61 protein-coding genes (2 of these 61 only partly in view) are annotated in these 55364 nt (G+C 54.3%); 35 read left to right on the top strand and 26 right to left on the bottom strand.

What is annotated here, in order from left to right; genetic code table 11:
* Positions 1–406 carry the 3' portion of a PA2169 family four-helix-bundle protein gene (locus LG203_RS04000; RefSeq protein WP_230344592.1) on the top strand. It extends 50 nt beyond the left edge of the window, so the window shows 406 of its 456 coding nt (coding positions 51–456); the start codon falls outside the window, past its left edge; its stop codon occupies positions 404–406.
* Between the two features lie 97 nt (positions 407–503).
* Here LG203_RS04000 and queF read toward each other — a convergent pair whose 3' ends face one another.
* Entirely contained in the window at positions 504–923 is a 420-nt protein-coding gene (gene queF / locus LG203_RS03995) for a preQ(1) synthase (protein ID WP_230344591.1), read from the bottom strand.
* A 115-nt stretch (positions 924–1038) separates the two neighbouring features.
* Between queF and smc the strand changes: the two genes are divergently transcribed.
* The 18 genes from smc (at position 1039) to LG203_RS03905 (ending at position 22469) form a co-directional block, all read left to right on the top strand.
* Positions 1039–4554, top strand: coding sequence for a chromosome segregation protein SMC (gene smc / locus LG203_RS03990; protein WP_230344590.1), 3516 nt, complete (start codon positions 1039–1041; stop codon positions 4552–4554).
* 52 nt (positions 4555–4606) lie between these two features.
* The gene (locus LG203_RS03985) at positions 4607–5998 is read left to right on the top strand and encodes a cell division protein ZipA C-terminal FtsZ-binding domain-containing protein (protein WP_230344589.1); all 1392 of its coding nucleotides are present in this window, start codon (positions 4607–4609) and stop codon (positions 5996–5998) included.
* Between the two features lie 24 nt (positions 5999–6022).
* Positions 6023–8122: an NAD-dependent DNA ligase LigA gene (gene ligA / locus LG203_RS03980; protein ID WP_230344588.1), complete on the top strand. Its 2100-nt coding sequence runs from the start codon at positions 6023–6025 to the stop codon at positions 8120–8122.
* On the top strand, positions 8112–8936 hold the full coding sequence (gene cysQ, locus LG203_RS03975) for a 3'(2'),5'-bisphosphate nucleotidase CysQ (protein ID WP_230344587.1): 825 nt from the start codon (positions 8112–8114) through the stop codon (positions 8934–8936). The genes ligA and cysQ overlap by 11 nt, the downstream gene beginning before the upstream one ends.
* A 2-nt stretch (positions 8937–8938) precedes the next feature.
* Positions 8939–9856 (top strand): tetratricopeptide repeat protein, encoded by a 918-nt coding sequence (locus tag LG203_RS03970; RefSeq protein ID WP_230344586.1) that lies wholly within the window; start codon positions 8939–8941, stop codon positions 9854–9856.
* A gap of 131 nt (positions 9857–9987) precedes the next feature.
* Positions 9988–10959, top strand: a complete 972-nt coding sequence (msrP, locus tag LG203_RS03965; protein WP_407665364.1) for a protein-methionine-sulfoxide reductase catalytic subunit MsrP — start codon at positions 9988–9990, stop codon at positions 10957–10959.
* Between the two features lie 2 nt (positions 10960–10961).
* A complete protein-coding gene (locus tag LG203_RS03960) occupies positions 10962–11573 on the top strand; it encodes a protein-methionine-sulfoxide reductase heme-binding subunit MsrQ (protein WP_230344584.1) in 612 nt (203 codons plus the stop codon).
* A gap of 59 nt (positions 11574–11632) precedes the next feature.
* On the top strand, positions 11633–12136 hold the full coding sequence (locus LG203_RS03955) for an HvfX family Cu-binding RiPP maturation protein (protein ID WP_230344583.1): 504 nt from the start codon (positions 11633–11635) through the stop codon (positions 12134–12136).
* Positions 12137–12353: 217 nt separating this feature from the next.
* A complete protein-coding gene (locus tag LG203_RS03950) occupies positions 12354–13031 on the top strand; it encodes a mechanosensitive ion channel family protein (RefSeq protein WP_230344582.1) in 678 nt (225 codons plus the stop codon).
* Positions 13032–13135: 104 nt separating this feature from the next.
* A complete protein-coding gene (locus LG203_RS03945; protein ID WP_230344581.1) occupies positions 13136–13468 on the top strand; it encodes a YnfA family protein in 333 nt (110 codons plus the stop codon).
* Positions 13469–13518: 50 nt separating this feature from the next.
* Positions 13519–14136 carry a cation transporter gene (locus LG203_RS03940; protein WP_230344580.1) on the top strand — a complete coding sequence of 206 codons (618 nt, stop codon included), beginning with the start codon at positions 13519–13521 and terminating at the stop codon, positions 14134–14136.
* Between the two features lie 128 nt (positions 14137–14264).
* Complete coding sequence (locus tag LG203_RS03935; RefSeq protein ID WP_230344579.1) at positions 14265–14555, top strand: hypothetical protein; 291 nt, start codon at positions 14265–14267, stop codon at positions 14553–14555.
* Positions 14556–14567: 12 nt separating this feature from the next.
* Positions 14568–16766: a VTT domain-containing protein gene (locus LG203_RS03930; RefSeq protein ID WP_230344578.1), complete on the top strand. Its 2199-nt coding sequence runs from the start codon at positions 14568–14570 to the stop codon at positions 16764–16766.
* Between the two features lie 73 nt (positions 16767–16839).
* The gene (locus tag LG203_RS03925) at positions 16840–17550 is read left to right on the top strand and encodes an endonuclease/exonuclease/phosphatase family protein (protein WP_230344577.1); all 711 of its coding nucleotides are present in this window, start codon (positions 16840–16842) and stop codon (positions 17548–17550) included.
* 259 nt (positions 17551–17809) lie between these two features.
* The gene (locus LG203_RS03920; protein WP_230344576.1) at positions 17810–18340 is read left to right on the top strand and encodes a DUF4142 domain-containing protein; all 531 of its coding nucleotides are present in this window, start codon (positions 17810–17812) and stop codon (positions 18338–18340) included.
* Positions 18341–18547: 207 nt separating this feature from the next.
* On the top strand, positions 18548–19711 hold the full coding sequence (locus LG203_RS03915) for a zinc-dependent alcohol dehydrogenase (protein WP_230344575.1): 1164 nt from the start codon (positions 18548–18550) through the stop codon (positions 19709–19711).
* A 567-nt stretch (positions 19712–20278) separates the two neighbouring features.
* The gene (locus LG203_RS03910) at positions 20279–21163 is read left to right on the top strand and encodes a dihydrodipicolinate synthase family protein (RefSeq protein ID WP_230344574.1); all 885 of its coding nucleotides are present in this window, start codon (positions 20279–20281) and stop codon (positions 21161–21163) included.
* Positions 21164–21644: 481 nt separating this feature from the next.
* The gene (locus tag LG203_RS03905; protein ID WP_230344573.1) at positions 21645–22469 is read left to right on the top strand and encodes a hypothetical protein; all 825 of its coding nucleotides are present in this window, start codon (positions 21645–21647) and stop codon (positions 22467–22469) included.
* A 5-nt stretch (positions 22470–22474) separates the two neighbouring features.
* On the opposite strand, the gene LG203_RS03900 is transcribed toward LG203_RS03905, so the two are convergent.
* The gene (locus LG203_RS03900; protein WP_230344572.1) at positions 22475–22894 is read right to left on the bottom strand and encodes a hypothetical protein; all 420 of its coding nucleotides are present in this window, start codon (positions 22892–22894) and stop codon (positions 22475–22477) included.
* The gene (locus LG203_RS03895; protein ID WP_230344571.1) at positions 22891–23214 is read right to left on the bottom strand and encodes a hypothetical protein; all 324 of its coding nucleotides are present in this window, start codon (positions 23212–23214) and stop codon (positions 22891–22893) included. The genes LG203_RS03900 and LG203_RS03895 overlap by 4 nt, the downstream gene beginning before the upstream one ends.
* A 159-nt stretch (positions 23215–23373) precedes the next feature.
* On the opposite strand from LG203_RS03895, the gene LG203_RS03890 reads away from it, so the two are divergent.
* The 9 genes from LG203_RS03890 to LG203_RS03850 all read left to right on the top strand — a co-directional run bounded on the left by LG203_RS03890 (position 23374) and on the right by LG203_RS03850 (position 29273).
* A complete protein-coding gene (locus LG203_RS03890) occupies positions 23374–23655 on the top strand; it encodes a hypothetical protein (protein ID WP_159355646.1) in 282 nt (93 codons plus the stop codon).
* 74 nt (positions 23656–23729) lie between these two features.
* On the top strand, positions 23730–24599 hold the full coding sequence (locus LG203_RS03885) for a rolling circle replication-associated protein (protein WP_230344570.1): 870 nt from the start codon (positions 23730–23732) through the stop codon (positions 24597–24599).
* A 1-nt stretch (position 24600) separates the two neighbouring features.
* Positions 24601–24942, top strand: coding sequence for a hypothetical protein (locus tag LG203_RS03880; RefSeq protein ID WP_230344569.1), 342 nt, complete (start codon positions 24601–24603; stop codon positions 24940–24942).
* Positions 24926–25126 carry a major capsid protein gene (locus tag LG203_RS03875; protein WP_230344568.1) on the top strand — a complete coding sequence of 67 codons (201 nt, stop codon included), beginning with the start codon at positions 24926–24928 and terminating at the stop codon, positions 25124–25126. The genes LG203_RS03880 and LG203_RS03875 overlap by 17 nt, the downstream gene beginning before the upstream one ends.
* Before the next feature lie 113 nt (positions 25127–25239).
* Positions 25240–26556, top strand: a complete 1317-nt coding sequence (locus LG203_RS03870; protein ID WP_230344567.1) for a virulence factor TspB C-terminal domain-related protein — start codon at positions 25240–25242, stop codon at positions 26554–26556.
* Positions 26556–26855 carry a DUF2523 domain-containing protein gene (locus tag LG203_RS03865; RefSeq protein ID WP_230344566.1) on the top strand — a complete coding sequence of 100 codons (300 nt, stop codon included), beginning with the start codon at positions 26556–26558 and terminating at the stop codon, positions 26853–26855. Before LG203_RS03870 ends, LG203_RS03865 begins: the two co-directional genes overlap by 1 nt.
* Positions 26852–28024: a zonular occludens toxin domain-containing protein gene (locus LG203_RS03860; protein WP_230344565.1), complete on the top strand. Its 1173-nt coding sequence runs from the start codon at positions 26852–26854 to the stop codon at positions 28022–28024. Before LG203_RS03865 ends, LG203_RS03860 begins: the two co-directional genes overlap by 4 nt.
* 196 nt (positions 28025–28220) lie before the next feature.
* Positions 28221–28502, top strand: coding sequence for a hypothetical protein (locus LG203_RS03855; RefSeq protein WP_230344564.1), 282 nt, complete (start codon positions 28221–28223; stop codon positions 28500–28502).
* 21 nt (positions 28503–28523) lie between these two features.
* Positions 28524–29273: a hypothetical protein gene (locus tag LG203_RS03850; protein ID WP_230344563.1), complete on the top strand. Its 750-nt coding sequence runs from the start codon at positions 28524–28526 to the stop codon at positions 29271–29273.
* A gap of 173 nt (positions 29274–29446) precedes the next feature.
* On the opposite strand, the gene LG203_RS03845 is transcribed toward LG203_RS03850, so the two are convergent.
* From LG203_RS03845 to LG203_RS03835, 3 genes are all read right to left on the bottom strand, one after another.
* Entirely contained in the window at positions 29447–30280 is an 834-nt protein-coding gene (locus LG203_RS03845) for an oxidoreductase (RefSeq protein ID WP_230344562.1), read from the bottom strand.
* A 98-nt stretch (positions 30281–30378) separates the two neighbouring features.
* Positions 30379–30963, bottom strand: coding sequence for a TetR/AcrR family transcriptional regulator (locus LG203_RS03840; protein ID WP_230344561.1), 585 nt, complete (start codon positions 30961–30963; stop codon positions 30379–30381).
* Between the two features lie 229 nt (positions 30964–31192).
* A complete protein-coding gene (locus tag LG203_RS03835) occupies positions 31193–31615 on the bottom strand; it encodes a hypothetical protein (RefSeq protein WP_230344560.1) in 423 nt (140 codons plus the stop codon).
* Positions 31616–31704: 89 nt separating this feature from the next.
* Here LG203_RS03835 and LG203_RS03830 point away from each other — a divergent pair, with 89 nt between their 5' ends.
* A complete protein-coding gene (locus LG203_RS03830) occupies positions 31705–32184 on the top strand; it encodes a DUF4142 domain-containing protein (protein WP_230344559.1) in 480 nt (159 codons plus the stop codon).
* Positions 32185–32294: 110 nt separating this feature from the next.
* On the opposite strand, the gene LG203_RS03825 is transcribed toward LG203_RS03830, so the two are convergent.
* The 8 genes from LG203_RS03825 to LG203_RS03790 form a co-directional block, all read right to left on the bottom strand.
* Complete coding sequence (locus LG203_RS03825) at positions 32295–33200, bottom strand: SDR family oxidoreductase (RefSeq protein ID WP_230344558.1); 906 nt, start codon at positions 33198–33200, stop codon at positions 32295–32297.
* A gap of 118 nt (positions 33201–33318) precedes the next feature.
* Positions 33319–33963, bottom strand: coding sequence for a response regulator (locus LG203_RS03820; protein ID WP_230344557.1), 645 nt, complete (start codon positions 33961–33963; stop codon positions 33319–33321).
* 282 nt (positions 33964–34245) lie between these two features.
* Positions 34246–34482, bottom strand: coding sequence for a KGG domain-containing protein (locus tag LG203_RS03815; RefSeq protein ID WP_230344556.1), 237 nt, complete (start codon positions 34480–34482; stop codon positions 34246–34248).
* A 156-nt stretch (positions 34483–34638) separates the two neighbouring features.
* The gene (locus LG203_RS03810; protein ID WP_230344555.1) at positions 34639–35301 is read right to left on the bottom strand and encodes a DUF1345 domain-containing protein; all 663 of its coding nucleotides are present in this window, start codon (positions 35299–35301) and stop codon (positions 34639–34641) included.
* Positions 35302–35448: 147 nt separating this feature from the next.
* Positions 35449–36054, bottom strand: coding sequence for a YceI family protein (locus LG203_RS03805; protein WP_230344554.1), 606 nt, complete (start codon positions 36052–36054; stop codon positions 35449–35451).
* Positions 36055–36113: 59 nt separating this feature from the next.
* Positions 36114–37061, bottom strand: coding sequence for a succinylglutamate desuccinylase/aspartoacylase family protein (locus LG203_RS03800; RefSeq protein ID WP_230344553.1), 948 nt, complete (start codon positions 37059–37061; stop codon positions 36114–36116).
* Between the two features lie 18 nt (positions 37062–37079).
* Positions 37080–39284, bottom strand: coding sequence for a heavy metal translocating P-type ATPase (locus LG203_RS03795; protein ID WP_230344552.1), 2205 nt, complete (start codon positions 39282–39284; stop codon positions 37080–37082).
* 261 nt (positions 39285–39545) lie between these two features.
* A complete protein-coding gene (locus tag LG203_RS03790; RefSeq protein ID WP_013442210.1) occupies positions 39546–39749 on the bottom strand; it encodes a cold-shock protein in 204 nt (67 codons plus the stop codon).
* A gap of 287 nt (positions 39750–40036) precedes the next feature.
* Here LG203_RS03790 and LG203_RS03785 point away from each other — a divergent pair, with 287 nt between their 5' ends.
* Positions 40037–40231 (top strand): CsbD family protein, encoded by a 195-nt coding sequence (locus tag LG203_RS03785; RefSeq protein ID WP_230344551.1) that lies wholly within the window; start codon positions 40037–40039, stop codon positions 40229–40231.
* A gap of 33 nt (positions 40232–40264) precedes the next feature.
* Positions 40265–40813, top strand: a complete 549-nt coding sequence (locus tag LG203_RS03780; protein WP_230344550.1) for a hypothetical protein — start codon at positions 40265–40267, stop codon at positions 40811–40813.
* A 204-nt stretch (positions 40814–41017) separates the two neighbouring features.
* On the opposite strand, the gene LG203_RS03775 is transcribed toward LG203_RS03780, so the two are convergent.
* Complete coding sequence (locus LG203_RS03775) at positions 41018–42064, bottom strand: helix-turn-helix transcriptional regulator (RefSeq protein ID WP_230344549.1); 1047 nt, start codon at positions 42062–42064, stop codon at positions 41018–41020.
* A 216-nt stretch (positions 42065–42280) separates the two neighbouring features.
* Between LG203_RS03775 and LG203_RS03770 the strand changes: the two genes are divergently transcribed.
* Together LG203_RS03770 and LG203_RS03765 are read left to right on the top strand one after the other, a co-directional pair.
* Positions 42281–42508, top strand: a complete 228-nt coding sequence (locus LG203_RS03770) for a hypothetical protein (RefSeq protein ID WP_230344548.1) — start codon at positions 42281–42283, stop codon at positions 42506–42508.
* Positions 42505–43989, top strand: coding sequence for a sodium:solute symporter family protein (locus LG203_RS03765; protein WP_328486449.1), 1485 nt, complete (start codon positions 42505–42507; stop codon positions 43987–43989). Before LG203_RS03770 ends, LG203_RS03765 begins: the two co-directional genes overlap by 4 nt.
* Positions 43990–44012: 23 nt before the next feature.
* Here LG203_RS03765 and LG203_RS03760 read toward each other — a convergent pair whose 3' ends face one another.
* A complete protein-coding gene (locus LG203_RS03760; RefSeq protein ID WP_230344547.1) occupies positions 44013–44651 on the bottom strand; it encodes a LuxR C-terminal-related transcriptional regulator in 639 nt (212 codons plus the stop codon).
* Positions 44652–44795: 144 nt separating this feature from the next.
* A complete protein-coding gene (locus tag LG203_RS03755; RefSeq protein WP_230344546.1) occupies positions 44796–45539 on the bottom strand; it encodes a ferredoxin--NADP reductase in 744 nt (247 codons plus the stop codon).
* A gap of 148 nt (positions 45540–45687) precedes the next feature.
* On the opposite strand from LG203_RS03755, the gene LG203_RS03750 reads away from it, so the two are divergent.
* Complete coding sequence (locus LG203_RS03750) at positions 45688–46110, top strand: hypothetical protein (protein ID WP_230344545.1); 423 nt, start codon at positions 45688–45690, stop codon at positions 46108–46110.
* A gap of 51 nt (positions 46111–46161) precedes the next feature.
* Here the strand turns inward: LG203_RS03750 and LG203_RS03745 are convergent, their stop codons facing one another.
* The 7 genes from LG203_RS03745 to LG203_RS03715 all read right to left on the bottom strand — a co-directional run bounded on the left by LG203_RS03745 (position 46162) and on the right by LG203_RS03715 (position 53368).
* Positions 46162–46299, bottom strand: a complete 138-nt coding sequence (locus LG203_RS03745) for a DUF2474 domain-containing protein (RefSeq protein ID WP_230344544.1) — start codon at positions 46297–46299, stop codon at positions 46162–46164.
* Entirely contained in the window at positions 46300–47304 is a 1005-nt protein-coding gene (gene cydB / locus LG203_RS03740) for a cytochrome d ubiquinol oxidase subunit II (RefSeq protein ID WP_230344543.1), read from the bottom strand.
* 2 nt (positions 47305–47306) lie between these two features.
* On the bottom strand, positions 47307–48725 hold the full coding sequence (locus tag LG203_RS03735; protein WP_268867329.1) for a cytochrome ubiquinol oxidase subunit I: 1419 nt from the start codon (positions 48723–48725) through the stop codon (positions 47307–47309).
* A gap of 293 nt (positions 48726–49018) precedes the next feature.
* Positions 49019–51214: a xanthine dehydrogenase family protein molybdopterin-binding subunit gene (locus tag LG203_RS03730; RefSeq protein WP_230344542.1), complete on the bottom strand. Its 2196-nt coding sequence runs from the start codon at positions 51212–51214 to the stop codon at positions 49019–49021.
* A 1-nt stretch (position 51215) separates the two neighbouring features.
* Positions 51216–51686, bottom strand: a complete 471-nt coding sequence (locus LG203_RS03725) for a (2Fe-2S)-binding protein (RefSeq protein WP_159355621.1) — start codon at positions 51684–51686, stop codon at positions 51216–51218.
* A 22-nt stretch (positions 51687–51708) separates the two neighbouring features.
* Positions 51709–52371 carry a nucleotidyltransferase family protein gene (locus LG203_RS03720; protein WP_230344541.1) on the bottom strand — a complete coding sequence of 221 codons (663 nt, stop codon included), beginning with the start codon at positions 52369–52371 and terminating at the stop codon, positions 51709–51711.
* Positions 52372–52378: 7 nt separating this feature from the next.
* Entirely contained in the window at positions 52379–53368 is a 990-nt protein-coding gene (locus LG203_RS03715) for an XdhC family protein (protein WP_230344540.1), read from the bottom strand.
* A 164-nt stretch (positions 53369–53532) separates the two neighbouring features.
* Between LG203_RS03715 and LG203_RS03710 the strand changes: the two genes are divergently transcribed.
* Positions 53533–54450, top strand: a complete 918-nt coding sequence (locus LG203_RS03710) for a LysR family transcriptional regulator (RefSeq protein ID WP_230344539.1) — start codon at positions 53533–53535, stop codon at positions 54448–54450.
* 60 nt (positions 54451–54510) lie between these two features.
* On the opposite strand, the gene LG203_RS03705 is transcribed toward LG203_RS03710, so the two are convergent.
* Both LG203_RS03705 and LG203_RS03700 read right to left on the bottom strand, forming a co-directional pair.
* Positions 54511–54924, bottom strand: coding sequence for a hypothetical protein (locus LG203_RS03705; RefSeq protein WP_230344538.1), 414 nt, complete (start codon positions 54922–54924; stop codon positions 54511–54513).
* An 80-nt stretch (positions 54925–55004) separates the two neighbouring features.
* A protein-coding gene (locus tag LG203_RS03700; protein WP_230344537.1) for an MBL fold metallo-hydrolase crosses the window boundary here: on the bottom strand, positions 55005–55364 show its 3' end. The gene runs 405 nt beyond the window's last position; 360 of the gene's 765 nt are visible here — the last part of the coding sequence; the start codon falls outside the window, past its right edge; the stop codon is at positions 55005–55007.

The raw sequence follows: 55364 nt of genomic DNA, 5'->3' as shown, positions 1-55364 counted from the left end.
CAAAGACGGCGAAGAAGGTTTTCGTCAGGCTGCCGAGAATGTAGAAGTAACCCCTCTCAAGGAATATTTTCTTGATCGCTCGCAACAGGTCGCAACCTCGGTTCATGAGCTTCAGGATCTGGTTCGCACCCTTGGCGGCCAACCCGAGACTGAGTCCAGCGTGTCCGGTGCACTGCACAGGCGCTGGCTGGATTTCAAAACAGCACTGACCAGTAATGATACGGTGGCTGTGCTGAACGAGACCGAACGTGGTGAAGATGTCGCACTGGCCAAATACAAAAAAGCCATCGAGAAAGAGTTGCCATCCACCGTCCGCAATGTGGTGCAACGTCAGCTTGAAGGCGTGCAGCGCAACCATGATCGTGTGAAACAGCTGCGCGATGCTGCCCGGGCAGAGGTTGGCTAGCCACAGCCTGTATTAACGCAGGGGACTTTATCCCCATGCATAAATAATAAAGGCACGCTTGGCGTGCCTTTATTATGTTGATGCTGGATATGTATTATTAACCGCGAATATTCGACTGCGCGTCAAACTGGCTCAGTTCAACCCGCGGCAAAGGTTGCCAGCCCGGTTGACGATGCTCAGCCACTACATTGGTGAAAATGCCGCCGCGTACATAAAACTTGGCGGTCAGGCGCATGAATTTGGGGTCTGTGGCAGCGACCAGATCATCCAGAATGCGGTTGGTCACCGCTTCATGGAAGCAGCCCTCATCGCGGAAAGACCACATGTAAAGCTTGAGACTTTTTAGTTCCACGCACTTTTGATCGGGGATGTAATCCAGATAAAGCACGGCAAAATCCGGCTGGCCGGTTTTGGGGCATAGGCAGGTAAACTCGGGAATTTCCATGTGAATGTGAAAATCACGGCCTGGCTGCGGGTTTTCAAAGGTTTCAAGCGCTTTCGTGGGTTGACTAGACATAAGGGCTACCGTATAAATTGAATGGATTGGATGTGGACTCGCCCGTGAGTGTTCGGTTCACATCGCACAATCACTTATTATACAAGCTCGCCCTCACGATAAAACACATTATAAAGTGCGCCTCACTCACCTTAAATTAGCCGGATTCAAATCCTTCGTTGATCCCACTACCTTGCATATCCATGGTCAGCGGGTAGGGGTCGTTGGCCCGAATGGCTGCGGAAAATCCAATGTCATGGAATCCATACGCTGGGTACTCGGCGAATCGAGTGCCAAGGAAATGCGAGGCGACTCCATGGATGCCGTGATTTTCAATGGCTCGGCCAACCGCAAGCCTATCTCGCGTGCCAGCGTAGAGTTGATCTTCGACAACAGTCTGGGTGGCGCTGGCGGCGAGTGGGCGCAGTATGCCGAAATCTCCGTCAAGCGCGTGATCGAGCGCGACAAAGGTTCCAGTTACTACATCAATAACAGTGCGGTCAGGCGTCGCGATGTCGCCGACCTTTTCCTGGGGACAGGCCTGGGCGGTCGGGCATACGCGATTATTGGTCAGAACACCATCTCCCGGATTATTGAAGCCAAGCCTGAAGAAATGCGCGTGTTTCTGGAAGAGGCTGCCGGCATATCCAAATACAAAGAGCGTCGCCGCGAGACCGAGTTGCGCCTGCGCGATACGCGCGAAAATCTGCTGCGGGTGGATGACATCCGCCAGGAAATGGTCAAGCAGATTACCCGCCTCGAATCACAAGCGGTCGTCACCCTCCAATACCATGAGCTGCAAAAAACCCTCAAGCTAAGCCAGGGCCAGCTGTGGTTGCTCAAGAAACGTGACGCGGGCAATGGCTGGGAGAAAACCCAGCGCCAGGTGGAAAGGGTAGCCAACGATCTGGAAGCGCAAATGGCGGCATTACGCCATAGCGAAAGCGAGGTCGAAACCTTGCGCCAGCGCTATCAGGAAACCAACATCATCACCCAGCAAGTGCAGACCTTGTATTACGAAAGCAATGCAGAGCTGGCCAGGCTGGAGCAACAGGTCAAACACACGCAGGAAGCCCGTGACCGACTGCAGCAACAATTGCAGCAGATTGATGCCCAGCGCACCCGGCTGGAAAGCCAGCAAGCAGCATTCAAGGAGCAGCTTGCCGCCCTGCAGGCGCAACAGCTGACGGCCTCTACCGGTGAAACAGAGGCGAGCGCAGCGCTCGCAACACAAAAAGCGGCCATGCCTGACATCGAGCGCGCATTTCAGGCGGCCTTGCATACGCACTCGGCGGCGCAACGCAGCCTCAACGACGCCGAACAATCCATCCGGCTTGAAACCACCAGCATTGAGCATATGGAGCGCAGCCTCGCCGAGTTGACCCAGCGCGAGCGCAAGCTGGAGACGGATCGTCAGCAGCTGAGTGTGCCCGATGAAAACGTACTTTCCCAACTGCAGGCCGAGCATGCCGCAGAGCAGCAGGCGATCACCACCCTTGAGCAGGGCATCGCGCAACTGCGCCAGCGCGAACAGGAGCAACAAGATGCGCTGCGACTGGCTCGCGAAACTTTATTGGCAAGCGAGCGACTTTTTACGCAAACAGAAGCCCAGATCAATTCGCTGAGCAAAATCCAGCAATCGCTGGGGCGCGAGAGTCAGCTGGAGTCGTGGCTGAAAAATAGCGGTATCGCATCAAGCGAACGTCTGTGGCAACAGCTCAAGATTGCCGACGGCTGGGAAGTCGCCGTGGAAGCAGCGCTAGGGGCCAGGTTGAATACGCTGATGCAGAACGGCATATCTCAGGCGCGCTCGTCCAGGCCACCAGCCGCGGTAACCCTGGGCGCGATGGTGCCGGAAGCAACGGCACTCGCCGGGGCTACGCAACGCGCATGGCCACGACTGCTGGACCGTATCGATCTGAAACATATCGGTGCCGCCGGCGTTCTCGCCGACTGGTTAAGTCAGATTTATATCGCGGAAGACGACGACCAGGCCGAGCAAATGCAAGCGGAATTGAGTTCCGGTGAAATGCTGATCAACCGCCACGGCGATATCTATACGCGTCATAGCGTCAGCCTGCATGCGGCCAAATCCGAATTGAACGGCGTGCTGGAACGTCAGCGCGAGCTGGATGCCCTGAACAGCGCGCTGCCACAGCAGGCAGCCAAGGTAAGCGAAGCCAAAGCGGCATTGCTGGCACATGAGTCCACTTTGCAAACCCTGCGCCAAGATAGCCAGCAACAGCAACAGGCCTTGCGCGTGCAAACCCAGCAGCATCACCAGCGACAACTTGAAATTCAGCGCTTGCAGCAACAAAGGCAGCATGCGCTGGAGCGTGGCAAGCAACTGGCTAATGAGCTGGCAACGCTACGTGAGCGGCGTGCCGAGTTGCAAGCCCAGTTGCAGCAAAAGCAGGATGCGATCAAAGCCTTGCAAGCTTCCGTGACGCAACTTCAGGAAGAGCGCCAACGTACACAGCAGCAACGCTTTACCGCAGAAAACGCGTTGGCGCAGGCACGCGCTAATCTGCAAAAAGCCGAGCGTGAGGCGCAAGAGCAGGTGTTCAATAACAAATTAATTACCAATAATATCAACGATTTAAATAATAGACTTCAATCCACTTCAGAAGAGATGGATGCTCTGGTGGTGCGCCAGCAGGAAACAGACGCCATGCTGGCTGCAGCCAAGATGGACACCTTGAAGTCCAATCTTGAGCAGGCCGTCAATGCCAAGCAGGTGCGCGAAGCCGAGTTGGCCGCGGCGCGGGATGCTATGACCGTCGCCGAGCAGGGCCTCCAGGTGCAGGAGCAGCAACGGATGCAGATTGAGCAATCGATGCACCCTATGCGCGACAAGCTGGAGCAGGCACGCCTGGCGGAGCAACAGGCCAGATTGCAATTTGAGCAGTGCCAGCAAGGGCTGGAGGCCACAGGTCTGGATGAAGCCGTGCTCGGCGAAAACCTGCCCGCACAGATCAAGGTAAGCGATCTTGAGCGCAAACTGGGCACGCTGAATGAAGAAATAGAGGCATTAGGCCCGGTCAACCTTGCCGCTGTGCAAGAGCTGGAAAGCGAAAAAGAACGTAAACAGTACCTGGATAGCCAGGCGACCGACCTGGACCAGGCCATACAGACGCTGGAAGATGCCATACGACGCATTGATCGCGAAACCCGCAGCCGCCTGCAGCAGACCTTTGACGAAGCCAACCGTCACTTTGGCGAGCTGTTTGCTTCACTGTTTGGCGGCGGGCAGGCGCGTCTTGAACTGCTAGGCGATGAGATACTGGATACCGGCATGCAGGTGTTTGCGCAGCCACCTGGCAAGAAAAACAGCACCATTCACTTGCTATCGGGTGGCGAAAAGGCGCTGACAGCACTGGCGCTGGTATTTGCCTTGTTCCGGCTTAACCCGGCGCCATTCTGCTTGATGGACGAGGTAGATGCGCCGCTGGATGACAGCAATACCGAACGTTTTTGCGCGATGGTAAAAAAAATGTCGGAGCGCACGCAATTCCTGTTTGTAAGTCATAATAAAATAACAATGGAGATGGCCCAGCAAATGATAGGGGTCACTATGCAGGAGTCGGGGGTTTCTCGCGTGGTGGAAGTTGACATGCAAATGGCGCTGCAGATGCACGAGTCGGCCGCCTAAATCAACGATTCCGCTTTATTTACAAGTAAACACCAATAGAGTGCATTAACACATGACCGATTTACAGCTAGCATTGATTGCCCTGGGCGCACTGATCATCATCGCAGTCGTGCTTTTTAACTGGTGGCAAGAACGTAAGCTGCACAAAGAAACCGAAAGCCGTTTTGTCGAGCCTGAAACCGATGTGCTGATGGACGAAGACTTTCGCATCGATCCCCACACCGTATTGCGGGGTGACAAACGCGAAGAGCCTGAGGAAGAAGAATTCGTGGTTCGCGTGCGCATACAGGATGACGAGTCTGCGCCACAAATGGCGCCTTCCTTTGTTGCTGAGCCAAGTCTCAGCGTCGAAGAGCCTGAAGTTAGGGCTGAATCTGCATTCAGCGAGACTTCCGTCAAAGAGTTGTCCGTCAATACAGATAGCACAGAAGACTATGCCGAAGAAGAAGAAGCACCACCCGCATATACCGCAACCAGTTTAAGTGATTTACCCGCCGAAGAATCCATTGAACCTGCGTTGGCAGCAGAGCCCGCCGTCAAACTGGGTTCGACAACGGCGCCTTGGGATGAACCTGTTGCTGAAGCATCGCAACCTGCTGATGCGCCAGAATCCATCGCACTGCCTGCTGATGTGGATGCGCAAATCGACCTTAGCGCGATTCTTTACCTGCCGCGCCCCTATAGCGGCGCCGCTTTGCGCCAGCAGTTCCTGAACTTCTCCGAGATTGACAAGCCGGTGTATGCCTTTGGTCTTGATGCCTTCCGCGAGTGGCATTTGCTGACACGCGAGCAGGAGCGGGGCGAGTTTACCCGCTGTGTATGCAGCCTGCAGCTGGCAGACCGTTCGGGTTCGGTCTCGCGTGAGATGCTGATCCGTTTTCAGAATGCAGCGGAAGATATTGCCCTTAATCTTGGCGCACAAGTGGAATGGCAGGGCGCACCTGATCCGCTGGTATACGCCCAGGCGCTGGATGCGTTTTGTATCGAAGTCGACAAGCTGGTCAGCCTGCATATCGTGCAAGGCAGTAATGGCCCGTTCACTGGCACCAAATTCCGTGGCCTGGCCGAGGCCAGTGGCCTGGTGCTTGGCAACGATGGCGCTTTCCATTATCGCGATGAGCAGGGCCATACTTCATTTTCGCTGATCAATCAGGATAGCAACCCCTTCAACGCCGACATGCTGCGCACCGTCGTGATCAAGGGCGTGGTGTTCCAGCTGGATATCCCCCATGTGAAAAACTGCACCGAGGTATTCAACCAGATGGTCCTGGCCGCACGTCAGATGTCCAACAGCCTGAGTGCCAATCTGGTGGATGACAACTACCGTCAGCTCACAGATACGCAGATAGACCGCATTCGCCAGCAGCTGAAAATGCTGCATGCGCAGATGATCACCCGCGGCATCATGCCCGGTGGCCAGACGGCCGCCCGTTTATTCTCCTGAGTTTGCATTTATTGCCCCCTGCCTATGACGAAGCCAGACCCCAGCCAGGGAGCATTGTTTGACAATGCACCAGCCACCGTGACCTCTGCCACGCCAGAGGTCCAGATCCGCCAGCTGCGCGAGCAGATCAATCTCTACAACTATCAATACTATGTGCTGGATGACCCCAGCGTTCCGGACAGCGAATACGACAGGCTGTTTCGCGAGTTGCAGGCGCTGGAGCACGCTCACCCTGAGTTGCTCACGCCGGATTCTCCCACGCAACGTGTAGGCGCATCACCGCTCAAGGCTTTTGCCAGCGTGCAGCACCGGCAGGCCATGCTGTCGCTCAACAATGCCTTTGAAGAAAGCGAGCTGACCGCCTTTGACAAGCGTATCCGTGATGCCCTGGGCATTGCCCAGGTGGAATACGCAGTTGAGCCCAAGTTTGACGGCCTGGCCATCACGCTGACCTATGAAAATGGCCTGTTTGTGCAAGGTGCAACCCGTGGCGATGGCTACACCGGCGAAGATGTCAGTTCCAACCTGCGTACCATACGTGCCATTCCCATGCGTCTGCCAGTGGAACATCCCCCCGCGCTGATTGAAGTGCGCGGCGAAGTGCTCATGCTGAAACGGGATTTCGACAAACTGAACCGCCAGCAGGCCGGGCGTGGTGAAAAGCTGTTTGCCAACCCGCGCAATGCCGCGGCAGGCAGCTTGCGCCAGCTTGATCCCGCCATTACCGCGACGCGTCCCTTGATGTTTTTTGCCTATGGCCTGGGCATCGCCGAAGGCGTGCCTCAGCTCAGCACGCATGCAGCCGCCATGGATTATCTGGCATCGCTACGCCTGCCTGTGAGCGACCAGCGCGATACGGTGCAAGGCCTGGAAGGGTTGCTGAGCTATTACGCGCGCATAGGCGCGGCCCGTCCCAATCTGCCGTTTGATATTGATGGCGTGGTCTACAAGGTCAACAGCATTGCCCAGCAAAACGAGCTGGGCTTTGTCTCGCGCGCCCCGCGCTGGGCAGTGGCGCACAAATTCCCGGCACAAGAGGCGCTGACTGAAGTGCAGGCCATTGATGTACAGGTAGGCCGTACAGGCGCCATCACGCCAGTCGCGCGCTTGAAACCGGTCTTTGTCGGCGGCGTCACCGTCACTAATGCCACCTTGCATAATCAGGATGAAATCGATCGCAAGGATGTGCGCGTGGGCGATACCGTCAGCGTGCGCAGGGCAGGGGATGTGATTCCGGAAGTCGTGGCCGTGGTACTGGACAAGCGCCCAGCCAACACGGTTGCCTACCATTTGCTGGAAGCCATTAACTATCAATGCCCGGTGTGCGGCTCGCATGTCATCCGGCAAGAAGATGAAGCCGTGGCGCGCTGCACCGGCGGTCTGTTTTGCTCTGCGCAACGCAAGCAGGCTGTGCTGCATTTTGCCTCGCGCCGCGCCATTGATATCGAAGGCCTGGGCGAAAAGCTGGTTGATCAACTGGTGGATGGTGCGCATATTCATACGCTGGCCGATATCTACCGCCTGGATCTCGCTACGCTGTCGTCGCTGGATCGCATGGCCGAAAAGTCTGCCCAAAACATACTCGACGCCTTGCAAGCCAGCAAAGCCACCACGCTGGCGCGGTTTATTTACGCCCTTGGCATACGCAATGTGGGCGAAGCCACGGCCAAAGACCTGGCACGCTATTTTGGCAGTCTGCAAGCCTTGCTGGCGGCAGACATTGAACAGTTGCAACAGGTACCGGATGTCGGCCCCATCGTCGCGGAATCCATACGCCAGTTCCTCTCCGAACCGCATAACCAGCAAGTCATACAGGACCTGCAGGACGTCGGGTTGCATTGGACAGAATCCGACGGCGCCGGCACGCAGCAAGGCGTGCTCACTGGCAAAACCCTGGTGCTCACCGGCACGCTACCTACCATGTCGCGCGATCAGGCCAAGGCCTTGATTGAGGCCGCGGGTGGCAAGGTGGCAGGGAGTGTTTCCAAGAAAACCGATTTTGTCGTGGCCGGTGAGGAAGCTGGCAGCAAGCTGACCAAGGCACAAGAGCTGGGCGTTGCCGTGATTGACGAAAGCGGCCTGCTGACACTGCTGGAGGACGATCAGTCCAGCCATGACGACTGAAACGCCCATCGCCTTGCAGGCGCTCCTTCCAGACGTCATCCGCATCGCAAGAGAGGCTGGCAAGGCGATCATGGAGGTGTATCAGGGCGAATTTGCTGTCACCCGCAAGTCCGATGCATCGCCCGTGACCGCTGCCGACCTGGCCGCCCATGAGGTCATCGAAAAAGGCCTGAATGCCTTGCCCTGGCAACTCCCCGTGCTATCGGAAGAATCAGTGCTGGCACCTTACTTCGTCAGGCAGCAATGGCAGCATTACTGGCTGGTTGACCCGCTCGACGGCACGCGCGAATTCATCAAGCGCAATGGCGAGTTCACCGTCAACATTGCGCTGATTCATGAGGGCATTCCGGTCTTGGGCGTTGTTTACGCGCCGGTGACGGGCGATCTTTACCATGCGGCGCAGGGCGCGGGTGCCTTTCGCCAGACAAACGATGGCGAGCCACGACAGATTCATGCGCGTGCGCTGGCATTACCCCATATCACCATCGCCGGCAGTCGTTCGCACAGCCAGGTCCGTATGCAACATTTTATGGAACAGCTCAGCCGGAACTATTCACCTCCGCAGCTAATCTCTATCGGCAGCTCCCTTAAAATCTGCCTGGTGGCAGAAGGGCGGGCGGATGTTTATCCCCGGCTGGGCCTGACCTCGGAATGGGATACCGCGGCCGGCCAGTGCGTGCTGGAGCAAGCGGGCGGACATCTGGTGGATATGGCAGGCAACAGACTGATCTATAACCGCAAGGAAAGCCTGCTGAATCCTGAATTTTTCGCATGTGGCGCCACGCCGCATGCCTGGCAACTTTATCTGGAATAACGATGCGTTTAAGAGTCTTTTTGTTTGCAGTGATGGTGGCCGCCAGTACGCTGGCCCAGGCCGGAGACGAAAATCTGGCGGAGAAAATTGCCGCCTGTAACCGCGCCATAGGCGAAGGCGATGCTTCCAAGGCCTTGGCCTTTGCCGAGCAGGTGTTGAAACAGGATAAATCCAACCGCCAGGCCTTGCTGTGCAAGGGCCGTGCACACGGCGGCACCGGCCAGTTTGACCAGGCCATCAATGCCCTGATGGCCGCTGAAAAACTGTCGACCACCCCCATGGAACACATCATCGCGCTCACCCTGATCGGCAATGTGCAAAAGAGCGCCCAGCACTATCCCGAAGCACTGGCGGCTTACCAGCAGAGTCTGGCCCTCGCCAAGACCGCCAACGATGCCAACTTCCAGCGTATTGATCTCAACCTGATTGGCGATACCCTGGTGGCCTCCGGAGACCTCAAGGGCGGCCTGCAGCACTATCTGCAAGGCAGCGGCCTGGCGGCGAATGACAATGAGCGTGCCGATGGCTTTGCCCGCATAGCCTCGACCTACAGTAGCCTGCAGCAACACGACCAGGCCGTGGAATACCAGCTCAAGGCCGTGCTGATGCAGGAGCGGGCAGGGGACCTGGACCAGTTCTGCGATGCCAACCTTGAGCTCGGCCGCATTTATACCGCGGCACAGGATTACCCCAACGCTGAAAAATACATTCAGAAAGTCATCAAGATCGCCAAGGATCAGGGCGGCGCCTACTGGGAAGCCAAAGGCTATTACTACCTGGCACAGGCCAAGGTGGCCAGCAAGCATCCGGAAGAAGCCCGTCAGCTGCTGGCTGATGCCCAGCACATTACACAAGACATTGGTGCCGAGCGCCTGGGGGATGAGATTGCCCGTAGCCAGCAAAGCTTGCCACGGCCGTAAATGTTCACGTGGGCCTGATGAAAATGTAAGGCCTTCGCATTCTGTACGACTAAGGGATAAGTCCGGCTGCCTGGTGCAGGCATGCTGGTCGATATTCCGACTCACAGGCAGGTTTACGCAGGAGCATCATGATGCTGATAGGCAAAAAATCCGATATCACCCCTTCTGAAATCACCCCGCAAAGCGTGTATCAGGACAGGCGGCAATTCATCAAGGCCGCCGGCTTTGGTCTGCTGGCAACGGCAGCTGCAGGTTACGGCCTGCTTCCACAACATGCCTGGGCTGCCGCCGAGCAGCGTAAAAAAATTACGGGTTATGCCAAAACCGCCTATGGGGCGGATGAAAAGCTCACCCCGTATGACGACGTCACCACCTACAACAACTATTACGAGTTTGGCACCAGCAAGAGCGATCCTGAGGAGCATTCCAAGCTGTTCAAGCCCACGCCATGGAGCGTTGCCATTGAAGGCGAAGTGAAAAATCCGCGCACGGTGAATCTCGAAGACCTCCTGAAAATTGCCCCACTGGAAGAGCGCATCTACCGCATGCGCTGCGTTGAGGGCTGGTCCATGGTGATCCCCTGGATAGGATTGCCTCTCGCGCAACTGATCAAATGGGCCGAGCCCACCGCCAATGCCAAGTTCGTGGAATTTGTCACGCTGGAAGATTCGCTCAGGATGCCTGGCGCCCGCATGCCTATCCTGGATTGGCCATATACCGAAGGCCTGCGCATGGATGAAGCCATGAATCCCCTGACCATTCTGGCGGTCGGTCTCTATGGCGAGGTGCTGCCTAATCAGAATGGCGCCCCCATCAGGCTGGTAGTGCCATGGAAATATGGCTTCAAAGGCGCCAAGGCCATCGTCAAAATCCGCTTTCGCGAGACCATGCCGCAAACCACCTGGGTAAAAGCCGGGCCCCGCGAATATGGCTTTTATGCCAATGTGAACCCGACCGTGGACCATCCGCGCTGGACGCAGGCTTCAGAGCGCCGCATCGGTGGCAGTGTATTCTCGCCACGCATCAAGACGCAGATGTTCAATGGCTACGCCGAGCAGGTGGCGCATCTGTATAGCGGCATGGATTTGCGCAAGAACTTCTAGCCATGCTCCCACCCAATCGACAACAGCTGGGCCTGATCAAGGCCGGCCTGTTCCTGCTCGCGCTCATTCCGCTGGCCCGCCTGCTGTGGCTGGGCATGCACGATGATCTTGGCGCCAACCCCATCGAGTTCATCGAGCGGTCTACGGGGACCTGGGCTTTGGTCATGCTGCTGGTCACCTTGTCCTTCACGCCATTACGGCTGCTGACGGGCACGGCGTGGCCCGTGCAATTGCGGCGCATGGCCGGGCTTTTCATGTTTTTTTACGCCTGCCTGCACATCACCACTTATGTCTGGCTGGATCACTGGTTTGATTGGCCGGAGATTGGCAAAGACATCATCAAGCACCCGTATGTGCTGGTAGGCTTCGTGGCGTTTGTACTCAGCGTGCCGCTGGCGCTGACATCGAGCAATGCCATGATCAAGCGCCTGCGCCAGCGCTGGAAAACCTTGCACCGCCTGGTGTATCTGGTCGCCATCTTTGCGGTGCTGCATTTCTGGTGGCTGGTGAAAAAAGACATCACCGAGCCCATGCTGTATGCCTTGGTGCTGGCGGCGTTGCTGGCAATACGTCTGGTGTTCAGCCTGCGCAAAAGAAAAGGGCAGATGGTGTAAGGATAGACGCACCAGCTCGACTAAGCCTTGTAACACTCATCATTTACAAGGGGAACCCAATGTCGACTTCTTTACGCGTTTATCAATCCTTTAAACATATCAGCAACCGGATAGGCGATGCCTTGCCACCATTGGTGCTGCGCCTGATCCTGGCGTGGGAATTCGGCGAAGCCGGTTATGAAAAGCTCATGGGCAGCAACTGGTTTGCTGACGTGAGCTTTCCTTTTCCATTCAGCCTGTTACCGCCAGAAGTCAGCTGGCAGATGGCCACCTGGTTTGAGCTGGGTGGGGCCGCGCTACTGGTGCTGGGGCTGGCCACTCGCTTTATCAGTCTCTCCCTCATCATCCTGACCATCGTCGCCATTGCCGCCGTGCATTGGCCAGCCGAATGGCATAGCCTCCGTGAGTTGCTCACGGGCTACCGCATCATTGATGAAAACGGTGATGGCCTGGGCAATTACAAGCTGCCGCTGCTGTATATCGTCATGTTTCTGCCACTGCTATTTCGCGGGGCAGGCACTCTCAGTCTGGATCACCTGCTACAGCGCCGCTTGTTTAAATAAGCGAATGTTAATATTTTTATTTTCAATATTTACATATGGATAGAATGAAAACCTAAAGCAAAATGAAATGATCAAGCCCTAAGTTTATTGCGAGATGGGACTAATTGCGCCAAAATGCAGCTCGGCTTTTTTGAGTCTACGCAGCACAACATCCATTCCACAGCTGCGGCCTTAGCGGTATTCAAGGTATCTCGCAATACATATTTAGGAGGATCCAATGCAAACTCAGATCGATATCTTTTTATCGTCTCTCAATCAGTTCTGGGGTCAGGTCGCGACATTTTTCCCCAAGTTGTTAGCCGTCATGGTGATCCTGTTCTTTGGCTGGGTACTGGCAAAAATCGCCTGCATCGGCGTCAAGCGCGTCCTTGAGTTCACCCATTTCGATAAATTCGCCGATAAATCAGGTCTGGAAGCCTTTCTGAAGCACAGCGAATTCGACCTGACGCTCAGCGGCGTCATCAGCCAGGTGGTTTACTGGCTGGTCATCCTGTTGTTCGTCATCACCGGCGCCAATGCCCTGGGCCTGAACGAAGTGGCCGTGATGCTGCATCAGCTGGCAAACTACCTGCCCAAGATCATCATTGCCATTCTGGTATTGCTGTTTGGTACCTTGCTGGCCCGCTTTGTTAACCGCCTGGTATTCGCATGGCTGCATGGCATCAAGTTCAGCGGTGCGCTGGCCATCAGCACCTCGGCCGAATATGGCATCCAGATCCTGGCCATGTTTGTGGCCCTTGAGCAGCTGGATATCGGCACACAATTGCTGACCTCGCTATTCGTCATCGTATTCGGTGCCATTTTCCTGGCGCTGGCGATTGCATTCGGTCTGGGCGGAAAAGACTGGGCCGCTGGCATCATCGAAAACTTCCAGAAAAACAAAAACCAGAAGTAAGCCTCCTGGTTTTGATACTCCTGAAAGCGCCTGCGGGCGCTTTTTTATTGTCCGCAAGCCGGGCAAAATGCAGGTATATTCAAGATTCACTCCACGAGAACCTTATGCATCCGCTGAATACCTTTCTGCTGTTTGTACTGACCGCCATTGCCGAGATTGTCGGCTGTTATCTGCCGTATTTATACCTGAGCAAAGGCAAAAGCATCTGGCTGCTGGTGCCTGCGGCGCTATCGCTGGCATTGTTTGCCTGGCTGCTATCCTTGCATCCTACGGCGGCAGGGCGCGTGTATGCAGCTTATGGCGGGGTGTACATTGCCGTCGCCATCGTCTGGCTGTGGCAGGTGGATGGCATACGGCCGAGTGGATGGGACCTGATTGGAGCTGGCGTAGCCTTGTGCGGCATGGCCATCATCATGTTTGCGCCCAGAACAGCGTGATTGGGCAGGGCGCATGAACTCAAGCTTAAGGACTTAACAGGAGGGATCTCATGGCAGATTGTTGTCACAACACATCCTGCGCGATTGAAGCGCTGAAGCAGCGCCAGAGCAAAACCCTGAAGATCGTGCTTGGCATCAATGCCATCATGTTTGTGGTGGTCTTTGTCGCGGGCTTGCTGGCCCATTCCACCGCCTTGCTGTCCGATAGTCTGGACAATCTGGGCGATGCGCTGACCTATGCACTCAGCCTGTATGTGGTCTCGCGCAGTGCGCGGGAAAAAGCCGTGGTGGCCTTGTTCAAGGGCGGCCTCATTCTGCTGGCAGGCCTGTTTGTGCTTGGGCAGGTAATCTACCGCCTGTTTGTTCCAGCGCTACCGCTGTTTGACACCATGGGCGGCATAGGTGTGCTATCGCTGCTGGCAAATAGCCTGTGCCTGTTCCTGCTCTGGAAGCACCGCAGTGATGACATCAACATGTCGTCGGTCTGGGCCTGCTCCCGTAATGACATTGCCACCAATCTCGCGGTGATCGTGGCCGCGGGTGCCGTGTGGCTCTTTAACGCCGCCTGGCCAGATCTGGTAGTGGGCCTGGCACTCTCCGTACTCTTGATAAGCTCATCTGCCAAGGTACTGGCAGCCGCATGGCATGCGCTGAGAAGAGCCGCATGAGGAGTTTCATAAAGATCGTCTGACAAGCGCAAGCGGAACTGTAGGGCCACGGGCTATTCATACAGGCATGGCTTCTGCCATAAGGCATGTTTTTGATGACATTCACCTGACTGGAGCCCACCATGCCCATGCTACGTTTATGCTTGTTTGCCGCATTGTTGTGCCTGATGGCGATGATCTCCATCAGCCATGCAGACACCGACCCGGCGGGCAGTACGCTGCCACCCTGTGACCAATCGTCCGCTACCAGCAAGCCACCATGCAGCGCTGATAGCAAAAGCGTGACTGTTCCCCCTGTACACCCGCAAGAACACAAAAGCGTGATTGTGCCGCCGCGTATGCCGCAAGAAGACCAGCCAGATCGCAGCATCAAGCCCGGCGCAGATATTCACCAGCCCACCCCATCGACCAAACAATAGGCGTAGCCGACCGTGGATGCCTGGGAGGACACCAAATTGCCGGATACTGAACACGCCAAACCAGCGCAGCCCATGCGCCTGGACGCCGCCAATAGCTGGCATGCAGCGCAAGCCACGCACGCTGCGCTGCTGGTAGATTGCGCCAATTACTATCGGGCGCTTTATCACGCCATTTGCGAAGCCCGCCACAGCATTTTCATCCTGGGATGGGATATCGACAGCCGCATTGAGCTCTTGCGCGGCGAAGAGGCCGCCAGCGCCCGCTGCCCGCCCATGCTGTACGAGCTGCTGACCTGGAAAGCCGGGCAGAACCCTGCCATCCAGATTTACCTCAACCGCTGGAATTATTCGGTATTTCTGGCCGCCGAGCGCGAGAGCTTTTCCGAATTCAAATGGAAATGGCAGGACGCCGACAACATCCACTTTATATTCGACAGCCAGTTGCCCTTGGGCGCCAGCCATCATCAGAAAGTCGTGGTGGTGGATGATGAACTTGCCTTTTGTGGCGGCATGGATGTCGCGATCGCCCGCTGGGATAAGCGCGAGCACCACACGGAGGATGATCGCCGGGTAGACCCGGATGGCACCCTCAAAATGGGCGCCAAAAAGGAATTCGGGCCGTACCATGATATTCAGGCGGTGGTGGCCGGGCCGGTCGTGCAGCCGCTGGCAACGCTAGTGCGCGAGCGATGGCATCACGCCACTGGCAAGCACGCCATTCCCACTCGAATGCCCGACAGTGATACCTTGCCGCCTGCGTGGCCCAGGTTTGCCAAGCCTGCACTGACCAATATCCGCACCGCCGTCGCATTAACGCAGTCCGCTTTTCTGCGGCAGCCCGTGCGCACCCAGATCAAACAGCTTTATCTGGACATGATCGCCCGCGCCGAGCAATTCATTTACATGGAAAACCAGTTTTTCACGCAGAAAGACATAGCCCGTGCGCTTAACAAACGGCTGAAAGAGCGTCCTGGCCTGCGTGCACTGCTGATCAGCTGCGACCGGCCACAAGGCATCATGGAACGTAAATCCATGTATACCGGGCGCGTGCGCTTCAAAGAGCTGCTGGAGGCGGGCGGGGTAGGGGATCGTGCCGTCATGGCTTATCCGGTGAGCCATGAACAGGGCGAAGAAAAAGCCATCCGCATTCATTCCAAACTGATGGTGGTGGATGACACCTACTTGCGCGTGGGCTCCAGCAATATCAATCGCCGCTCCATGACCCTGGATACCGAATGCGACCTCATGTTTGAGGCCCATGATGAGACTACGCAACAGGCGATTGCCGCCATGCGCAATGACCTGATCCGCGAGCATACCGGTCGCGAAATCGCCGATATACAGCAGCTGATTGAGAGTGGCGCCAGCGTGCAGACTTTTCTGGACGACATCCCCCATAGCCGCCAGCATCTGCGGCGCATCAATGACGAGGCCTATCGGCATGAGCGATTTGCCAGAATCGCCACCTGGCTGGCCGATCCGGCGCATCCACTGTTGCCCAGCCTGATGACATCGCGTGGGCAACGCAAACAATTCAGGGCGTCCATTCCGCCCAAGCTGGTGATTGCCGTGCTGGCGATCATCGCCTTGGTGCTGGCCTGGAAAGTCACGCCGCTGAGCGAATACGCCACCCCGGAAAAAATCGTCCCCTTGCTGGAAAAAGTGAAAAACACGGCATGGGCATTCCCCGCGGGCATGGCGGCCTATATCGTCGGCACGCTGATTTTCTTTCCGCACATGATCATGACGGCCACCGTGGTCATTGTATTTCCACCACTGGAGGCCTTTCTGATTGCCATGCTGGGCTCGCTGGTGAGCTGCATTATCGGTTTTTTTGCTGGCAAGCAACTGGGGGAAGATTCGCTGCGCGCGCTCACCGGCCGCTATGCGAAAAATATTGCGCATTACGCCGACAAGGGCGGCCTGGTCGGGCTCACCTTGCTGCGCCTGGTGCCGATTGCGCCTTACACCGTGGTCAACCTGGCGCTCGGTATGATGAATGTGCCTTTCTGGCGACTGATGGCGGCCACGGTACTGGGCATGCTGCCCGGCACTGCCGTCTCCGTGTTATTGGGGCAATCGGCGCTCTCATTCTGGAAACATCCGGACATGCATAACATGCTGTTGCTAGGCGGTGGGCTGCTGGCATGGATACTGATCATCGTGCTGAGTCATCTGGCCGCCAGGCACTGGCAGACTGCAGCAAAATGAGTCGCGCCATGGATGCCGCCTGCCAATATGGTGGGCCCACTCAGCCTGCATGTCATGCAAGGGCTGTTTGCCTATGAGTCGTATGCGGTTGCTGTGCTTCAACATTCATGGCGGGCGTAGCCTGGATGGTCAGCGCGACCTCAAACGCATACACCACCTCATGCAGCGGCTGGATATTGATGTAGGCGTGATTCAGGAAATGGAAACGCGCCCCTCGCGCGGCGGCCTGCCGGATGACGTTGAAAACCTGGCCGGCCCGGAGCGCCCGTTTCACCTGCTATGCCCCAGCATGCTCGAGGCAGAAGGCTGGTATGGCAACCTCATCGTCAGCCGCTACCCCATCGTGCGCGGGCTGATTCACAACCTGGAAACCCGGCCCAGCCTGGAGCCGCGCATGGCGGCCGATGCGCTGATTCAAGGCCCGCACGGCCATCTGCGTGTCATCGGCACCCACCTTTCGCTCTCCATTTACGAGCGCCGTAGCGAAGCGCGCAACCTGATACGCCTGATAAAAGAGGTGGAGGAAGAAGTAAAAAGCCCCTTGCTGCTCATGGGCGATATCAACGAATGGCAGCGGCCTTCGGCCTTGCTGCGCTTTCTGGATAGTCATCTGACACCGGCGCCATGCAAAGCCACATTCCCCTCGCTGTGCCCCGTGTTGCGCCTGGATCGCGTCTGGTACGAGGCCACGGATATCAAAATCACCGCGCATCGCATTTATGGCAAAGACATCCGCAAGTTGTCAGACCATTTGCCTGTGGTGATTGAACTAGAGTGGCTTTAACATGCATTAAAAATTAAACATACATTAAAACAATAAGATGCGATGATGTTTGAATTTAAAATCATATCCGCATGCCAGCAAAATACGCGATGCCAACTATTGATAAGCCGGTTTGGTCACGCATGCAAAGAACTTTCTCTAAATAGACCTACTGCCTCCGTAGGGTTTTCCCACACGCGAATCAGACATCCTCTGATCGTCCTCAATTAAAAACTCCACTACCGTGAAAGCGTGCCTACACAGCCCCAAGGAGAACAAGATGACCTTCACCAGAATGAAACTGTTTTCGGTAGTGACCCTGATTGGCCTGCTGACGTTGAGCACAGTCCACCAGGCCTGTGCCGCGGATGTATCGATGAGCGACAAAAACTTCTTTGAGAACGCCGCCCAGGCCAATAAAGCCGAAATCGCCGCCAGTGAAATGGCCAAGAGCAAGTCCAAAAATCCTCAGGTACTGAAGTTTGCTGACCAGATGATCAAGGATCATACCGAGGCATACGCCGCGCTGAGCGCGCTCGCCAAGAGCAAGGGCGTGGAAATCCCCACAGAGCCCAGCCTGATGCAAAAAGCCAAGGCCAAGCTGCTCTCCACCAAGGATGGCAAGGATTTTGACGAGGAATATGCCGAATCCATAGGCGTGGCCGCGCACAAGGACACGGTCGAGCTGTTTGAAAAAACCGCGAAGAATGCCGACGATGCCGATGTGAAACAATTCGCCACCAAAATGCTGCCAGGGTTGAAGCACCATCTGGCAGAGGCGAAGAAGCTCGAAGCCAGCACCGACGATTAATCTCTAGACTCTTCGCCGCACATGGCGGAGTGTTTTCTCCACTCGCTCATGCAGGTTATATGGGCGAGCTTTTTATTGCCTGCCTGCAGGGCATGTTGGCAGGCAGCCTGTGCAAATTCACCCTACAGCAACTCCCGGTTGGCGCCTACAGGGCCTGACGGCATACGCCATTAGCATCATGCATTGATTATCTTCCGGGAGAGCACCATGCGCGCATTAACTTACCACGGTAGCAAAGACGTCCGCATCGAGACCGTGCCAGACCCCATTATTCAGGAGCCGGATGACGTTATCCTGCGGGTGACCGCTACCGCCATTTGCGGCTCGGACCTGCACATTTACCGCGGCAAGATCCCCATGGTGAAAGATGGCGATATTCTCGGCCACGAATTCATGGGCGTGGTGGAAGATGTGGGCAAGGATGTGGTCAATGTCAAAAAGGGCGACCGCGTCATCATCCCGTTCGTGATTGCCTGTGGCGACTGCTTCTTCTGCCAGAAGGAGCTGTATGCCGCCTGTGAAACCACCAACACCGGCCGTGGCGCCATCCTCAACAAAAAGGAGTTGCGGCCCTCAGCCGCCTTGTTCGGCTACAGCCACCTGTATGGCGGCGTGCCGGGCGGGCAAGCAGAGCTGGTGCGGGTACCCAAGGGCAATGTGGGCCCGTTTAAAATCAATGGCAGCCTGGCCGACGAGCAAGTGCTGTTTCTCACTGACATCCTCCCCACTGGCTATCAGGCAGCGGAATACGCCCACATACGCCCCGGCTCCAGCGTTGCCATTTTTGGTGCAGGGCCGGTCGGGCTCATGGCCGCTGCCAGTGCCCGCCTGATGGGCGCCGAAACCATCTTCATGGTCGATCACCATGCTTATCGCCTGGCCTATGCCGAAGCGCAATACGACACGATCAGCATCAATTTTGAAGACGTCGACCCCGCCGAAGTCATTATTCAAAACACCAGCTACCGCGGCGTCGATGCCGTGATCGACGCCGTAGGCTTTGAAGCCAAAGGCAGCACGCTGGAAACCGTGATGGCCAACCTGAAAATAGAAGGCAGCAGCGGCAAAGCCTTGCGCCAGTGCATCGCCGCTGTGAGGCGGGGTGGGGTAGTGAGCGTGCCTGGCGTGTATGCAGGCTTTATCCACGGCTTTTTGTTTGGCGATGCCTTTGATAAAGGCCTGACCTTCAAAATGGGCCAGACCCATGTGCAACGCTATCTGCCCAAGCTGCTGGAACATATTGAAAATGGCGATTTGCGCCCGGCCGACATCATCACCCACCGCATGTCATTGGAAGACGCCGTCAAAGGCTACGAGATATTCAACAACAAGGAAGAAGACTGCAGAAAAGTGGTGCTCACGCCAGGCTGATGCTCAAAACAAAAGCCCCGAATATGGGGCTTTTGTTGACCTGCAACATGTGACTAATAGATCCAGCGTAGTGAAAATATCAGGCACAAGACAATAAATAGAAAAATCGGCCCAGCAAACCCCCAGCTCTGTTTCTGGGTACCATTTGAATCACGTGCTTGTCTCTCATGTTTCATAAGAGCCACCTTTCCTTAACGCATTTAAGGACCAGCACTCCCTGCAATATTGAACCCTTCAAAATTCTCAGCTTGTCATGAAGCTATGCAGATTTGGATAGACCCCGACGCTCACGCCTCAGGTCTAATGATCTGCCTGGATAAATTTCGACAATACGCTCTCTGGCTATAAGTTAGCTGCCTTCATCGGAAGCTAGCATTCAATATAAGCCTGAAATTTCCGTTTCACTATGACAAATCACATTTAAGCAACTTATTTTTAAAGGTTTTTTCAATTAAATGTGCTTTTTTAGGAGCAGAGGAGGGCGCACCGGCCAATTAGCAACGCGAGCCCCTGAAACTTGTTTTAGAAAGCTAAAATGACGCATTTACGCGCATAGAAAGTTTCGCCATGTTTACAGGTTTGAGCGCCTTCCCGTTAACCCCCATGGACGAAGTATCCATAGATGAAAACGCCTTCAGCCAGTTGGTAAACAGGCTCGCCCAGGCCCAGGTAAATTCCATAGGCGTATTGGGGTCCACCGGCAGCTATGCCTACCTCAACCGCGAAGAGCGTAAGCTGGTCACCCGGCTGGCAGTGGAGAGCGCCCAAGGTACCCCCGTAGTGGTTGGCATAGGCGCATTGCGCACCAAAGATGTCCTGAAACTCGCCGAAGATGCTCAAAAAGCCGGCGCAAACGGCCTGCTGTTAGCCCCTGTCTCATACCAAAAGCTCACCGAAGACGAAGTGTTCGCGCATTATCAGGCTGTCAGCCAACACAGCTCTATCCCGATCTGCGTGTATGACAATCCCACCACCACCCATTTTGAATTCAGCGACGTATTGCATGGCCGTATCGCCGCCTTGCCCAACATCGCCTCCATCAAAATCCCGCCGCTCTCAAACCATATTGATGAAGCCAAAGAGCGCGTTGCACGCCTGCGCGCCCATATTCCCGCCCACGTGAAGATAGGCATCAGCGGTGACCACTCCGGTGCCACAGGCCTGATCGCAGGCTGCGAAGCCTGGTATTCCGTACTTGGTGGCTTATTCCCATTGCCTATCCTGGCAATAGTCAAAGCATCGCAGCAGGGCAACATCGATGAAGTCAACCGCCTATCCACCGCCCTGGAGCCCATCTGGGCCTTCTTCCGCCGCTACGGCAGCCTGCGCGTCATCGCCACCATCGCCGAATTAAAAGGGCTGGTGAAAACACCTAGCCTGCCATTGCCTATTAAATCGCTGGGTGGGGAAGAGCGGCAACGATTAAGTGCCTGCATTGCGGATTTGCTATGAAATAGGGTGGCTGTACGAATCGAGAGCGCCGAAAGGCGCTTTTTTTTGGTGTCTTCAGGACGAGACGCTAGTCCGGCGCGAAGCGTCGTCTAGATTTATATTACGGACACAATACAACCAGCGTGAGCTTTTCCTATTCGGAATCCCTGCGGCCAAGGACACAATAAAAAGAAAAGGGCGTAGATAGTGCAGGGATTTCATCATCGAGGTGAGTTTGACCCGCCAGAGTGGGCTAACAACCTCAAAAACTATTATTGACATATCCGGGTTGAGGGTCGCGACAAGGCAAAGCGTCGTAGGTATTACAGACTGATTGCTAAAGAAAAACTACGCTTGGCAGAGAAAAATATAGATCAAAATTTAATTAAACTGGTATGTTTGTATTTAGTCTCTTTAAAAAAATCCCGTGCAATAAAGCTTATGGATTACCAGAGACCACCTGTCGTGCAATTGTGTTTTGATTTTGAATCTTAGGGGAGTAATGATGGAAGATAATCAACTGAGGCCAAGACTAAGCCGTGGTCGTTACAAATTGGAATTCAACGATCCTTATAGTGAGGAAAGCAGGCGGCTGAAAAAAAGTCTATTGGTTATGTGCCTTATAACCATAGCAGTTTCAACCTTTAATCTTAAATTTAGTTCATATGATGGCTTTAGTGCGCAGCTTCCCGAAGGAGAGGTCGGGACTATGCTTCTAGCATCTTTTTTTCTTCTCATATCAACTTACCTTGCTATAAGTTTTTCATTTCATGCTTTCATAGACTATCTAGCCTGGAATGCTGGCTCAGAACTCATTGAGCTGTCTTCTTTTGATCATTATTTGGAAAGCACTAATCACTTTAATGACACACTGAACACACTCCTAAAAGGGGCTTTGAATAAAACGATACCTAGTGGGCTTGAAGATTTTATAACTAAATTTGATGAGTTATATGAAATTGCTATAGGTGGAAACTCCATTGAAACATCGAAGTCTTTAAACTATCAATTGACAGAGCTTTTACCACTTCTTAGATCACAGGCGACAGATATTATTATTAGGCAAGAGGTTATAAAAGAAAATATTGGAACCCTAATAAATAAACATGACTCGACTTCTGAGCAAAATCTTCAAATTATTAATTATGTCGCTGAAATATCAAAAAGACTTAGAAGATTAGGCCCAAGGATTATTCTTAGACGCATCTATTTCTATTTCATCGATGCGATAGTCCCAGTAGGTATCTATTGCTTTGCATTTTATAAAGGCTATGAGGGTGTACCTATTCTTATGGCCAGTTTATTTGGATATGGCGCTGAACTTTAATTCACTTATTGAAAATGTGAGGGTGACATCGTATAGACCATCGTTTGCCGCTTCCGGCGTCGTTTCATTGATTTTACATAATATACAGTCGCGGCGCCGCTCACAGCGATAAGTCCAGCAATAGCGGGGGAGTGTGTCACTGCAAGTAATGACAGCCCTGTTAAGGTTCCCATCATTGTTAAGTTTGAATATCCCGCCTGTTTAAATCTAGCTGCTTCCATTTCTTCTGCAAATTTTAAAGCTTCATCGATAGACATTTCTGCGCATGTTGCAAGCTTCAGAAAATTTCTTGCATTAGGGATTGCTCTTCCTGCTTTCCAGTCCGATATATTCTGAACGGTAAAGCCATTGTTTATGGCGAATGCTCGATCGCTCTCAATACCTTGCTTGGTTTTTGCAATTTTAACTAGCTCGTATGAGTTCATGGCAGCCTCTGTTCTTTCTTAAAGTCAGCAACTTCATTTCGTCGCATTTCAACGTAATGATCTTTATTGCATTCGACTACTCGGTTATTGATTTCATTTACGCCTAAGATTTCCATGCATGTACGCGAATCTCTTCCAGGCACAAATACCTTTATTTTTTCTGCGTCATAGTTTTTTTGTCGCATTGCTTCAGCGCTGTGCTGAATGCTTTCTTGCATGTTGTGGCTGGTTTTTTGTATCACCTTAACGCTTTGTTGCCTTGATAGGTTGATAGTCACTACAGCGCCTACAACCACTAAAAGGCCTATTAGCCATTTCATAGCTACCCCCTCTTTTTTAAGAATCTTCTTATATAAGAAATTTCTTTACAAGATAAGAATTTTCTTATACCTTTGTATGAAATTTCATATCCCCACGTTAAACCGCCGACGAAAGGGGCCTAATTTCAAAAGGGCGGTACCTCATAGGAGCGTTTAAAAATGGCGACACAATTGAAAGTACAGGTTCTCGGCGTAGGTGAGATTGAAAGCGGTACAGCCCGCAGCGGTGGTGCATGGCACCGTCGAACCCTTCAAATTTGGACTGGCGAAATTGCCGGCAATCACAGTGTTTATGCAGATGAAGACACTCTTAAGGGATTAATGCCCGGTTCTTACATGGTAGATGTCAGCCCCCGCGCAGGTGATCGCGGTCGCGTTGAGTTTGTGATTACAGGCATTACGCCTGCAACCCCAGCACAGGAAGTGCGCAAGCAATCGTAGAAAAACAAAAGGCCAATGAGTTCGCACCTCACTGGCCTTTCTAATCTCAACGTTTAGTTAGGAAACGCTGAAACATGCAAGACATTTTACACGGTAATTTAACTTATGAATACAACGCCTTACCGGATTATCAAGTAACTATCCGGGAATTTAAATCAGGGCTTGTTGAAATTGTGCAAAGGCTAGTTAATCCCATGGATGAACTGAGAAAAAGCCGCTCCCTTGGACTTAGGGGGCCTTCAGTCCCTAAGACTGACGAGGAAATAGAAGCCGCTAAGGAAGAGAACCTTAGAAGGGCAGAGCGCCGCGCACGGCAACAAGTTAGCTTTCGCATTCGCACCATCGGTGCAGACCATTTATTAACGCTGGTCTACCGCGAAAACATGCAGGATTCGGACAAGTTAAACCGTGATTTCACTAGATTTATCCGTCTGGTGCGTGAGCGTTACCCCGATTGGCAATATGTTGCCGTGAAAGAGTATCAAGAGCGGGGCGCTCTCCATATGCACGTAGCCTGCGTGGGTAAACAAGACCTCGCCCATATCCGCTCATGCTGGTATGTCGCCATTGGTGGCAATGCAACGGACACAGGCGAAAACACAAAAGGCCAAGTTGACCTTCAATACCGTAAAAAGCGTTTCTCCGGCGCGTCCCCTGTATATCGTGCTCAAGAGTTATCAAACTACCTCACCAAGTACATCAGCAAGACCTTTGAGCATGATCGTGAGTTAGGTGAACGTCGCTATAAGTGCAGCCGGGGCATAGAAAAGCCCAAGGTTACCCGGTTTTTCTTCGGTGCTTTTTCTGCCACTGATTCAGATTCCCAATTTGGCGCTGCTGCTGCCATGACGACGCAATTGGCCTATCAACGCGGCATCCGTGACATTTCCATTTGGAATAAGGGCATGGATTTGCTCGTAATACGTGGCATTCAAGAGGTTTGATATGCGGCTGATCCGATCTTTGGCATTTCTCACCATCGGCCTGATTTTTGGAGCGGCTTTTACATTTGCTTGGGGCATGTCAGATGCGCATGCCGCTGAGTGTTTAACAGATATTGGGGCAGGGCAGTACCAAGTTGCCAGCCCTCAACCAACTGACATAACAAGCTGTGTTTATGTGATCGCACAGCCTCAAGAATTGACCTCGGGCGCATGGTCGCTCTCGGTCGAACAGGGTCAACAGATAGCGGCTGCTATAGCGCTACTGTGGGCAATTGGCGCGGTATTCCGGGCCGTTATCTCTCAACTTAAAAGTAAAGGAAATTCAAATGAAGCTGATCAATAACATGTACGCACGCGCAACTGGCTTGGCTCTGGGTGTTGTCGCCACTTCCTCGCAAGCTGCTATCGATGTAACTCCTGCTGTCACCGCCCTGGGCGATGGTGTGGCTGCTGTAACCGCCATTGGTGGCGCGATCTTGGCTGTATGGGGGGTCAAGAAAGTGTTCTCCATGGTGCACGGCGGCTAATTGCACGATTGAGACCAATCGGCCCGGAGCTTCTAAGCCCTCCGGGCCTTTTTACTTAAGGGGGTAGGGGATATGGACGGATGGTTAGTAATGCTTGGTTTGTTGGGGGCGCTATGGCTAATTTTCTCCGCCTGATACTCCTGTTTCTTACGTTGCTGAGTGGCTATGCTCACGCAGCCAATGAAGAGATTCCTTCCATCATTGATTACTGGTCTAAAGATGGTATTGCTGCCACCAAAAAGCCTACACCTGAGGAGTCCTGCCAAGCCTATACAGCAAGTATCGGTGCAAGCTATGCCAGTGTCACAAAGGTCGATAATTGGAAATACTTCTGCAATAGCAATGCTGGCAATATTGGCAACATTACCGCCCACGAAATATGTCCCGGTGGCGCTACACCAACCCAGCATACCTGCTCTGTTCCCCAATGCGCGGCTGGACAAGTGCGTAACCCTGACACGGGCGTATGTCAGGAGTCATGCAAAACGGGGTATGTCTCTGGTGTGACAGGTTCCAGCTATTTCGGCTCCGATGGCGGCACGGATTGCCTCAACAATTGCACCTATTCTATTTCCGTTAGCGTCTGCGCTACTTTGACCAGCGGTCAGGGCGCTTGTGTGGGCTCATACGGCAATGGCACCGGGGCGTCTTGCTCGGCGGCTTCCAATAACTCCGCCCTGACGCCGGAGGCCAACTGTATGAGCCAAGGCAAAAGCTTTATCAGTGTCGGTGGGGTAACGTCCTGTGTCTCGGCTGGCTCGCAAGGGTCTACGCCCATCAAAACAAAAGACAGCTCTTCCTCCAGCTCCAGCGGGTCTACAAAAGACGCGGACGGCAACACCACCGGGTCCAGCTCCAGCAATAGCACCTCCAATTCCACCGCCACCTTTAACGGTGATGGCACCGTCATTGTCGTCACCACCACCGAAAAGACCAATGAAGACGGCACCAAGGAAACGAAGACTGAAACGAAAACGGTTAGCCAGACCAGCTATTGCGCTGAGAACCCTACGGCGGCGCAATGCAAGGCGGCGACAGATTCCGATATCTCCGGGGCTTGCGATGCGGTTGCCTGCAAGGGCGATGCGATCCAGTGCGCGATAGCGAAAGAACAGGCCCGCCGTAACTGTGAGTGGTTCAAGGAAAACGCCACGGCTAAAGCCCTTGGTGAAGCCATGGCCGATGGCACTGATGCCACGCCGAACCCTGCCGACAGCTCGAACCGGGAAACAGTGAATGTTCAATCGTCGCTCGATAGTTCTAGCCCTATATCGGCTAGCTGCTTTACTGACGTCACTGTGACGTTGTTGGGTCAGTCGGTTGTATTGCCTGTCTCTGACTGGTGCCCGTTCTTTGAAGCGCTCGGTTATATCTTCTTGGCCCTGTCATACATGGCCGCCCTTCGTATCGTTGCCGGAGTGATTGTCTAATGCCTGCCTTTATATCCATGCTTTGGGGCGCTCTGGCGCTCTCGATTAAGTCCCTTGTTGGCCGTGTTCTGGTTGCATTGGGTATCTCTTTTATCACGTATCAGGGCATTGATCTGCTCATTGCCTCAATCAAGTCTGACGCGCTGTCCATGCTGTCCAGTGTCCCGCCTCAACTGATCGGTGCGGTCGGCATGCTGCGGCTAGGTGAATCGCTCTCTGTGATCGCCTCGGCCGTGGTGGCCAAGTACGCGATCATGGGTCTGCAGGGTGGAAGTATCACGAAGATGGTGACGAAATGATCCATCTGATTACTGGCTTGCCCGGCTCTGGAAAGAGCCTTTACACATTAAAGACGGTCAAGGATAGGGCGGATAAAGAACAGCGCCCGGTGTTCTATCACGGCATTCCTGAACTCACCTTGGATTGGCAACAGCTCGAATCCGCTGATAAATGGGTAGAGTGTCCCAAGGGGTCGATCATCGTCATCGATGAATGTCAGTCCACCTTCAGACCGCGTGCCGTCGGTTCTCAAGTCCCATTACACGTTAGCCAGCTCGAAACACATCGGCATGATGGGCATGATCTGTATCTGATTACCCAGCACCCTATGCTGGTCGATTCCAATCTGCGGCGCCTGGTCAATTATCACTATCACGTTGAGCGGTTCTTTGGCTTTGCTAAGTCGAAAATTCACGAGTTCCACAAAGTCCGGGAGAACGTCGACAAGTCCACCAAAAACAGCATAGAGACCCACTTTGTATATCCGAAAGAGGTCTACAGCTGGTATAAGTCCGCCGATATGCATACGGTTAAAAAGCGCATCCCGATGCGCTTGGTGTTGATGGTCGTCCTGCCGTTACTTGTCATTGCGCTCCTTTACTACGGTTACACGGTGCTGCATGGCGGCGTGCAAGGGCATGTTCTGGAAAATAAAATGGATCTGTTGCCGATGGAGCAGGGCGGGGCGCCCTTCCCTGAATCGCACGGCGTCCGATCGGAAAAGCCCGTTTATACATGGGGCGAATCCCAGCGGCCAAGGGTGCCCGATTTGCCCTTCACGGCTCCCAAGTATGACGAAATAACAAAGCCCGTCATGGCCCCCAGAATCGCCGCTGCCGTGTTAATTCGCGGCAGGTGTACCGCATACACTCAACAGGGCACAAAAATCGCCATGGACGAGGCGGTGTGTCTCCAGTTTGTCGAAAACGGAATGTTTCAGGATTTCGATGATGGTTCGGCCAAGTACGCTAAAGACCAATACGGCCTTAACAAACGTGAGCTGGATCAGAACGCACTGAGCGACGCGAAGCGCCCGCAGGGTGAGACGGTAGGGCCCGCGGCGGTAGCCGTGATTCCTTATCCTGAAGAGGATGAGGAATCAGCCCGTAGCCCGTCGAATCGAGTGCGTGAATCGCAATCTCAAAACCGCTTCCCGAATCAACCCCAGCCATACGCTACAGGCAGTTGATCATGCTGGAATGGTTATTTACAGCGCCGAAAGGCGCTTTTTTTTGGATGTCTGGATGGCGTCTTCGTGACGAGACGACAGTCCGGCGCGAAGCGCCGTCTAGATTTATATTACGGACACAATACAACCAGCGTGGCTTTTTCCTATTCGGAATTCCTGCGGCCAAGGACACAATAAAAAGAAAAGGGCGCGGATAGTGCAGGGATTTTATAACCGAGGTGAGATTGATCCTCCCGAATGGGCCAGCAAGCTTAAAAATTACTATTGGTATATACGAGTTGAGGGGCGGGACAAAGCAAAAAGAAGGCGCTATTATAGATTGATAGAAAAGGAAAAACTGTATTTGGCTGAACAGCTAATAAACCAAGAGCAGATATTAGCTGTTTGTAGATATTTAGCCAAATTGGATAAAGCTAGTGGTGAAAGACTTCTTAAAATAATAAACTCAAAAAATTTTCAAATGAAACTAGACTTGTAAAACTAACTGGAAGGGGAGTTAATGCATAACTATGGGGAGAGTGAATTTAGCTTACTGGTGCGGCGCATTAGAAGGAATCATGAGGACTCATTAATAGGATATGATCCTGCAATTATTCTTGATTTAATCGGTAATCTGAGAGTTTTGAGTGAGATGACGGATATATTGGGTAAAGCGGAGCCGTCTTTTGCCTTTCCAAATCACTTTAAAACAGCTAAGCCCTCAAAACAGGTAGTTAAGCTACTGAGAGGTAAAAAATTTTTAATAGCATTTATGCCAGATGGATTAATTACTTCCGCCGCTAATAACTTTGATTTATTTTTTTCTGCTCCTTACCACCCAGAAGGTACTGCCACGGTCGAAGCTGCCTTTAGGGTAAATTCTAATGGATCGCGAGAGTTTAAAAATTTCATTTATGTAAAAGATTTCGATCTCCAGCCACTATCGTCTGTGGCATCACAAGTCCAAATAACCAGTTGTAATTTTTATATATGGCTTCATTCCGAAGTAATAAAAATATCCATTCCTGATAAAGACAATATTTTCACTATCCATTCTTTAAGTAGGATTGATTTGATAAAGCGTATATCTGTAAATGGAGCCGTTCATCCAAAACAGAAAGCCACTGATAGCTATGATCGTCCCAAGGATGAGTTAATAAGCAATTTATTTTTGTATGAATTTGCTGGCCTTCCTTTGCATTATTTCCTTCTATTAAAAATTTCCCAAGATGTTCTAAGAGCGTCGAACAAAGCTATTCCATCAACTTAGGTAGTAATAAATAGATATTTTCATTTGCCGCCTCCGGCATCTCCCGATTTGATTTAACATAATATACATTATGCGCAGTTAAGTAATAATATGGTTAAACCAAAAGTTATCCGGCGCCCGCCTTAATGGGCTCTTCTTACCAAGCCCACCAAGGCACTGCGCCGGTTATTGCTTTATGCCTGACTGGCGATGCTGTCGAGTGAGTCCAGTTTCATTTCTTTGCGAATACCCATATCCACTAATGCTGCAGGTGCAAATCTTCTCAGCAGGCTCAAGCGCCGCGCTAACTTTCCGGCGGCATATCGAAGCTTGGGGGTTTTGGCAGTCGCCGCTTTCAACACGACTTCGGCGACTACGCCTGGGTCATCTCCAGCGGCTACAGAAATTTTGATCAATTTGGCGAGGGCTTTACGTGCTTTCGCGTATTCCGCCAGCTTGGAGTCTAGTTCCTGGGTGTTGGATTCAAATTGCGTGTTGGTATAGGCAGGCTCTATCACCGATACTCGGATGCCCTGGGTGCGCAGCTCATGATCGATGGATTCGGAGTAGCCTTCTACCGCGTGCTTGGTGGCAGCATAGGTGGCCATGTAGGGTGCGGGTATCAAGCCCAGGATAGAGCCGATATTGATAATTCTGCCCGCGCCCTGCTTTCTCATATAAGGCAAAACGGCTCGCGTCATGCGGACAAGGCCAAAAAAGTTGGTATCAAATATCCGCTGGGTTTGCTCGATGGAGCTTTCTTCCGCGCCGCCAGGGGCTACGCCGAAGCCTGCGTTATTCACCAGAAGATCAATCTGGCCTTCGATATCAATGACTTGCTTTAATGCGGCTGCGACTGAGGCCTCGCTGGTCACATCCAATGCAATCATCTTGTAGGGTCGATTACTTACCTGATCGGCTTTGCGGCTGGTGCCATACACCTTGTACCCCGAGTTTGCGAGTAATTCTGCTGTCGCTTCACCAATGCCGGATGAAGCGCCTGTTACGATTGCGACTCTTTTTTTCATACCTGTCTCCTATGTCATTCGATTAAATATATATGTTTTAATATGATGATCGTCATATTAAGGGGCCAAAAAAAATACACGCTTGCTTTACAACCCTATTACTTGATGGCTTTGTAGTGCGATAACGCTGCCTGCCGAAAATCCTGACTCAGCTCGGGCTCATCAACCGCACGCGCCAACAACAATGTCCCAACCATGGTGGATATGGCGAGAAGTGCTTTCTCATGAGCATCGGGGCCTGTCAGCCGGCTTTCAACCAGGCTGATCATTTCCTTGATACGGCGCGTAGACGCTTTTCTCACTTCTGGCGCCTGACGTGGCATTTCTGAACCCAGTGCAGCTAAGGCGCAACCCGATTCGATATTGGCCATGTGCTCATTGGATAAATAGGCATTCATCAGGGCAAATAGCGCCTGGTCCTGGGGTGCCTCGGCAAATATGCCTTCTGCGATGGCAAGAGTGTCGGCGCCTGCCAGATCCGCTGCCTCTGCCAACATGGCATCGCGAGAGGAAAAATGGGCATAAAAGCCGCCATGTGTAAGGCCTGCCTCTTTCATGATATCGGCTACGCCAGTGCCATCATAACCACTGCGGCGAATGGCGCGGGCCGCGGTTTCTACAATGCGTTTATGCGTTGTTTCTTTGCGATTGATGGTGTTTCGTGGTGTCGTTGCTTTTTTCATGATGGCCATCATATATGACGACCATCATACAATGCAAGAAAATGATGATCTGAATCATTGAAAATAATTGTCATGTAGCCAAACCTCCCCAATGTCATTGCGCAGTCAGGCGCTGCAGAGCATCTCAACGATGTCCTACCCGTCAATGCGGTATTGGCTTATAACGCATCGGCCGTGCGTCGTTTAGCGTAAACCCTTCGGGTAATTACATACGTTGGAGGTCATCATGCTAGGTTCCATTCTTAGTAAAACCACATCCGGTCCAAATGATCCCTTGGACATGCACATCAAGACCTGTACTGAGGATTGCTTTCACTGCGCGCGTTGGTGTGAGCTTTGCGTGACGGAATGTATACAGATGGATACGCCGGGGATGTCGCACATGACGGCCTTGTGTCGGGATTGTGCCGAAAGCTGTTTCATGGCGATCAAATTCATGTCGCGCAAGTCGCCCTATTTCTTCATGACGTGCCATGTGTGCGCTGAAATCTGCGATGCCTGCGCTTCGGCATGCGAACAGCATGCCATTGAGCACTCGGATAATGAGACATTCCATAATTGCGCTGCTGCATGCCGCCAATGTGCCGAGCGTTGCCTGGAAGCAGATGCGTTGATCAAAAATGCCGTGGAACACTGATTTCGTGATTTTCATGGGCAAATTTTCAAGCGTGGTTGAGCCTTGTGTATAGGCCAGCGAAAAAAATGCGTTACAGGCGCTTTATGGCGCTTCTGGTCTTGAGCATGGCCGCAATGCCTTGTTTTGCTGCGGCTTTATCCATGCAGGATGAGATGTTCTTGAAAAATGCAGCCAAAGCCAGCGTGATGGAGATGGAGTTTAATCGCCTGGCGGTCGTGCACAGCAAAACGCCGGCGGTAAAGGAATATGCCCAACGCGTGTTGAAAGATCATGAAAAGTGCGGCGACAAGTTGAAGCGCATGGCTCTGAAGCTCGAGCTGGATCTGCAGGAAGAGCCTAGCCTGGTGGAAAAGCTGAGATTGCATCTGCTGTCTGCCAAGAATGGCAAACCGTTTGATCTGGCGTTCATCGAAGATATTGGCGTGGAGGCGCATCAGGATGAAGTCGAGTTATTCGAAAGGGCGGCTGCCAAGGTGGAAAATCCGGAGCTGAAGGCATTTGCCAGTCAATATCTGCCCATGCTGAAGCAACATCTTGAGGCTGGCAAACGGCTGGAAATATCGCTCAAGGAACCGCCGCACTAATGCTTAAAAACATTAACTTTACTTGTTATTTTATTGATTATTATAGATTTATAAAACATAAAAAGGGGCCAAGACCCCTTTTCTTTTGGCGCCCTTTTTGGCACTAAAGCTCAGCCGTTAACCGAGGTGCCGCCATTGGGGTGTATGACTTGCCCACTGATATACGAGCTATCATTGGAGGCTAAAAAGACATAGGCCGGGGCCACTTCACTCGGCTGGCCAGGGCGGCCCATTGGCGTGTCATGCCCGAACTTCTCGACTTTTTCTGCAGAGAAGCTGGCGGGAATCAATGGCGTCCAGATCGGGCCGGGGGCGACGGCGTTGACGGTAATCCCCTTTTCGCTCAATTGCTGCGCCAGGGAACGCGTAAAGGCCACAATGGCGCCCTTGGTGGCGGAGTAATCCAGCAGTACCGGGTTGCCCTTGTATGCCGTAACAGAGGCTGTGTTAATGATGCGGCCGCCTTTTTTCAAGTGCGGCAGCGCTGCCTGCGTCAGGTAAAACATGCCGAACACATTCACCTTGAACGTTTGCTCCAGCTGCGATGGCGCAATATCCACCAGGCTCTTCTGCTCAAACTGTTGCGCGGCATTGTTCACCACGATATCCAGCTGGCCAAATTTGTTCAGTATCTGATTCACCACACTGCGCGAAAAGCTGACCTCGCTGATATCGCCCTGGAACACTTCGGCATACACACCGTAGTCGCTCAGGATATCCAATGTCTTGTAGGCATCCTCTTCTTCGGCGTCGGTGTAGTAGATGATCGCCACATTGGCACCCTCTGCGGCAAAATGCACCGCCACTGCACGCCCTATTCCACTATCGCCTCCGGTAATCAGCGCCACCTTGCCTTTCAGCTTGCCGCTGGCCTTGTAAGCGGGATCGATATACTGGGGACGTGGCTCCATATCTTCTTCCCGGCCCGGCTGCTGGTGTTGCTGCTGCGGAGGCTGTTGCATCTCGCGATGATCGTGCCCCTGAGAGCCCTCTACTACCTGATTGTCTGTTGGCATGGCGGAATCTCCTGCTGAATGAATGAGAATATTCAGCTTAATTCAGACCCGCCATGCTGGCTGTCAGGATGCACGTCAAACCCGTGTAAGAATATATGGGGTCTGGGCCTAGCTCTACTTAACGAGGCTGGAAAATATAATTGGGCGGTAACCACTCTTGCCGCAGGGCATACATGATCAGCTCACGCCGGTCGCGCAACTGCATCTTGCGCATGATATTGGACTTGGTAACGCTGACCGTGCTTGAGCTGATTTTCAGCTCATTGGACATGGATTTCGTGGTCATGCCCTTGATGGTCTTGAGAAATATCTGCATTTCCCGCGAGGACAAGCGCTTAGGGTAGCGCGATTTTTCAGGCAGGTGGGCGCTCGACTGGTGGATGGACGGGAAATACGAATCGCCAGCGAGTATGGCCTGTATGGCCTTGCACAGCTCCGCGTAATCCGCATCCTTGGTCAGATAGCCTTCGCAGCGGATATCCATGAAATGATCAGCATATTTGGCATGGTCCGGCCCATTGATGACCAGCACCGGGATTTTGGGGAACAGCTGCTTGAGATCAAGCAAGGCTTCCAGGCCGTTTTTGGTGGGCTTGGAGATATCCAGAATAACCAGATTCACTCGTTTCTGGCGGATGATGGCCTCGGCATCGACCACATTCATGGCCTGATCCACGGCATACTGTTTCTGGGTGTTACTGATGAGTTGGCACAACAGCTTACGAGTGCCAGAGAAACCATCCACGACAATAATGTGTTTCATAAGACCTTGTATTTACGTTGTGTAGATGGTTTTACTCTAGCCCCTATTCGAGCTCATCTGCATAAGGAAATCCTTATTCAGGTGTAGGACTCTCTTTATGCGAGCGATAAGCGGACATGAAAAAAGCAAGGCATGTGCCTTGCTTTTCTCTCACAGGTTTCACTTCTGCAGGGTTAAGGTAAAACCCTGCTTGGCTTCGATACTCGGCATCTGACTGTTACCGATAAGTATCTGATTTAACTTATAGATGGGTGAATGATGAAAACAGGCAAAGCCTGCCGGTTAATGTTGACCGCCCTTGCGTCCGGCTTCCCGGGCTGACTGGGAGTCAAATTGATGAGCCGTGCCCTTGCGGTGGGCGGCTTGCCCACCCTTCTGGCCGGCCAACCTCGCCTCTTGCGAGGTGAATTCATGCGCAGAACCCTTCAGGTGAGCAGCTTTGCCTCCCATGCTGGCGATTTTGCGCTGCTTGGCAGCGTCCATTGCGGCAAATCCGCGGTTGCTTTGCTTTTGAGCCATGATGTGTCTCCTTTAAGCGATGATTGAAAAACACTCTCCAACAGGAGAGTTCGTTCAGCTTAGAGACTCAGGTGGGATGCCGACATAAGCGCATGTCCGAATCGGGGGTAAGACATTGTAAATAGGCTGGCGCCGCGCTATGCCAATTCCAGACTGTCAACTGCCGCTGATCATGCCTCCGGCAAGGTTGATCAGCAGGCCGATAAACGCCACGTTGAAAATGAAACTGAGGATGGACTGAGCAGTGACGGCCTTGCGTGTGCTGGTATTCATCACGGCCACATCCGAGGTCTGCGCCGCCACGGCAATCGTGCTGGCGAAATAAAGAAAATCCCAGTAGCTCAGCTCCACAGCGTCGTCGGGGAATTTCAGGGGGCGATGTTTTTTGTCCGAAAGATAATACGAGTGCGCGTAATGCAGCGTAAATACCATGCCAACCAGCAGCCAGGAGCCGAAAATCGTAATCGCCGTCAGCGCATAATGCAGGACGCGTTCATCACGGGTCACATCCTCCAGTGAAGCCAGCTCAAAACCAATCGCGACAAGACTGAATATCGACCCCAGGCACAGCAGCGCCAGCACCGCCATGGCGCCTTTATCTTCCTGCTCGGCAATCCGGCGGATGTCGGCATGGCTGGTGTGGGATATCAGCCAGATGATCAGGATAAGGTAAAACCACACCACGCCATTCCAGGTCACCAGCAGGCGGGTGACCAGATCCCAGTCATAGGGCAGCAACAGCCCCATGGCAAGGCCCGCGATCAGCGCTATCAACAGGCGAGGACGACGTTTTAATGACTCAGGAATCACCATGCTCATGGAGGGTTCGCTCTTGAAATTGCGATCAGAAGGGCCGGTGCGCCTAATCCATATCGGCAGAGTCACACTAGGTCAATGACGGCTCATCGGTTTGCACGCATGCAAACTTACTGCCTTATTCACCGCACCGGCAGGGCATTCTACTCGTTATTGCCGATCAAACACCAGATTGAGGGTAACGGGCACTGCGGTGCTGATCGCAGGCAGCTGGGCGGCTTCACGCAGCTTTTCTATGCCCGCCACCAGCTCATAATTTGCCGCATCCACAATCACCGGCTGGATGGTACTGATCAGCAGCTTGTTATTGCTGAGACTGGTAACACGCACCTTGCTGTTGAGCTCCACGGTCTTGCCATGCAGATCCAGCGTAAATTTGAGGCTTTCAATGCGGCTGGTGCCTGCAGGCAGGCTGCTGTAATCATTGGCGGGTGTTTTGCCGCTGACCGAGGCGCTGGGGAACATGGCGGTATCAAACAGCATGTTGCGCATACGCTCATCCCGCACGGCAATGCCTGTATCCACACTGGCGAGCTTGATGCTGAGGCTGAAGGCTCCTGCATCACTGATGCTGCCACTCAACTCCTTGAAGTGATGGATTTCGGCGATGCTGTTCTTTTTGATGGAAACGAAACTGAGGTCCGAGGCCTGCGGATTCAGCACCCAATCGGCATGCGCGGGCACTGAAAAAGCGACCAGGGAAAGCAAGGCCAAGGGTAAAAATGCAGCGTTGAAGCGGGAATGAACAACTGACATGAAAGGCTCCGATCGACCAGATGAATGGGGTAAGGCTTGCGATCAGATACCGTGGTACTTCAGATACGCTTCACCGCCTTGGCCAGATAAAACCATTCTTGCCCGCTAGCCGCATCAGGATTGGGGAACAGGATATAGCCCCCCTCTTCTGCATAGACGTCTTCGCCATTGCCGCGCGTACCAATCAGCTCGCCCGCCTGCACAGCATCAAAGCTGCGCCAGACCTTGACGAAAGTATCCTGATCACTGGCACGATCTACGACCTCGTAAATACGCAATGATTCCGTCTGGGTGACGGCGGGTGGTTCTGCCTCCCCCGATATCTCAAGATACGCGAGCGTGTTGAGAATCGCGCGGTAAGCCACCTCCGGCGCGGCCGGGTCATCATGTTGGCCGCATTCCAGGGTCAGGCCGTAGCCGCCCACCGTGCGCATGTACTCCGTGGTACCTACCCCATAGCGCAAATCGCTCTCGGCGGCAGGCGTGGCTTGCGGGTTGGCGGCCTGCCGACGCGCCACGCCACGCGCATAGGTATCCAGCCAGCCATCCACGAAGCGCTGCACGCCCAGGTGCCGGGCCAGACCTTCTTCTTTTTCTGCATGGGCAAAGGGCTCCAGCGGGCCGTTGTTATCCAGCGGGCCAATGAGCGCAAACGGCTCGCCATCGGTATGAAAGGAATGCAGGTCGAGCAACACCTCGTGCTGGGCAAGCAAGGGGCACAGCCAGTTGGCAATGTGGTCTTCAAACTCCACCGGCTTGGCGGTGGGAAACAGATTGCGGTTGAGGTTGCGATCACCACTACGGCGATGGTGCTGGTATGCCAGAGGATTGGTGATCGGTACAAAGGTCACGGAGCCACGCAGTATGGAAATGCTGCCCGCTGCTATTTCATCCAGCACGCGCAGAATCGCCTGCGTGCCGCAGGTTTCATTGCCATGTACTGCGCCCAATACAATCAGCCTGGGCCCAGGGGTAGTCGCATGAAAGGTTTGTGTATGAAAGTGCATGCCCGAAGTTTCCAATGGTTAATGACCTGGCGTTGTTGGCGGCCGCCAGCGACGCAACAACAAGGCATTGCTAACAACACTCACCGAGCTGAATGCCATGGCAGCCCCCGCTATCACCGGGTTAAGCAGACCAAAAGCCGCCAGCGGAATGCCTATCACGTTATAGATAAATGCCCAGAACAGGTTTTGCCTGATTTTGCCATAGGTACGGCGTGAAATGTCGATGGTATCGGCCACCAGCGCGGGATCTGAACGCATCAGCGTCACGCCTGCCGCGTGCATGGCCACATCGGTGCCGGTGGACATGGCAAAGCTGATATCCGCAGCTGCCAGCGCAGGCGCATCGTTGATGCCATCGCCCACCATGGCCACCACGGCATGGCGTGTTTTAAGGTCCGCAATGCAGGCCGCCTTGGTCTCTGGCGTCTGCTCGGCCAATACGGTTTGAATCCCTACACGGTCCGCCACGTAATGGGCGCTACGCGGGTTATCCCCGGTCAGCATCACACTGGCGACATTCAGCCGGTGCAGGCTGGCAATGGCCTGGGCGCTGATGGCCTTGATCTGGTCACCAAACGCGACCAGCCCGAGCAAGACGACTCGCCCCACATGGCCGGTCGCCAGCCACGATACGGTATGGCCTTGCGCCTGCAAGGCATCCGCAGCCGCCTGCAATGGCGCAAGATCCACACCCAGCGCCTGCATCCAGCGGCCATGGCCGAGATACACCGTGCGGCCCTCCACCTCGCCCTGCAAGCCTTGGCCGACTTTTTCCTGCAGTTGCGTGACCACTGGCAGGGTAATCTGCTGCTCCTCAGCCGCCGTCAGCAAAGCCACCCCAAGCGGATGCCGACTCCCCTGCTCCAGGCTGGCCGCCAGCCTGACCAGCGCTTGGGTGTGCTGAGGATCATCGCCATCGACCGCCCTGGCGGCCATCAAGCGCGGCTTGCCTTCGGTCAGTGTGCCGGTTTTATCAAACACCACGGCATTAATCTGATGGGCGAGCTCCAGCACTTGGGCATCCTTGATCAGAATGCCATGTTTGGCGGCAATGCCCGTCCCCACCATGATGGTGGTAGGCGTCGCCAGGCCAAGCGCACACGGGCAGGCAATCACCAGCACCGCCACCGCATTGAGAATGGCCTGCTCGCCGCTCGCGCCTGCCAGCAGCCAGCCCAGCAAGGTGATCAGTGCAATCACCAGCACCACGGGCACGAACACCGCACTGACCTTGTCCACCAGGCGTTGAATATCAGGTTTGGCGACCTGGGCGTCTTCCACCAGCCGGATTATCCGCGCCAGGGTGGATTCGGCGCCTATGGCCGTGGTTTTAACACACAGCAGGCCATCCAGGTTATAAGCGCCACCGGTCACGTGGTCGCCCACCCGCTTGTGCAAAGGCATGCTCTCCCCGGTAATCAGGGCTTCATCCACTTGGCCTTCGCCTTCCTGCACCACGCCATCCACGGCAATGCGCTCGCCTGGGCGCACAATCACCAGATCGCCCAGACTCACCTGCGCCAGTGGCAAGCTGAGCTCCTTGCCATCGCGTCGCACAATCGCGGTATCGGGACGCAAGGCCTGCAAGGCGCGTATGGCCTCGGTAGTCTGGCGCTTGGCACGGCTTTCCAGCCATTTGCCAAGCAATACCAGGGTAATCACCGCGCTGGCCGCTTCAAAATAAAGGTGCTCATGGCCCATCAGCAGCATGTAAACCGACAAGCCATAGGCCGCCGTCGTGCCCAGTGCCACCAGCAGGTCCATATTGCCGCTACGATGCAGCACGGCCTGCCATGCCGAACGATAGAACGATGCTCCCAGCCAGAGCTGCACTGGCGTCGCCAGCAGCCATTGCAGCCAGCCAGGCAGATTGAAATGAATGCCGACCACCATCAGCAACATGGGGAGTATCAAAGGTACGGTAAACACCGCGGCAGTCGCCACTTTCCAGCCGCTATGGATTTCCGGCGGCGCAGAAAAAGCCGCCTCGGCCTGAAGCGGCGTCGCCTCATACCCTGCCTTGCTGACCGCTTGTACCACGCGCTCGGCACTGGCCGGGGAGGAAAAACGGATATGGGCCCGCTCTGTGGCCAGATTCACGCTGGCCGCGCTTACGCCCTCCACTTTCAGGATGGCCTTTTCCACGCGCGCGACGCATGAAGCGCACGTCATGCCGCTAATGGCGACATCAAGCTCGGTTAAAGGGGTATTCGCTTCCGACATGGTACTTCCCATACAAATTTGGACATGGCGTGACGCCTGCCTCAAGGATACACCCAGGCAACTGCGCTGACGACCTTTGCGGCCATGAGCCCCCAGGCATGCGAGGTGCTACATAAGTCGATGTGGCAACCATGCCACTAGATGTTTGGTGTATGGAAGGAAGCTGGCGGAGCGCGCACAGGCCCGAATGACCCGCCCATGAATGATGTAGGCCTATAAATGCAAAACGGCCCGTAAGGGCCGTTTCTCAATTCAGGGCTATTACGCCTTCTGAATGTTCGATGCCTGCTTGCCCTTAGGACCAGTCGTGATGTCGAAACTCACGCGCTCGTTTTCCTTCAGACTCTTGAAGCCATTGCTGGCAATGGCCGAGAAGTGCGCAAACAAGTCTTCGCCTCCATCGTCCGGGGTAATAAAGCCAAAACCTTTTGCATCGTTAAACCACTTCACGGTACCTGTTGCCATTTGCTGTCTCCTGCACTTGATAAAAACATCGCCAAACGATGACGATGGGATGAAATAAAAACGTACTACACCGCCAGTGTAGGCCATATTGCCCCTTCTGCCATACAGATTTTTCTGAATCCCCTGTAGGAGAAATCTTTCAAAGGGGGCTTTTTTTCGCTGACAGCCCATTCTGACGCTGGTTTCAGCCATTTGAGGACATCCTGAAGCGCCTGTGCTGGCTAGTATGGCCAAGTGATCAATTGATCCAAAACAGCTAAAAAATCCAATAAACGAAAGGAATCACCATGAATTGGGACCAAATCGAAGGCAACTGGAAGCAGCTGACCGGCAAGGTTCGTCAGCAATGGGGAAAACTCACCGATGATCATCTTGAAGAGATCAAAGGCAACAAGGACATGCTCGCAGGCAAGCTGCAAGAACTCTATGGCATCTCGAAAGAAGAAGCCGAAGCCCAGATCGAAAAGTTTCGCAACACCTAACGATTGCGTTACCCCTTTAATCACTGGAGCAACATGATGAATATCGCACACAAAATGGCATTAGGTGGCCTGCTGGCCATGCTGATGAGCAGCCAGGCCTGGTCTCAGGTCATTACCAAAGCTGAATATGAAGATGGCAAGAACCGCGTTAACGCCGTTTATGACCAGGAGAAAAAAGCCTGTGGCAAGCTTTCCGGCAATCAGGAAGATGTTTGCAAGGCCGAGGCAACCGCCAAACGTGAAGCTGGCCTGGCTGATCTGGATGCCAACCTGAAAGGCACGCTGGATGCCCGTATCTCGGCAGAAGAGGAAAAGGTCAAAGGCACGTATGAAGTCGCCAAGGAAAGATGCGACGACTACAACGGCGATGCCAAGGATCTGTGCCTGACCAAAGCCAAAGCGGAGCGCAGCACCGGCATGGCCAATGTAGATGCAACCCGCAAAACACTGGAAGCCCGTCAGGAAGCCGCAGAGAAGAAAATGGAATCTGACTACGAAGTGGCCCTGAAAAAATGCGATAGCTACGCCGGAGAGGTGAAGTCCAGCTGCAAGGACAAAGCCAAAGCGGATTACCGCCAGTAAGCTGTAAGCTGTAAGCTGTAAGCTGTAAGCTGTAAGCTGTAAGCTGTAAGCTGTAAGCTGTAAGCTGTAAGCTGTAAGCTGTAAGCTGTAAGCTGTAAGCTGTAAGCTGTAAGCTGTAAGCTGTAAGCTTTCCAAGCTAGCTTTTCATACATAATAAAACCGGCATTTGCCGGTTTTATTATGTGCTATTTAATTGCGCAATTCCTACCCGTTACCCAAGTAATCCATATCCAGCCCATGGGTGAATGCGCCCTTGATCGCTACCGGGACTTCAACCTCCAGCTCATGCCTGGCTACCAGCCTGACCAGCTCAGCCTTGTCGTTGATGGCAAGCTTGGCGTAGATACCCCGCAGATAATGGCGCACGGTGGCGGGTGACAAACCGGTCTCAGCCGCAATTTCCTTATAGGAATGCGCTTGTGCAAAGCCTCGGGCCACCTCGCGCTCGCGTCTGGTTAGTTTGTCCAGTGGCGATGGTCGCCCGATATCCAGCCGTGTCAGGCCGCCTGCCTGCTGCTGGTTTACGTAGATGCCGATAGGTAGATGGATAGACGATGCCGGATTGCTAACCAGCATCTCCACTAACGCATGTGGCAAGCGACCGCCACGCCAGGCGGGCCATGCCTGGCTCACAAACTCGGCAAAGGCACTGTCGGCATACACAATGCTGCCACGGCGATCAACATATGCACTCGCCTTGTCCTGCCATTTATTCGGCAGGCGCGTGCGCTCGATATCTGCCAGCAGATTGGTGCGCCAGCAGGAATACAAATGCGGCGTGAGCCACTGCTTGAGCCGGATATCGCCAGCCTTAAAGGCGCGGGCGCGGCTCCCGGAGCGAAACAGAGAAATAAACAGAAAAGAGGTGCGGTTTGGCAGGAATACCGAAGTACACAAGGCCTGACTGAGATCATGCCCGGTATTGAGGTCGGCGAGCCCAGGGGTTGAGTGGAGAGCCTGCCGATTGAAATGCACCGTAGTTCTGGGCTGAAAATGGACATCGTGTGCGAGCGCATCGTCATTCTTGACCGCATGCCAGTGCTCTTCGAACGCCAAGGGTAGCTCATGGCGGTAGGAGCTCAGCAAATCGAACCCGGCCTTGCCAGGCGACATGATGCCCCACCAGGCCCGATCAAACCCGATCACGCGCTCCAGATGTTTGAGCGCTTCTTGCTGAAAGACACGGGGACTCGCGGTCACGGCCGTCTTATACAAATCCGCCAACAGCGCATTGCCAGATGTGAAATCCATCTCCAAACACTCCCCTTCTGCAGGTGGTGAAAGCCTTCTCTTATCGCAGATCATCCCTTAATCCACGCCCTTAATCAATTATGTGGACCTGCAGGCGAAGCAGCACCTACCCCTGCATTTGCAGGATGTTCACGCAGCATCCCCATCGCCATACTCCTGTCTGGAGTTGGCTTAGCCATCCTCAAACGCGCAGGCAACTGATAAACGGGAGAAAAAATGCCGACCAAAAAATCCATGCAAGTCTATGTGGTCAGGACCTGGTTCCTGCTGAATGTATTCGTAGCGCTCTACCCGCCCTTGTACTGGGCAGCGAGCGAGCATCGCGAACTGATCCTGGGTCTGCCTGCGACCTTTGTCTACTTCACTGCGGTCAGCCTCTCCATTACCCTGAGTATTCTCTATGCCTTCTGGCAGGAAGCTGCAAACGGAGAGCTGACATCATGATCATAACGTTCGGGATGATGCTGGTGTTCTTTGCGGGCCTGATTGTCATACTTCAGCGCATCAGGCTGGACGATAGCTCGTTTTCCAACTATGCCGTTGGCGACCGCTCCTTTGGCGCACGCTACCAGGCCATGTCCTTTCTCAACACCTGGTACCCGGGCGCCATGTTCACAGCCTTCGGCGGCATGGCAGCTGCGAGCGGCATTATTTCATTCTACGTGCTGAGCTATAGCCTTTTGACGGTGATGCTGATGTACATGATGGCGAAGCCAGTATGGATGTGGGGCAAAGCCTTTGACCTGAAGACGCAGCCTGATCTTTTTTCCTTGCGTTACAACTCACGCCACATCCGCACCATTGCTGCTGTCATTGGCATCATCTCGGGCATTCCCTGGCTCATTCTCGGCATGCAGGCCCTGGGCGAAATGTTCCGCTTCCTTTCCTTGGGCACGTTGACGTTTTCGCAGGCCGTGATATTGGGGGTGGTTGTAATCGCCATCCGGCAGATATGGACTGTGCGTATTGGCATGCGTGGCGTCGTGATTTCCGATTTCTACCAAGGCATGGTGGCTTATCTGGCAGGCACAGCCATGCTGATCGGGCTGATCGCCTGGCTGATCGTGGCGAAAGGCATCAGTTTCTCCAGCCTTGATGCCACCCGATTCACTCTCCCGGGCCTCGGCTCCAAAGAAGGGCCTATGTTCCTGTTCAGCCTGGTTTTGACCGGAGCCCTGGGCGGATGGTGCTGGCCCTATATTTTTGTACGCCTGTTTACCGCTAACGGGGTAGCCAGCCTGAAAAAATCGGCCTCGCTGGCGATCCCCCTATCCTTCATTTTTTGTCTTGCCTTACTGATTTTTGGGATGCTGGCTGGCATGCTGCCTTCTGCCACCAGCCACCCTGATGCTGTCTGGTTCATCGCATCGCAAGAAGCTGGTGGATTAATACTGCTGGGGTTGGCAGGCACGGTCCTGCTGGCCGCCTCCATGGGCCATATTGATGGCAATATTCAGGCAACAGGAGCACAGATCGCCAACGATCTGCTGGGCAATTACTTCACGCTAAGCACCCGGCAACTGATTGTGATCTCCAAGACCGGCATGCTGCTTCTTACCCTGCTGGCATCCTGGCTCTCATGCATGGCCCTGCCCGCCCTATTCTCGCTCGCCGTTCTGGCTTACCAAGGGATTATTCAGCTAGCTATCCCGCAATTCCTGGGAATATTCTGGAAACGCGGCAACAAATACGGCGCCATGACCAGCATGTCCATCGGCTTTGCCGTGGCCGTCACGCTAGAGCTGATGTATCAGGGCAATCCACCTTGGGCATATGGCCTCACGTCAGGCGCAGTCGCGCTTATCGTGAATGTCATCGTCTATGTGGTATTGGCCTATCTGATTCCCCAAAATGCATCAGAAAAGGCACGTGTAACGGCGTTATTCGATCTTGTCGAAAACAAAAACACAATGCTGCAAACGTAGAAGCCACCTTATCAGAGACCAGCTCAATCGTTCACTAAGCGGTGACGAAAGGCATAGCTGATCAGTTCGGCGTTGTTGCTACAGTGCATCTTGCGCAGAATCTTGCAGCGAAAAACGCTGACGGAGCTGGCGCTGATCAGGAGTTCACGCGCGACGGAGGGTATGGATTTACCCGAGGTGAGTTTGAAGAACACCTGTCGCTCACGTGCAGAGAGATCGATGTGGGGCATATGTGGAACCTCGGGAGCAGCCCGGGTTAGGCAATGCTGACTTGCGACATGATTGCCAGATATATGTTTTCTGGCAGTGAGTTTGCATGCGACCTGCAATATGGCCTGATCGCTGGCATCACGAGAAAGATAGGCATGGCAACCCAGGCGCAGGTAATGATTGCGCAAGGTGTCATCATCCAGCCCCCCTACGATCAGGCACGGCAAGTCGGGGAAGTCGTGCTTCAGGTCGCACAGGGCTTCCAGGCCGCTCTTGGCCGGATTCGAGATATCAATCAGCAACAACTCTGGGGCAATGGCAGTATGAGCGCCCGCCTCTGCGCTGGTGGCAGCTTCAGTGACCGTGAATTCACCTGTGGCTTCAAGTAGTTGTCTCAGTGCGTATCGGCTGATGCGATATCCATTCACCAACATGACATTGTGTCTGTGCATTGAACCTCCTTTTGCCGCAACTGCAAGGGGATGCGTTCAATACCAGCATATGCCACGAGCTCAGCTGTGGCTGTAGGCGTGATGCCATTCAGTTGTAGGAAATGGCCTTCTGAATGGCGGAGGACGGCGGATGACCGCGAGCGATTACCAGTAGGTCTCGGTGGTGATGTGGCCGGGCTCGCGCCTTCTGTGCTTCTTGAGGCCGCGGGTGGCCAGCAGGCCTTGCATCTCTTCCACCATTTGCGGATTACCGCACAGGATGACTTGGCTATGCTCGGGACTTAGCGCGGTCTGGGCATGGTGTTCCAGACGACCATCTTGCAGTGCCTGCTGGATGCGGCATGGCAAGCCGATGTCGGAAGCTTCACGCGTCACCAGCGGCACAAAGTGCAATCGGCCGGGATGCGCTGTCATAAGGGCCTGTATGCGTTCCAGATAGGCGAGATCATGCTGATATCGCACCGAGTACACCAGCACGGCATGCTCGTATTGCTGCCACAGCTGCTCAGTACCGAGCATGGAAAGAAACGGCCCTATCCCAGTACCACTCGCGATCAGCCAGAGATCGCGGGCGGCGGGAATCTCATCCAGCGTCATGAAGCCATGGGCGGTGGGCGACAGCTGAACAACATCGCCGGGTTTCAAGGGCACCAGGTGCGGACTCAGCTTGCCCTCTGGCACTTCAATGTAAAAAATCTCCAGCGGCCGCTGCTGCGGTGGGTTCACCAGCGAATAGGGATGCGCGACCACCTCGCCCTCTATTTCCAGCCCCAGCTTGACGAATTGCCCGGCGGCAAAGGGCGCCAGCTCTGCCTCAATGTACAGGGTGTGCAGATAGGCATTCCAATGCTTGTGCTCCACTACCCTGCCTTGTATCCATGTCGCCATTGCTAATCCTTAAATGAGAGATGGTGCTGGGGTGACCGCAACACCTTCAATTATTTCCTACTTTTCTTACGGACGATTACCTATAAAAAACAATGCACAATCGATGCATTCTTACACTTCACCTTACGATAAGGAAAGGAGTTTTATCATGCCTAGAGGCGCATCTCCCAAGCGGGAACATGAGTTTGAAAAGCTCAAGCACCAGTTTCAGCATGATCATCGTTACTCAGGACGCGAAGAGGAAGTGGCGGCGCGCATCGTGAACAAACAGCGTAGCGAGGCAGGCGAAACCAAATCTTCCGCCGGAAAATCAGCCAGCGCTGCGGGTTCAGGTCGCTCTTCCACGCGCAACACACCGCACACCAGCGCCACCTCACGCAGATCGGCAAAGGCCCATACGGGCAATCCGCGGCTGTCGGTAAAGGAATACGCCGGGCTTACCATTTCGGAAGTCACCTCGCGACTGGCTTCGCTGAGCTTGTCACAAATTCGGCGCCTGCGTGATTATGAGCTGGCGCACAAGCATCGCAAAGGCATGCTGGAGAAGCTTAACCGCAAGCTGGTGCATTAACGCGCACGCGGGGTACTTCTCAGGCGCAAGCCAGGCAGGTGCCCTGCTCGCTTACGTGGTCAGCCCCACTGCCCGCATGATGAGGCGTAGCAGCAGGCTAACCGCCCCCAATGCCAGCACACTGCCCAGCCAGATCAGGAACAACCAGCCGAGGCGCTGTCCCCAGCGTTTTTCAGATTTATCTTCCATTTAATGGTAGCCCTCGCCGGCATGCACTTTCCCCCGAAACACATAATATCCCCAGGCGGTATAGACCAGGATGATGGGAATAATGATCACCGCGCCTACCAGGGCAAAGCCCTGGCTCTGGGGGGGTGCCGAGGCCGCCTGAATGCTGATGTCAGGGGGTACGATATTTGGCCACACACTGATGCCCAGACCGACATATCCCAGGAATACCAACGCTAACGTAAAGACAAAGGGCCACACCTCGGCCTTGCGTGCCAACGCTCTTTGCAACTGGTAGAAACAGAACAGCACCAGTAGCGGAATCGGCAGCAAGGTCCACATATCAGGCCCGAACCAGCGCGCGGCGATGCGGCTATCGATGAAAGGTGTCCACAAGCTGATGATGGCAATAATCGCCAGCAAGACCAAACCTAACGCGCGCGACAGCCGGTAACACGTCGCCTGCAGCTCGCCCGAGGTTTTCATGACCAGCCAGGTGCTGCCCAGCAAAGCATAGGTCGCCAGCAGGCCAACTCCCGTAAACAGCGAAAATGGTGTCAGCCAATCCAGCGCACCACCCGTGTAGACACCATTCACGGCTGGAATGCCGCGGATATAGGCGCCCAGAGTCACGCCCTGGAAAAAGGTCGCCGCCATGGAACCGCCTATGAAGGCTTTATCCCAGAAATGGCGCTCGTGATCGCGCGCCTTGAAGCGAAACTCGAAGGCAACACCCCGAAAAATCAGCGCCATCAGCATGAAGATCAGCGGCAGATACAAGGCGCTGAGGATGATGGAATAGGCTTGCGGGAATGCCGCCAGCAAGCCTGCGCCACCCAGCACCAGCCAGGTTTCATTGCCATCCCACACCGGCGCCACCGTATTCATCATCACGTCGCGGTCATGCCGGTCGCTGAAAAAGGGATAGAGAATGCCGATGCCAAGATCGAATCCATCCATGATGATGTACATCATGATGCCGAACAGGATAATCCCGGCCCAGATCAGGGGTAGATTGGCTTCCATGATTAGCGTCCTCCTTCGGTTGAGCCGGGCTTGTCGGCACTGAATTCCGGTGCCAGGGTAAAGACATGGTCTTCTTCCAGATCGGGTGTGCTGGCTGGGGTTTCGTCAGGCTGCGGCGCAACGCGCATGAGTCTGAGCAGATAAGCCACACCGGCGCCAAACACCAGCAGGTAGATCAGCACAAACAGCACGAGCGTCAGGCCGACTTCTGCGGCACTGTGAGGCGTAACGGCATCCGCCGTGCGCAGCATGCCATACACCACCCACGGCTGACGGCCTATCTCGGTGGTGTACCAGCCCGCCAGGATAGCCAGCACCCCGGCAGGCCCCATACAGAGGGCAAAGCGCAGAAAGGGCCTGGTGTCATACAAACGACCGCGCCAGCGCAGCCAGGCAGAGATCACACCGAGTAAGATCATCAGCATGCCCAGGCCCACCATGATGCGGAATGACCAGAACACAATGGTGGCATTCGGCCGATCTTCCGGCGCAAACTCTTTCAGCGCAGGAATGGGCGCATCCCAGGAGTGGCGCAGGATAAGACTGCCGAGGTGCGGGATTTCCAAGGCGAAATGGGTTTTTTCTGCGGCCATGTCGGGCCAGCCGAACAAAATAAGCGGCGTGGCTTCCCCGGGTTTGTTTTCCCAGTGACCTTCAATGGCCGCGATTTTGGCGGGCTGATGTTCCAGTGTATTCAGGCCATGGAAGTCACCAATCACCGCCTGTACCGGAGCAACCAGCAAGGCCATCCACATGCCCATGGAAAACATGGTACGCACCGCCTTGGTGGCGGTACCGCGCAAGAGATGCCAGGCGCCGACAGCCGCGACCAGCAAGGCGGTGGCCAGATAAGCGGCGACCACCATGTGCATCAGGCGATATGGGAAGGAAGGATTGAAAATAATCTGCCACCAGTCCACCGGGATCAATCGCCCATCAATCAGGGCCACCCCCTGTGGCGTATGCATCCAGCTATTGGAGGCAAGAATCCAGGTGGCGGAAATCAGGGTGCCGACCGCCACCATGAGTGTGGAGACAAAATGCAGGCCGGGCCCGACTTTGTTCCAGCCAAACAGCATGACACCGAGAAAACCTGCTTCAAGAAAAAACGCCGTCAGCACTTCGTACGCCAGCAAGGGCCCCGTCACGCTGCCGGCATAATTGGAAAACCCCGACCAGTTGGTACCAAACTGATAAGCCATCACTAGCCCCGACACCACGCCCATGCCAAATGTCAGGGCGAAGATGCGCGACCAGTAGCGGTAGAGTTCGAGGTAATGGGCCTGTTTGGTCTTAAGCCACAAGCCCTCCAGTACAGCCAGGTAGCTCGCCATGCCGATAGTGATGGCGGGAAACACGATGTGAAACGAGATGGTGAACCCGAATTGTATGCGGGCAAGATCCAACGCTAAAACTGACATGATGCATCCTCAGGTTTTCTGGCTGTCTGGGCATATGACCCTGCTAACACCAGATAAATTTCCAATTAAATCCTAAGGATAAGCACGGCACTATGCAATGCACAGTCAGGCGCTATTTGATCGGTACAGTGTGATGCCGAAAAGGCGCCTGTTGGCATGCCTGCCCTGATGCATCGGCATGAAAAAGGCCGACCCGGTTAAGGTCGGCCTCTTCAGCAAACTTACACCACCGCCCTGTCATCCCGGCAATCCCATCCCCGATGGAAGCCAGGATCTCAGGTCTGACTGCGGGCTCAGGTGGTCGTGAGCGCCTTGGCAATCGGCAGCTTGCGCACGCGTTTGCCAGTAGCGGCAAATACGGCATTGGCCACCGCAGGCATCACGGCAGACGTGCCTGGCTCACCGATACCGCCGGGGTTTTCCTGGCTGGGCACCAGATGCACCTCGACCACTGGCGCTTCATTCATGCGCATCATGCGGTAATTATGGAAATTGCTTTCCTGCACACGGCCCTGCTCAAAGTTGATTTCACCCCACAGCGCACCAGTAATACCAAACATGATGCCGCCTTCCATCTGGGCACGCACGGTGTCAGGGTTCACGGTATAGCCGCAGTCCACCACGCAGACCACCTTCTTCACCCGTACCTGCTGATCAGGATCGACTTCCACTTCCACCACCTGGACAATGTAGCTGCCAAAGGCAAACAGCACCGAGACGCCTTTGCCAGCCTTGCCCTTGGCAGGCGCTGCCACTGGCGTTGACCAGTTGGCTTTTTCTGCCGCCAGCTCCAGCACCGCTTTGGCGCGCGGGGCGTTTTTCAGTAAGGCGAGACGATACGCCACGGGATCCTTGCCTGCGTTGGCGGCCAGCTCGTCAATAAAGCTCTCCACCACAAAAATATTATGGGTGGGGCCCACACCACGCCAGAAAGCGGTGGGCAAAGGTGGCTCGTGACGCACGTAATCGACATACACATTCGGCACGGCATATTGCAGATCGGTCGCCCCTTCGACCGCATCCGGGTCTACGCCATCCTTCACCGCGGCCGGGAAAAAGCGCGCCATGATGGACGAGCCGGTGATGTGATGCTGCCAGGCTTGCGGATTGCCCTGCTCGTCGATCGCAGCCGAGATACGGTCGTAATAATACGGACGGTACATATCGTGCTGTATATCTTCCTCACGCGTCCATACCACTTTGACTGGGAAGTTGACCTGCTTGGCGATGGATACCGCTTGCGCCACCGAGTCAACTTCCAGTCGACGGCCAAATCCACCACCCAGGAGATGGTTATGAATCCGCACCTTGTCTTGCGCCAGGCCAGTCAATTGGGCAGCCACCATCTGTGCAACCACGGGCACTTGGGTGCCGACCCAGATATCGCAGCCATCGTCCTGTACATGCACGGTGCAATTGATCGGCTCCATGGTGGCATGGGCGAGGAACGGCAGTTCATAAACCGCTTCCAGCTTCTTGTCGGCAGAGGCAATCACGCCAGGCGCATTGCCCGTGTTCTTGGCCACGGCCCCTTTGGCTTCGGAAGCCTTGGCAATGTCTTCGCGCAGACTGGCGCTGGAGAAACTGGCATGCTCGCCGTCATCCCAGGTGATTTTCAAGGCGGCCAGGCTCTGCTTGGCCGCCCACATATGGTCGGCAATCACGGCCACGGCATTGTCCAGCTTGATCACCTGCTGAAAGCCCTGAATCTTTTTGGCATCGCTGTCATCGACTGACACCAGTTTGCCGCCAAATACCGGGCTGGCGCTGACGGTGGCGATTTTCATGTCCGGCACTTTGACATCAATGCCAAACTCGGCGGTGCCATTCACTTTGGACGGCGAATCCAGCCGATGCACAGGCTTGCCGATGATCTTGAAGTCTTTGGGATCCTTGAGGGTGACGGCGGTAGGTGCAGGCAACCGCGAGGCCTTTTCCACCAGATCGCCATACGGCACGCGACGCCCAGTTGGCTGATGGACGACTTCGCCATTTTCGGCATAGCAGGTCTCGGGGCGGACTTTCCACTCATCGGCGGCCACCTGGATCAGCATCATGCGTGCACGGGCGCCTGCTTCACGCAGGGGCTTCCAGGCACCGCGCACGGAGGTGGAGCCACCCGTAATCTGCGCGCCCAGCAAGGCATCGCCATAGGCTTTGTCATCCGGCGGTGCGTGTTGCAGCTTGACCTTGCTGACGTCGACTTCAAGCTCTTCGGCGATCAGCATGGGCATGGAGGTATACGTCCCCTGCCCCATTTCCACCTTGTGCGCGACGATGGTCACGACGCCATCCTGATCAATATGGATAAAGGCATTGGGCGTAAATTCCTGCTTGCCGCCAATACCCAGCTTGCTGCAGGCGGTGCCCAGCAGGCTGAACTCCAGCAATAGGCCTATGCCCAGACCGGAAGAAAGTTTAAGAAAATCGCGGCGGCTGACATCCCCGCGCGCGGTATCGGGTGTTTGCGTTTCGGGCAGCATATGCATGTTATGCCTCCTTGGCGGCAGGCTGACCGGCAGCCAGCTTGATGGCGGAACGAATGCGCGCATAAGTGGCGCAGCGGCAGATATTGCCCGACATGGCATTATCGATGTCCTGATCCGACGGCGTCGCATTTTCCTTCAGCAAGGCAACGGCGGACATGATCTGGCCGGACTGGCAGTAGCCACACTGCACCACTTCCTGCTCAATCCAGGCGTCCTGTACGCGCTTGCCGAGCTCGCTGGCACCTATGCCTTCAATCGTGGTGATTTCCTTGCCATTGGCTGCGGATACCGGCGTGACGCAGGAACGTATCGGTTTGCCATCCAGATGCACGGTACAGGCGCCGCAAAGCGACATGCCACACCCGAATTTGGTGCCAGTCAGGCCGACTACATCGCGCAAGGCCCACAGAATGGGGGTGTCATCGGTCACATCCAGATCGTGCTGGTCGCCGTTTACATTCAAGGTGATCATGGTTACCTCATCTTGTTAAAAGTTAAAAGTCAAAGCGGGAAAATTCAACATCTGCCCTAGGCAGAAACCTGGGGGTGGCAACAGCCAACATGCGGCGTTGCCAGTCGGCCACGGTATCAATATCAAACAGCACGCCGGCGTCGTCGACATCCAGCGTCAACAGTTGGTGCATATGCTCCTGCAACACCCTTCTGGCACCCTGATCACCCTCACATGCCATCAAGGACTGGCGAAACTGGGCAGAAAACCCGACGGGGTGCCCACGCTTGCCGGCATGCGCGGGTGCAACCAAGGTGTTACCGCTGGCAAGCCTGGCTGCCAGTAATTGCAAGGTGCTGGCTTGTATGTCCGGCATGTCGCCCAGCCCGATCAGCCAGGCACCGGCCTGGGCGGTTTGTGCCACGCCAAAGGCCAGGCTATGGCCCATGCCCAATGCTGATTGCTCGCATGCCAGCCAGTGAATGCGATCAGCCCTGTGCAACTCGCGCTCGACCTGTGTCCGCAGCGCCTTGTGCTCAGGTGGCACCACCACCTGCACATGGGGAAAACTCGCCAGCCAAGGCTGCAAAGCATGTGAAAGCACGCACATGGCACTTGCATCCCCTGTCAGCGGCTGCATCAGCTTGGGTCCGCCAAAGCGTGATGAACTGCCGGCGGCCAATACAATCGCGCTAATCTCATGCATGCCGATGTCAGGCATGCTGCTTGAACTCAGTTTGTTGAAACGAGGCGGCATTGAATTGGGGGTGATTGCGTATGGACACCAGGTGGGCCACGATCGCCACCGCAATCTCCGGTGGTGTGCGGCTGCCAATACTGAGGCCCACCGGGCCATGCAGGCGATCAATTTCCTCAGGCGTGAGGTCAAACATGGCCAGGCGTTCGCGGCGGTGCTGGTTGGTACGATGCGAACCCAGTGCCCCCACATAAAACGCTGGCGACTTCAATGCTTCCAGTAAGGCCATGTCATCCAGTTTGGGATCGTGGGTCAGCGCGATGACCGCTGTGCGGCTATCAACCTGCTGCGACAAAATGGCATCGTCCGGCATATCACCGATGATGTGGGTGCCGGGGACCGACCATGTCTGCCTGAATTCTTCGCGGGGATCACAGACGATCACTTCGTAATCCAGCGCTTGTGCCATCTGGGCGAGATAGACCGAGGTTTGCCCGGCGCCAATGATCAACATGCGCCAACGGGGGCCATGAACTGTAGTCAAGTGGGTAGCACTGAGCTGCAGTCTGTTGTCAGGAGTCGCATCGTTCACCACCACATTCAGCGTTTCCAGCACCAAGGTGCGGGATACCAGGCGATGCTCCGCAACAAGGCTCAGGATTTGCTGTAACCAGCGATGATCATGTATAGGCTCGGCAAGCACCTTGAGCACACCACCGCACGGCAAACCAAAGCGACGCGCTTCTTCCGTGGTGACGCCATAGGTGAGTAGTTCGGCTTTGTGCTGCGGCAGTTGGCCGAGGCGCGCTTTATCGGCGAGATCGTCTTCGATACAGCCGCCAGAAACCGAGCCCACCATCAGGCCATCCACACGTAAAACCAGCATGGCTCCTATGGGCCTTGGGCTGGAGCCAAAGGTTTCAACCACGGTCATGAGCCACAATGGCTGCTTTTTTCGCGCCCACTCAAGGGCCGTGGTGAATACTGAAAAATCGACGCTATCCATGGCGCTCCCCGCTAATGGCATAGGTGTGAAGACAAGAGGTACATGAAACTTGCGTGTAAGAATTTCATTATGCCCGCTTAAGACTTCCAGATAAATGACATAGTCATGATTTTAGAATTCCAGATTGTGGAATAATACAAAGCATTACCATCAGGAATGCATGCATGACGAACAAACTGGAAATGATGCGGATATTTTGCGCGGCGGCAGATGCCAACAGTTTCAAGGAAGCCGCCCTTAGACTGGGTATCTCGCCGCAAGCCGTGACGCGCGCGATCAAGGATCTGGAATACGCCCTGGGTGAGCTGTTGTTTCACCGCAATACGCGGCAAATCCGCATCACCGAGTTTGGCCGCGGTTTTGCCCTTGAAGCCCGGAAAGCCTTGGCGGATGTCGATAATCTCTTCACGCCGGGTGCGGGCAGCAAGCCCAGCGAATTCGGTGGGCTGGTGCGCATCACGGTACCCATGGGCATAGGGCGCACCTTTCTGCTCCCCCTGCTGCGTGACCTCTCCACCTCTTATCCCGGCATTCAGTTTGATATACGCCTGTCGGACAATATTGCGGACGTCATTGACGAGCAGATCGACATTGGCATCCGGGTGGGCGCCACGCTGAAAGACAACGGCTTTATTGCCAAAGCAGCAAGCCGGGTGGCGTTTTGGAGTGTGGCGTCCCCTGCACTGATCAAGCGCATAGGCAAACCATTAACGCCGCAGGATTTGCTCAATATGCCGACCACGGGACTCATCGCTCCCAGCAGTGGCCGGGCATGGCCATGGATGTTTGCGCGAAGCCAGCAGTTGCAGATCAATAACCAGGTGTTGCTCACCAATGATTCCCAGCTGGAAATGCAGGCCGTGCTGGATGGGATTGGTATCGGGCAAATCGGGAGTTGCATGGCGATTCCGCATGTACGCGAGGGGCGTCTGGTCCCGCTACTGGAAGATTACACCGTGGAACCCTGGACCCTGTATGTCTACCGTCCACAACGCGGCCCGGTCGCTCCCCGCGTGCGCATTGTGTTTGATTACCTGGCAGAGCAGATGGCCAAGGAATCCGTGATGCCAACAATGCTGTAATGCACTCCTGGATAATAAAAAAGGCTGCCAAGGGCAGCCTTTTTACTGGACATGCAAAAATCAACGATTGTTGAAGAAAGCGATGTTCATGCAACGGTCATTCACGAAAGTCAGCTCGGTCACCTTGTAGGTCTTTTTAGGAGAATATTCGACCAGATTGTTGTAGTACCACATTTCCACATTGACTGGCTTGGAGGTATCGAGCTGTTTACCCACAACGCCAGCTGCATTGGATGGCATAACAGATTGTTCTTTTTTCACAGGCTTGCCCAGGCGCTCGGTGACGACCTGACGCGACTTGCCGCTGAATGCACGCAAGAAATCGGTTTCTGAATAATTGCCTTTTTTTGCAGCCGTAGCCTTGGCAGGAGCGGTGTCGGCAGCCATGGCAGGCAATGCAGTCACGGCAAATACGGCCGCCAGCAGCACAGAAGCAGAAAAAGTCTTGGTCAATTGCATGGTATTCAGTTGCATAGTGAGTTCCGATACACGTTTGAGGGGGCGATTATCGCACTTTTAGGCAGCACATGCAGCAGGATAGTTTCACTTCGTGCTCATTCAAAATGTAATTGCAATCCGTCATAGCCGACATGCACCTTGGGCGGCAGCAGTGAAGTCACCGCCGCATATTCCATCTCATGCGTCATGTGGATCAGATAGGTGTTGCCTGCGGCAATTCGGGCAGCATATTCGAGGCTTTGTTCCAGGTTGATATGCGTGTAGTGCGGCTTGTAGCGCAGGCAATCCAGCAACAGAAAATCCAGGCCTTGCAACAATGCAAGTGAAGCCTCGGGAATTTCGGATACATCGGTCAGGTAAGCCAGGTTACCGATGCGAAAACCCAGAATATCGCTATGGCCATGTTTGACTGGTATCGGGGTGACGGTCTTGCCAAACAATTCAAACGGCGCCTT

This window comes from Methylovorus mays (assembly GCF_020531915.1).
In the GTDB taxonomy this organism is placed as follows: Bacteria; Pseudomonadota; Gammaproteobacteria; order Burkholderiales; family Methylophilaceae; genus Methylovorus; species Methylovorus mays.
Note: the sequence above shows the minus strand (reverse complement) of the source record. Positions and strands in the feature narration are given on the sequence as shown.

What these genes read in the sequence shown, in the direction of transcription:
- queF (WP_230344591.1), bottom strand. Translation starts at nt 923, where the DNA reads ATGTCTAGTCAACCCACGAAAGCGCTTGAAACCTTTGAAAACCCGCAG.
- LG203_RS03985 (WP_230344589.1), top strand. Translation starts at nt 4,607, where the DNA reads ATGACCGATTTACAGCTAGCATTGATTGCCCTGGGCGCACTGATCATC.
- ligA (WP_230344588.1), top strand. Translation starts at nt 6,023, where the DNA reads ATGACGAAGCCAGACCCCAGCCAGGGAGCATTGTTTGACAATGCACCA.
- cysQ (WP_230344587.1), top strand. Translation starts at nt 8,112, where the DNA reads ATGACGACTGAAACGCCCATCGCCTTGCAGGCGCTCCTTCCAGACGTC.
- LG203_RS03970 (WP_230344586.1), top strand. Translation starts at nt 8,939, where the DNA reads ATGCGTTTAAGAGTCTTTTTGTTTGCAGTGATGGTGGCCGCCAGTACG.
- msrP (WP_407665364.1), top strand. Translation starts at nt 9,988, where the DNA reads ATGCTGATAGGCAAAAAATCCGATATCACCCCTTCTGAAATCACCCCG.
- LG203_RS03960 (WP_230344584.1), top strand. Translation starts at nt 10,962, where the DNA reads ATGCTCCCACCCAATCGACAACAGCTGGGCCTGATCAAGGCCGGCCTG.
- LG203_RS03955 (WP_230344583.1), top strand. Translation starts at nt 11,633, where the DNA reads ATGTCGACTTCTTTACGCGTTTATCAATCCTTTAAACATATCAGCAAC.
- LG203_RS03950 (WP_230344582.1), top strand. Translation starts at nt 12,354, where the DNA reads ATGCAAACTCAGATCGATATCTTTTTATCGTCTCTCAATCAGTTCTGG.
- LG203_RS03945 (WP_230344581.1), top strand. Translation starts at nt 13,136, where the DNA reads ATGCATCCGCTGAATACCTTTCTGCTGTTTGTACTGACCGCCATTGCC.
- LG203_RS03940 (WP_230344580.1), top strand. Translation starts at nt 13,519, where the DNA reads ATGGCAGATTGTTGTCACAACACATCCTGCGCGATTGAAGCGCTGAAG.
- LG203_RS03935 (WP_230344579.1), top strand. Translation starts at nt 14,265, where the DNA reads ATGCTACGTTTATGCTTGTTTGCCGCATTGTTGTGCCTGATGGCGATG.
- LG203_RS03925 (WP_230344577.1), top strand. Translation starts at nt 16,840, where the DNA reads ATGAGTCGTATGCGGTTGCTGTGCTTCAACATTCATGGCGGGCGTAGC.
- LG203_RS03920 (WP_230344576.1), top strand. Translation starts at nt 17,810, where the DNA reads ATGACCTTCACCAGAATGAAACTGTTTTCGGTAGTGACCCTGATTGGC.
- LG203_RS03915 (WP_230344575.1), top strand. Translation starts at nt 18,548, where the DNA reads ATGCGCGCATTAACTTACCACGGTAGCAAAGACGTCCGCATCGAGACC.
- LG203_RS03910 (WP_230344574.1), top strand. Translation starts at nt 20,279, where the DNA reads ATGTTTACAGGTTTGAGCGCCTTCCCGTTAACCCCCATGGACGAAGTA.
- LG203_RS03905 (WP_230344573.1), top strand. Translation starts at nt 21,645, where the DNA reads ATGATGGAAGATAATCAACTGAGGCCAAGACTAAGCCGTGGTCGTTAC.
- LG203_RS03900 (WP_230344572.1), bottom strand. Translation starts at nt 22,894, where the DNA reads ATGAACTCATACGAGCTAGTTAAAATTGCAAAAACCAAGCAAGGTATT.
- LG203_RS03895 (WP_230344571.1), bottom strand. Translation starts at nt 23,214, where the DNA reads ATGAAATGGCTAATAGGCCTTTTAGTGGTTGTAGGCGCTGTAGTGACT.
- LG203_RS03890 (WP_159355646.1), top strand. Translation starts at nt 23,374, where the DNA reads ATGGCGACACAATTGAAAGTACAGGTTCTCGGCGTAGGTGAGATTGAA.
- LG203_RS03885 (WP_230344570.1), top strand. Translation starts at nt 23,730, where the DNA reads ATGCAAGACATTTTACACGGTAATTTAACTTATGAATACAACGCCTTA.
- LG203_RS03880 (WP_230344569.1), top strand. Translation starts at nt 24,601, where the DNA reads ATGCGGCTGATCCGATCTTTGGCATTTCTCACCATCGGCCTGATTTTT.
- LG203_RS03875 (WP_230344568.1), top strand. Translation starts at nt 24,926, where the DNA reads ATGAAGCTGATCAATAACATGTACGCACGCGCAACTGGCTTGGCTCTG.
- LG203_RS03870 (WP_230344567.1), top strand. Translation starts at nt 25,240, where the DNA reads ATGGCTAATTTTCTCCGCCTGATACTCCTGTTTCTTACGTTGCTGAGT.
- LG203_RS03865 (WP_230344566.1), top strand. Translation starts at nt 26,556, where the DNA reads ATGCCTGCCTTTATATCCATGCTTTGGGGCGCTCTGGCGCTCTCGATT.
- LG203_RS03860 (WP_230344565.1), top strand. Translation starts at nt 26,852, where the DNA reads ATGATCCATCTGATTACTGGCTTGCCCGGCTCTGGAAAGAGCCTTTAC.
- LG203_RS03850 (WP_230344563.1), top strand. Translation starts at nt 28,524, where the DNA reads ATGCATAACTATGGGGAGAGTGAATTTAGCTTACTGGTGCGGCGCATT.
- LG203_RS03845 (WP_230344562.1), bottom strand. Translation starts at nt 30,280, where the DNA reads ATGAAAAAAAGAGTCGCAATCGTAACAGGCGCTTCATCCGGCATTGGT.
- LG203_RS03840 (WP_230344561.1), bottom strand. Translation starts at nt 30,963, where the DNA reads ATGAAAAAAGCAACGACACCACGAAACACCATCAATCGCAAAGAAACA.
- LG203_RS03835 (WP_230344560.1), bottom strand. Translation starts at nt 31,615, where the DNA reads ATGAAAATCACGAAATCAGTGTTCCACGGCATTTTTGATCAACGCATC.
- LG203_RS03830 (WP_230344559.1), top strand. Translation starts at nt 31,705, where the DNA reads ATGGCCGCAATGCCTTGTTTTGCTGCGGCTTTATCCATGCAGGATGAG.
- LG203_RS03825 (WP_230344558.1), bottom strand. Translation starts at nt 33,200, where the DNA reads ATGCCAACAGACAATCAGGTAGTAGAGGGCTCTCAGGGGCACGATCAT.
- LG203_RS03820 (WP_230344557.1), bottom strand. Translation starts at nt 33,963, where the DNA reads ATGAAACACATTATTGTCGTGGATGGTTTCTCTGGCACTCGTAAGCTG.
- LG203_RS03815 (WP_230344556.1), bottom strand. Translation starts at nt 34,482, where the DNA reads ATGGCTCAAAAGCAAAGCAACCGCGGATTTGCCGCAATGGACGCTGCC.
- LG203_RS03810 (WP_230344555.1), bottom strand. Translation starts at nt 35,301, where the DNA reads ATGAGCATGGTGATTCCTGAGTCATTAAAACGTCGTCCTCGCCTGTTG.
- LG203_RS03805 (WP_230344554.1), bottom strand. Translation starts at nt 36,054, where the DNA reads ATGTCAGTTGTTCATTCCCGCTTCAACGCTGCATTTTTACCCTTGGCC.
- LG203_RS03800 (WP_230344553.1), bottom strand. Translation starts at nt 37,061, where the DNA reads ATGCACTTTCATACACAAACCTTTCATGCGACTACCCCTGGGCCCAGG.
- LG203_RS03795 (WP_230344552.1), bottom strand. Translation starts at nt 39,284, where the DNA reads ATGTCGGAAGCGAATACCCCTTTAACCGAGCTTGATGTCGCCATTAGC.
- LG203_RS03790 (WP_013442210.1), bottom strand. Translation starts at nt 39,749, where the DNA reads ATGGCAACAGGTACCGTGAAGTGGTTTAACGATGCAAAAGGTTTTGGC.
- LG203_RS03785 (WP_230344551.1), top strand. Translation starts at nt 40,037, where the DNA reads ATGAATTGGGACCAAATCGAAGGCAACTGGAAGCAGCTGACCGGCAAG.
- LG203_RS03780 (WP_230344550.1), top strand. Translation starts at nt 40,265, where the DNA reads ATGATGAATATCGCACACAAAATGGCATTAGGTGGCCTGCTGGCCATG.
- LG203_RS03775 (WP_230344549.1), bottom strand. Translation starts at nt 42,064, where the DNA reads ATGGATTTCACATCTGGCAATGCGCTGTTGGCGGATTTGTATAAGACG.
- LG203_RS03770 (WP_230344548.1), top strand. Translation starts at nt 42,281, where the DNA reads ATGCCGACCAAAAAATCCATGCAAGTCTATGTGGTCAGGACCTGGTTC.
- LG203_RS03765 (WP_328486449.1), top strand. Translation starts at nt 42,505, where the DNA reads ATGATCATAACGTTCGGGATGATGCTGGTGTTCTTTGCGGGCCTGATT.
- LG203_RS03760 (WP_230344547.1), bottom strand. Translation starts at nt 44,651, where the DNA reads ATGCACAGACACAATGTCATGTTGGTGAATGGATATCGCATCAGCCGA.
- LG203_RS03755 (WP_230344546.1), bottom strand. Translation starts at nt 45,539, where the DNA reads ATGGCGACATGGATACAAGGCAGGGTAGTGGAGCACAAGCATTGGAAT.
- LG203_RS03750 (WP_230344545.1), top strand. Translation starts at nt 45,688, where the DNA reads ATGCCTAGAGGCGCATCTCCCAAGCGGGAACATGAGTTTGAAAAGCTC.
- LG203_RS03745 (WP_230344544.1), bottom strand. Translation starts at nt 46,299, where the DNA reads ATGGAAGATAAATCTGAAAAACGCTGGGGACAGCGCCTCGGCTGGTTG.
- cydB (WP_230344543.1), bottom strand. Translation starts at nt 47,304, where the DNA reads ATGGAAGCCAATCTACCCCTGATCTGGGCCGGGATTATCCTGTTCGGC.
- LG203_RS03735 (WP_268867329.1), bottom strand. Translation starts at nt 48,725, where the DNA reads ATGTCAGTTTTAGCGTTGGATCTTGCCCGCATACAATTCGGGTTCACC.
- LG203_RS03730 (WP_230344542.1), bottom strand. Translation starts at nt 51,214, where the DNA reads ATGCATATGCTGCCCGAAACGCAAACACCCGATACCGCGCGCGGGGAT.
- LG203_RS03725 (WP_159355621.1), bottom strand. Translation starts at nt 51,686, where the DNA reads ATGATCACCTTGAATGTAAACGGCGACCAGCACGATCTGGATGTGACC.
- LG203_RS03720 (WP_230344541.1), bottom strand. Translation starts at nt 52,371, where the DNA reads ATGCATGAGATTAGCGCGATTGTATTGGCCGCCGGCAGTTCATCACGC.
- LG203_RS03715 (WP_230344540.1), bottom strand. Translation starts at nt 53,368, where the DNA reads ATGGATAGCGTCGATTTTTCAGTATTCACCACGGCCCTTGAGTGGGCG.
- LG203_RS03710 (WP_230344539.1), top strand. Translation starts at nt 53,533, where the DNA reads ATGACGAACAAACTGGAAATGATGCGGATATTTTGCGCGGCGGCAGAT.
- LG203_RS03705 (WP_230344538.1), bottom strand. Translation starts at nt 54,924, where the DNA reads ATGCAACTGAATACCATGCAATTGACCAAGACTTTTTCTGCTTCTGTG.